42 protein-coding genes are annotated in these 57,671 nt (G+C 67.5%); 20 read left to right on the top strand and 22 right to left on the bottom strand.

Annotation, left to right across the window (positions count from 1 at the left end; all coding sequences use genetic code 11):
* The first annotated feature begins 140 nt into the window (after positions 1–140).
* Together MLJ35_RS01015 and MLJ35_RS01020 are read left to right on the top strand one after the other, a co-directional pair.
* Positions 141–641 carry a peptidylprolyl isomerase gene (locus MLJ35_RS01015; protein ID WP_243383132.1) on the top strand — a complete coding sequence of 167 codons (501 nt, stop codon included), beginning with the start codon at positions 141–143 and terminating at the stop codon, positions 639–641.
* Between the two features lie 6 nt (positions 642–647).
* Entirely contained in the window at positions 648–1,382 is a 735-nt protein-coding gene (locus MLJ35_RS01020; RefSeq protein ID WP_243382287.1) for a lysophospholipid acyltransferase family protein, read from the top strand.
* A gap of 150 nt (positions 1,383–1,532) precedes the next feature.
* Here MLJ35_RS01020 and MLJ35_RS01025 read toward each other — a convergent pair whose 3' ends face one another.
* Genes MLJ35_RS01025 through MLJ35_RS01035 form a run of 3 tightly spaced genes read right to left on the bottom strand, consistent with a single transcriptional unit; the run spans position 1,533 to position 3,971 of the window.
* A complete protein-coding gene (locus MLJ35_RS01025) occupies positions 1,533–1,934 on the bottom strand; it encodes a phage holin family protein (protein ID WP_243382289.1) in 402 nt (133 codons plus the stop codon).
* Positions 1,934–2,830: a serine O-acetyltransferase gene (locus MLJ35_RS01030; protein ID WP_243382291.1), complete on the bottom strand. Its 897-nt coding sequence runs from the start codon at positions 2,828–2,830 to the stop codon at positions 1,934–1,936. Before MLJ35_RS01030 ends, MLJ35_RS01025 begins: the two co-directional genes overlap by 1 nt.
* 58 nt (positions 2,831–2,888) lie before the next feature.
* Positions 2,889–3,971, bottom strand: coding sequence for a bifunctional methionine sulfoxide reductase B/A protein (locus MLJ35_RS01035; protein ID WP_243382293.1), 1,083 nt, complete (start codon positions 3,969–3,971; stop codon positions 2,889–2,891).
* Positions 3,972–4,089: 118 nt separating this feature from the next.
* Here MLJ35_RS01035 and MLJ35_RS01040 point away from each other — a divergent pair, with 118 nt between their 5' ends.
* On the top strand, positions 4,090–4,755 hold the full coding sequence (locus MLJ35_RS01040; RefSeq protein ID WP_243382295.1) for a hydroxyacylglutathione hydrolase family protein: 666 nt from the start codon (positions 4,090–4,092) through the stop codon (positions 4,753–4,755).
* 40 nt (positions 4,756–4,795) lie between these two features.
* On the opposite strand, the gene MLJ35_RS01045 is transcribed toward MLJ35_RS01040, so the two are convergent.
* Positions 4,796–5,386, bottom strand: coding sequence for a LysE family translocator (locus MLJ35_RS01045; RefSeq protein WP_420843015.1), 591 nt, complete (start codon positions 5,384–5,386; stop codon positions 4,796–4,798).
* A gap of 215 nt (positions 5,387–5,601) precedes the next feature.
* On the opposite strand from MLJ35_RS01045, the gene MLJ35_RS01050 reads away from it, so the two are divergent.
* Positions 5,602–6,315: a nitroreductase gene (locus tag MLJ35_RS01050; RefSeq protein WP_243382299.1), complete on the top strand. Its 714-nt coding sequence runs from the start codon at positions 5,602–5,604 to the stop codon at positions 6,313–6,315.
* A 10-nt stretch (positions 6,316–6,325) separates the two neighbouring features.
* On the opposite strand, the gene MLJ35_RS01055 is transcribed toward MLJ35_RS01050, so the two are convergent.
* Positions 6,326–6,559, bottom strand: coding sequence for a MoaD/ThiS family protein (locus MLJ35_RS01055; RefSeq protein ID WP_243319798.1), 234 nt, complete (start codon positions 6,557–6,559; stop codon positions 6,326–6,328).
* Between the two features lies 1 nt (position 6,560).
* A complete protein-coding gene (locus MLJ35_RS01060; protein ID WP_243382302.1) occupies positions 6,561–8,291 on the bottom strand; it encodes an aldehyde ferredoxin oxidoreductase family protein in 1,731 nt (576 codons plus the stop codon).
* A gap of 263 nt (positions 8,292–8,554) precedes the next feature.
* Between MLJ35_RS01060 and MLJ35_RS01065 the strand changes: the two genes are divergently transcribed.
* Positions 8,555–10,558, top strand: a complete 2,004-nt coding sequence (locus MLJ35_RS01065; protein ID WP_243382304.1) for a sigma-54-dependent Fis family transcriptional regulator — start codon at positions 8,555–8,557, stop codon at positions 10,556–10,558.
* Positions 10,559–10,583: 25 nt separating this feature from the next.
* Here the strand turns inward: MLJ35_RS01065 and MLJ35_RS01070 are convergent, their stop codons facing one another.
* Positions 10,584–11,495, bottom strand: coding sequence for a LysR substrate-binding domain-containing protein (locus MLJ35_RS01070; protein WP_243382306.1), 912 nt, complete (start codon positions 11,493–11,495; stop codon positions 10,584–10,586).
* A gap of 74 nt (positions 11,496–11,569) precedes the next feature.
* Between MLJ35_RS01070 and MLJ35_RS01075 the strand changes: the two genes are divergently transcribed.
* Positions 11,570–12,817 carry an MFS transporter gene (locus MLJ35_RS01075; RefSeq protein ID WP_243382308.1) on the top strand — a complete coding sequence of 416 codons (1,248 nt, stop codon included), beginning with the start codon at positions 11,570–11,572 and terminating at the stop codon, positions 12,815–12,817.
* On the opposite strand, the gene MLJ35_RS01080 is transcribed toward MLJ35_RS01075, so the two are convergent.
* The 5 genes from MLJ35_RS01080 to MLJ35_RS01100 all read right to left on the bottom strand — a co-directional run bounded on the left by MLJ35_RS01080 (position 12,810) and on the right by MLJ35_RS01100 (position 18,978).
* Positions 12,810–14,126: a protoporphyrinogen/coproporphyrinogen oxidase gene (locus MLJ35_RS01080; protein ID WP_243382310.1), complete on the bottom strand. Its 1,317-nt coding sequence runs from the start codon at positions 14,124–14,126 to the stop codon at positions 12,810–12,812. The two genes, MLJ35_RS01075 and MLJ35_RS01080, sit on opposite strands and share 8 nt — an antisense overlap.
* 79 nt (positions 14,127–14,205) lie before the next feature.
* Positions 14,206–16,848, bottom strand: coding sequence for a M1 family metallopeptidase (locus MLJ35_RS01085; protein WP_243382312.1), 2,643 nt, complete (start codon positions 16,846–16,848; stop codon positions 14,206–14,208).
* Positions 16,849–16,993: 145 nt separating this feature from the next.
* On the bottom strand, positions 16,994–17,734 hold the full coding sequence (locus tag MLJ35_RS01090) for a LytR/AlgR family response regulator transcription factor (protein WP_243382313.1): 741 nt from the start codon (positions 17,732–17,734) through the stop codon (positions 16,994–16,996).
* Positions 17,706–18,794, bottom strand: a complete 1,089-nt coding sequence (locus MLJ35_RS16065; protein ID WP_243382315.1) for a sensor histidine kinase — start codon at positions 18,792–18,794, stop codon at positions 17,706–17,708. The genes MLJ35_RS01090 and MLJ35_RS16065 overlap by 29 nt, the downstream gene beginning before the upstream one ends.
* Positions 18,795–18,819: 25 nt before the next feature.
* On the bottom strand, positions 18,820–18,978 hold the full coding sequence (locus MLJ35_RS01100; protein WP_243382316.1) for a hypothetical protein: 159 nt from the start codon (positions 18,976–18,978) through the stop codon (positions 18,820–18,822).
* Between the two features lie 201 nt (positions 18,979–19,179).
* On the opposite strand from MLJ35_RS01100, the gene MLJ35_RS01105 reads away from it, so the two are divergent.
* The 5 genes from MLJ35_RS01105 (at position 19,180) to MLJ35_RS01125 (ending at position 27,201) form a co-directional block, all read left to right on the top strand.
* Positions 19,180–22,377, top strand: a complete 3,198-nt coding sequence (locus MLJ35_RS01105) for a lantibiotic dehydratase (protein ID WP_243382318.1) — start codon at positions 19,180–19,182, stop codon at positions 22,375–22,377.
* A 115-nt stretch (positions 22,378–22,492) separates the two neighbouring features.
* A complete protein-coding gene (locus tag MLJ35_RS01110) occupies positions 22,493–22,669 on the top strand; it encodes a DUF3606 domain-containing protein (RefSeq protein ID WP_243382319.1) in 177 nt (58 codons plus the stop codon).
* 43 nt (positions 22,670–22,712) lie between these two features.
* Positions 22,713–23,945 (top strand): hypothetical protein, encoded by a 1,233-nt coding sequence (locus MLJ35_RS01115; RefSeq protein WP_243382321.1) that lies wholly within the window; start codon positions 22,713–22,715, stop codon positions 23,943–23,945.
* Between the two features lie 61 nt (positions 23,946–24,006).
* Positions 24,007–26,010, top strand: coding sequence for a DNA topoisomerase 3 (locus MLJ35_RS01120; protein WP_338028438.1), 2,004 nt, complete (start codon positions 24,007–24,009; stop codon positions 26,008–26,010).
* Positions 26,011–26,118: 108 nt separating this feature from the next.
* Positions 26,119–27,201 (top strand): 3-oxoacyl-ACP synthase III family protein, encoded by a 1,083-nt coding sequence (locus MLJ35_RS01125; RefSeq protein WP_243382324.1) that lies wholly within the window; start codon positions 26,119–26,121, stop codon positions 27,199–27,201.
* Between the two features lie 32 nt (positions 27,202–27,233).
* Here MLJ35_RS01125 and recD read toward each other — a convergent pair whose 3' ends face one another.
* The 7 genes from recD to MLJ35_RS01160 all read right to left on the bottom strand — a co-directional run bounded on the left by recD (position 27,234) and on the right by MLJ35_RS01160 (position 41,547).
* A complete protein-coding gene (recD, locus tag MLJ35_RS01130; RefSeq protein ID WP_243382325.1) occupies positions 27,234–29,138 on the bottom strand; it encodes an exodeoxyribonuclease V subunit alpha in 1,905 nt (634 codons plus the stop codon).
* A complete protein-coding gene (locus MLJ35_RS01135) occupies positions 29,131–32,598 on the bottom strand; it encodes a UvrD-helicase domain-containing protein (RefSeq protein ID WP_243382327.1) in 3,468 nt (1,155 codons plus the stop codon). The genes recD and MLJ35_RS01135 overlap by 8 nt, the downstream gene beginning before the upstream one ends.
* Positions 32,595–36,134, bottom strand: coding sequence for an exodeoxyribonuclease V subunit gamma (locus MLJ35_RS01140; protein ID WP_243382328.1), 3,540 nt, complete (start codon positions 36,132–36,134; stop codon positions 32,595–32,597). The genes MLJ35_RS01135 and MLJ35_RS01140 overlap by 4 nt, the downstream gene beginning before the upstream one ends.
* Positions 36,135–36,239: 105 nt before the next feature.
* Entirely contained in the window at positions 36,240–38,336 is a 2,097-nt protein-coding gene (locus MLJ35_RS01145; protein WP_243382330.1) for a xanthine dehydrogenase family protein molybdopterin-binding subunit, read from the bottom strand.
* Positions 38,333–38,809, bottom strand: coding sequence for a (2Fe-2S)-binding protein (locus MLJ35_RS01150; RefSeq protein WP_243382332.1), 477 nt, complete (start codon positions 38,807–38,809; stop codon positions 38,333–38,335). The genes MLJ35_RS01145 and MLJ35_RS01150 overlap by 4 nt, the downstream gene beginning before the upstream one ends.
* A 208-nt stretch (positions 38,810–39,017) precedes the next feature.
* Positions 39,018–40,823, bottom strand: coding sequence for a glycoside hydrolase family 15 protein (locus tag MLJ35_RS01155; RefSeq protein WP_243382333.1), 1,806 nt, complete (start codon positions 40,821–40,823; stop codon positions 39,018–39,020).
* Between the two features lie 295 nt (positions 40,824–41,118).
* Entirely contained in the window at positions 41,119–41,547 is a 429-nt protein-coding gene (locus MLJ35_RS01160; protein ID WP_243382335.1) for a MarR family winged helix-turn-helix transcriptional regulator, read from the bottom strand.
* Positions 41,548–41,918: 371 nt separating this feature from the next.
* On the opposite strand from MLJ35_RS01160, the gene MLJ35_RS01165 reads away from it, so the two are divergent.
* Positions 41,919–43,277, top strand: coding sequence for a chloride channel protein (locus MLJ35_RS01165; RefSeq protein ID WP_243382336.1), 1,359 nt, complete (start codon positions 41,919–41,921; stop codon positions 43,275–43,277).
* A 208-nt stretch (positions 43,278–43,485) separates the two neighbouring features.
* Here MLJ35_RS01165 and rsgA read toward each other — a convergent pair whose 3' ends face one another.
* Complete coding sequence (gene rsgA / locus MLJ35_RS01170) at positions 43,486–44,460, bottom strand: ribosome small subunit-dependent GTPase A (protein ID WP_243382338.1); 975 nt, start codon at positions 44,458–44,460, stop codon at positions 43,486–43,488.
* Between the two features lie 907 nt (positions 44,461–45,367).
* Between rsgA and MLJ35_RS01175 the strand changes: the two genes are divergently transcribed.
* The 3 genes from MLJ35_RS01175 (at position 45,368) to MLJ35_RS01185 (ending at position 50,230) form a co-directional block, all read left to right on the top strand.
* The gene (locus MLJ35_RS01175) at positions 45,368–45,814 is read left to right on the top strand and encodes a DUF5681 domain-containing protein (protein ID WP_243382339.1); all 447 of its coding nucleotides are present in this window, start codon (positions 45,368–45,370) and stop codon (positions 45,812–45,814) included.
* 1,488 nt (positions 45,815–47,302) lie between these two features.
* Entirely contained in the window at positions 47,303–48,604 is a 1,302-nt protein-coding gene (locus MLJ35_RS01180) for a tyrosine-type recombinase/integrase (RefSeq protein WP_243382341.1), read from the top strand.
* Between the two features lie 30 nt (positions 48,605–48,634).
* Positions 48,635–50,230: a GmrSD restriction endonuclease domain-containing protein gene (locus MLJ35_RS01185; RefSeq protein WP_243382343.1), complete on the top strand. Its 1,596-nt coding sequence runs from the start codon at positions 48,635–48,637 to the stop codon at positions 50,228–50,230.
* A gap of 98 nt (positions 50,231–50,328) precedes the next feature.
* On the opposite strand, the gene MLJ35_RS01190 is transcribed toward MLJ35_RS01185, so the two are convergent.
* Together MLJ35_RS01190 and MLJ35_RS01195 are read right to left on the bottom strand one after the other, a co-directional pair.
* Complete coding sequence (locus tag MLJ35_RS01190; RefSeq protein WP_243382345.1) at positions 50,329–51,195, bottom strand: nucleotidyl transferase AbiEii/AbiGii toxin family protein; 867 nt, start codon at positions 51,193–51,195, stop codon at positions 50,329–50,331.
* Positions 51,176–52,012 (bottom strand): type IV toxin-antitoxin system AbiEi family antitoxin, encoded by an 837-nt coding sequence (locus MLJ35_RS01195; protein ID WP_243382347.1) that lies wholly within the window; start codon positions 52,010–52,012, stop codon positions 51,176–51,178. The genes MLJ35_RS01190 and MLJ35_RS01195 overlap by 20 nt, the downstream gene beginning before the upstream one ends.
* A gap of 686 nt (positions 52,013–52,698) precedes the next feature.
* On the opposite strand from MLJ35_RS01195, the gene MLJ35_RS01200 reads away from it, so the two are divergent.
* The 5 genes from MLJ35_RS01200 (at position 52,699) to MLJ35_RS01220 (ending at position 57,626) form a co-directional block, all read left to right on the top strand.
* Complete coding sequence (locus MLJ35_RS01200; protein WP_243382349.1) at positions 52,699–53,004, top strand: helix-turn-helix domain-containing protein; 306 nt, start codon at positions 52,699–52,701, stop codon at positions 53,002–53,004.
* 285 nt (positions 53,005–53,289) lie between these two features.
* Positions 53,290–53,754 carry a hypothetical protein gene (locus tag MLJ35_RS01205; RefSeq protein WP_243382351.1) on the top strand — a complete coding sequence of 155 codons (465 nt, stop codon included), beginning with the start codon at positions 53,290–53,292 and terminating at the stop codon, positions 53,752–53,754.
* 1 nt (position 53,755) lies between these two features.
* Positions 53,756–55,309 (top strand): hypothetical protein, encoded by a 1,554-nt coding sequence (locus tag MLJ35_RS01210; RefSeq protein WP_243382353.1) that lies wholly within the window; start codon positions 53,756–53,758, stop codon positions 55,307–55,309.
* Positions 55,306–57,162, top strand: a complete 1,857-nt coding sequence (locus tag MLJ35_RS01215) for a type IV secretory system conjugative DNA transfer family protein (RefSeq protein WP_243382355.1) — start codon at positions 55,306–55,308, stop codon at positions 57,160–57,162. Before MLJ35_RS01210 ends, MLJ35_RS01215 begins: the two co-directional genes overlap by 4 nt.
* 35 nt (positions 57,163–57,197) lie before the next feature.
* Complete coding sequence (locus MLJ35_RS01220; protein WP_243382357.1) at positions 57,198–57,626, top strand: hypothetical protein; 429 nt, start codon at positions 57,198–57,200, stop codon at positions 57,624–57,626.
* Positions 57,627–57,671: the final 45 nt, after the last annotated feature.

Here is a 57,671-nt window from a genome sequence, read left to right on the forward strand (position 1 = left end):
CGGGGCCCGGCCCGGGGCCCTCCCCGCCCCCCCCCCCCCCCCGGCCCCCGCCGCCCCCCCCCCCGGCCCCGCCCGCCCAGGCCCCCGCGCCCGCCCCGGTGGCCACGCCCGCGCCGGTGGCGAAACCCCGCGTGCAGCTCATGACCAGCTATGGGCCCATCGTGGTGGAGCTGGAACCGGGGCTGGCGCCCAAGACGGTGGAGAACTTCCTCCAGTACGTGAAGGAGGGGTTCTACAAGGGCACCATCTTCCACCGCGTCATCGAGGGTTTCATGATCCAGGGCGGCGGCCTGCTGGAGACCATGGACGAGAAACCCACCCGGCCCCCCATCGTCAATGAAGCGCCCGAGTCCTTCCGCGGGGGACTGAAGAACACCCGCGGCACCATCGCCATGGCCCGCACGGGCTCCCCCCACAGCGCCACCGCCCAGTTCTTCATCAACACCGTGGACAACAAGGCCCTCGACCACAGGGACATGAGCGAGGACGGCTACGGGTACTGTGCCTTCGGCCGGGTGGTGTCGGGCATGGACGTGGTGGACAAGATCGAGAAGGTGCGGACGGAATGGCGCAAGGGCCAGAGCGGCGTGCCCCAGTACGCGGTGCGCATCAAGGACGCCGTGCTCCTGCCGCCGCAGTAGGCGCCGGTGGGAAGGCCCTTCGTCCGTCCGTTCCTGGTCTGGACCTTCGGCGCCATGATGCTGGCGCTGGCCGTCTGCCTCTGCTTCCTCCTGGCGCCCTTCCTCGGCGGCCCGCGCGCCTTCTGGATCGTGGCGCCGTGGTACATCCGCGGGACCGCGGAAGCCTTCGGCATCCGGCGCGAGCTGGAGGGCTGGGACAGCCTGCCGGAGGATCTGCGCACGGGCCGGCGGCCCGCCGTGTTCATCGGGAATCACACCTCGCTCTTCGATCCGCCCCTGATGATCTCCACGCTGCCCTGTCGCCCCGTCTTCGTGGCCAAGCGGGAGCTGGCGGGGATCCCCTTCCTGGGCTGGGTGATCTGGCTGGCGGACTTCATCTTCATCGACCGCCGCGACCGCCCCGCCGCCATGGCGAGCCTGGCCGAAGCCGCCGTGCGCATCCGAGCGGGCCAGGCCATCGTGGCGTTCCCCGAGGGCACCCGCAGCCGCGACGGGAAGCTCCTGCCCTTCAAGAAGGGCGCCTTCGCTCTGGCCTTCGAGGCCGGCGTGCCCGTGGTGCCCTTCGCCATCCACGGTGGTCCCGCGATCCTGCCCAAGGGCGCCTGGCGCGTGAAGGGCGGCCACTACCGCATCACCGTGGGGGTTCCCATGGAATCCAGCGCCTACGCAGATCCCGACGCCCTGCGGGAAGCCGCGAAATCGGCGGTACAAGGGCTATTGGAAAAGACGAAAAACATTTAACCGCAGAGAACGCGGAGAGCGCAGAGGTGGGCCGGGTCCGACGAGTTCCTGGGACTGCCTAGGAGATCACATCGCCTGAAACGCGGCACCTACCCTGCCATCACCCGCTTTTCTCTGCGCTTTCCGCGATCTCTGCGGTGAAGGCTTTTTTCAGTTCACGATCTTGATGCGCGGCGCCGGCCCCTGGGGCCTCTGCCGGTCCTTCGGGATGAAGAGGGCGCCGAGGATCGAGGCCACGACGCTGGTCACCAGGGCGCCGAAGAAGCCCGCCCAGAAGCCGCTGACGGTGAACTGGAGGCCCAGCCGCGTGGAGAGCGTGCCGGCCAGCCAGAACACCAGGCCGTTGATGACCAGGCTGAAGCAGCCGAGGGAGCAGGCCATGGGGACGAAGGCGATGACCTTCAGGAGGCTGCCCACGGTGGCGTTCAAGGCGGCCAGGATCACGGCCACGATGAGCAGGTCCAGGAAGGCGCCGTGGCCCAGGCCGGGCACGACGGCGCTGGCCACGAGGAGTCCGATGGCGGAGAAGAGGAAGCGCAGCAGGGTGGTCATCAGGGCATCCCGTCCTTCTCGTTGGCCTGGGTGATGACGCTGCCGGCGGGTACGCTGCGGGTGAGCCAGACGTTGCCGCCGATGGCGCTGCCCTTCCCGATGGTGATGCGCCCCAGCACCGTGGCGTTGGAGTAGATGATGACGTCATCCTCCACCACCGGGTGGCGGGGGATGCCCTTCACGGGGTGTCCGTCGGCATCCAGGGGGAAGCTCTTCGCGCCCAGGGTGACGCCCTGGTAGAGGCGGACATTGCGGCCGATGACGCAGGTCTCGCCGATGACGACACCCGTGCCGTGGTCGATGAAGAACCGCTCGCCGATCTGCGCGCCAGGGTGGATGTCGATGCCGGTGAGGCTGTGGGCGTGCTCGGTGATCATGCGGGGCAGCAGGGGTACGCCCAGCTTCAGCAGCTCGTGGGCCAGGCGCTGGTTGGTGATGGCCAGGAGGCCCGGATAGCTGAAGAGCACTTCGTCCGGGCTGGTGGCGGCGGGGTCGCCCTCGAAGCCTGCCTGGATGTCCGTGGCCAGCAAGCGCCGCACTTCCGGCAGCCGGGCCAGGAAGGCCCGGGCCAGGGTCAGGGCCCGTTCGGCGCAGTCGCCACAGGCGGGATCCGAGGCGGTCATCCCCCGCTGGATCTGGTCGGCGAGGCCATGGAGCACACGGTCCATGCGGGCGCCCAGGTGGTAGCGCAGGGTTTCCGCGTTCAGTTCCGAGGCGCCGAAGTAGCCGGGGAAGAGCAGGGCCCGCATCTCCTCCACCAGCGCGGCCAGCGCGGTGCGCGACGGGAACTCCCGACAGCCCAGGGACATCTCCGTGAGGGCGGAGGAAGCCTCCGCCAGGGCTTCGACCACCGCGTGGAGGTCGGGCCGGTTCTCCGGGGGTCGCGTGCCGGGCATGGGTTCTCCAGGATCCGTCCGGACCGGGAAGGTCCGGTTGGATAAGGATGCCATGCGCCTAGTCACGCACGTAGTGGCAGGTGTAGCCGCCCGGATGCTTGATCAGGTAGTCCTGGTGGTATTCCTCGGCCTTCCACCAGGGGCCGGCGGGCGTGATCTCCGTGACGACGGGGCGCTTCCACTTGCCGCTGGCGTCCACCTCGGCCTTCACCCGCTCGGCGGTCTGCCGCTGGGCCTCGCTGTGATAGAAGATCGCGCTGCGGTACGAGGTGCCCACGTCGTTGCCCTGGCGGTTGAGCGTGGTGGGGTCGTGCATGCGGAAGAAGAAGCGCAGCAGCGTCTCGAAGGTGGTCTTCGTGGGGTCGAAGCGGATCTGGACGGCTTCGGCGTGGCCCTCGTGGTGTTCGTAGGTGGCGTGGGGCACCTTTCCGCCGGTGTAGCCCACCTCGGTGGCGAGGACGCCGGGCTGCTTCCGCAGCAGGTCCTCCATGCCCCAGAAGCAGCCGCCGGCCAGGGTGGCGATCTCCTCGGCCGAGCCCGTCTTCGGGGTGGGTGCGGCCTTGGCCGTCCGCCCGAACAGGGGCAGGAAGCGGCCCAGGCCCTCCTGCTCAAGGTCGTCCACGGGCACGAAGCGCAGGGAGGCGGAATTGATGCAGTAGCGCAGGCCGCCCTTCTCGCGGGGACCGTCGTCGAACACATGGCCCAGGTGGGAGTCGGCGCCCTTGGATCGCACCTCTGTGCGGATCATGCCGTGGGAGGTGTCGCGGTTCTCCACCACCTCATCGGCGGCCAGGGGCTTCGAGAAGCTGGGCCAGCCGCACTCCGAGTCGAACTTGTCCTTGGACGAGAAGAGCGGCTTGCCGCTCACCACATCCACGTAGATCCCCTCCCGGTGGTCGTTCCAGAAGGCATTCTGGAAGGGCGGCTCCGTGCCGGCCTCCTGGGTGACGTGGTACTGCATGGGCGTGAGCTTCTTCCTGAGCACGTCCTGGTTGGGTTTCTCCGGTGCGTTCACCTTCACCTCGCGATCAATGTGAGTCATCTGCCCGGATGCCGGCTCGTGGCGGGGAAGACCCAGCGCCGCCCCAGCGGCAAGCACCACGGTCCCAGCCAGGGCCAGCCAGATCTTCCTGCTCGACATGGATGGCTCCTCCAGATGCAGGGTTGGATGCCGGCGGGGGGCCGGGCGTTCCCCCGGCCGGTCCGCATGGCTGCCCTGGGGAGGCACCGGTTGAGGGACAATGGGGCCGGAGGCGCCCATGCGGTTCATCCTCGAGCAGGTCAAGGTGGGCGGGGACCGCAACTTCGGCTATCTCCTGGGCGATCGGGAAGCCGGCGAGGGCGTCCTGGTGGATCCGTCCTACGACCCCGGGGCCCTGGTGGCCCGGGCCACGGCCCAGGGGCTGCGGATCACCGCCATCCTGAACACCCACGGCCACGCGGATCACAGCAACGGGAACGGCGGGGCCCAGGCCCTCACCGGCGCACCCGTCCTGGGCGGCCCCGGCCATCCCGGCCCCCTGGACCGCGTGCTGAAGGATGGCGAGCGCGTCCCCTTCGGCGCCTGGCGGCTGGGCGTGTGGCATGTGCCCGGCCACTGCCCGGACCACCTGGCCTTCCTGACGGAGGGCCTGCCGGGGGACCTGGCGGCAGGGCTCACCGGCGACCTCCTCTTCGTGGGGAAGGTGGGCGGCACACCGGACGACCGGGACGCCCGCACCGAGTGGGACAGCCTCCAGCGCCTGCTGCGCGAGTGGCCCGCCCACACGACGATCTGGCCCGGCCACGACTACGGCGCCCGCCCCAGCTCCACCCTGGCCTGGGAGCGCGAGGCCAACCCCTTCCTCTGCTGCCCCGACGTGGTGGCCTTCATCCGCCTCAAGGCGGAGTGGCCTGCCTTCAAGGTGAAGCACGGGCTGCGCTGAGCGGCCAATTCAGGGGCCGGGCTGGCCGGGGCAGGCGCGGCTAGGCGGCGTGTCGCCGTTCCACCGCCAGGCGGATGGCCAATCCGGTGAGGACGAACCCCATGAAGTAGCGCTGCGCCGACAGCCAGAGCGGGTTGCGGCCGAACCAGGCTGCCAGCCGGGCGGCGGAGAGCGCGATGGCGAGGTTGACCGAGAAGCTGACGGCGATCTGCGTCAGGCCCAGGGTGATGCTCTGCGTGAAGATGGAGCCATGCGCCGCAGAGACGAACTGGGGGAACACCGAGAGATAGAACATGGCGATTTTGGGGTTCAGCAGGTTCGTGAGGAATCCCATGGCGAACAGCCGGGAAGGTGGATCCGCCGGCAGGGACTTGGCCTCGAAGGGGGAGCGGGCTCCGGGGCGGACCGCCTGCCAGGCCAGCCACAGGAGGTAGGCCGCGCCGGCCCACTTGAGCACCTCGTAGGCCAGCGGGACGGCCAGGAAGAGCGTCGTCAGCCCCACGGCGGCGGAGAACATGTGGACCAGGAAGCCCGCGATGACCCCGAGAAGGGAGATGACCCCCGCCTTGCGGCCCTGGCAGATCGAGCGTGAGATCAGGTAGATCATGTTGGGCCCTGGGCTGAGCACCATGAGCAGCGCGGCACCGGCGAACAGGACGAGCTCTTTGGGAGGGACCAATCGACGCTCCTGGAGGATGGGACGGACAGAACCGATTGATGTTGATTGTATATACAGGCGAATGCCTGGCCAGGAATCGGATCGAGGATGATGTAGTGGAGGGATCGGCGTTCGAGCCGCACGAGCCCCACCCGCGCCGCCGGACGCTTCCCAGAAGGATCAAACCCGTGAACCTGTTCGACGAACCCAGTGAGGTCCAGACCGCCGCGGTCGACGCCGCCCTCACCAGCCGCCGCTCCATGCGCGCCTTCCTGCCCACGCCCGTCCCCCGGGCCGTGGTGGAGGACATCCTGCGCGTGGCGTCCCGGGCACCTTCCGGCACCAACATCCAGCCCTGGCAGGTCCACGTGCTGACGGGCGCGGCCAAGCAGCGCCTTTCCGAACGCATTCTCGCCATCTACGGGGACCCCGCCGAGCGGGCGAAGCACGAGCACGAATACGAGTACTACCCGAAGGAGTGGACCTCGCCCTACCTCGACCGGCGGCGCAAGGTGGGCTGGGACCTCTATGGTCTCCTCGGCATCGAGAAGACCGACAAGGCCCGCATGCACGAGCAGCACGGCCGCAACTACCGCTTCTTCGATGCGCCGGTGGGCCTGATCTTCAGCATCGACCGGATCATGCAGGTGGGCAGCTGGCTGGACTACGGTATGTTCCTCCAGAGCGTGATGGTCGCCGCCCGGGCCCGGGGCCTGCACACCTGCCCCCAGGCGGCCTTCACCCAATTTCACCGCGTCATCGCCGAGGAGCTGGCCTTCCGGTCCGACCAGATGCTGGTCTGCGGCATGGCGCTCGGCTACGCCGACCCGGAGGCCGTGGAGAACCGCCTGGAGACCGAGCGTGCCCCGGTCTCCGAGTTCGCGCGGTTTCTCGAAGACTAGCCCGGCGCCCTCACCCTCCTCCCACCAGGGGGAAGAGGGCCAGGGTGTCGCGCTCGCTCAAGGGATGGTCCAGGGGCGCGTGCTGGCCGTTCACCATGACGATGCCCATCTCGCCCAGCCGGAAGCCCAGCCCGAGGATGACGTCGCGGCAGGCTGTGCCCGGCGGGAACTGGTGGTCGGCCTCCTTGAACCGGCCGTGCCGGAAGTGGGCGAAGAGCTTGATGGTGACGGTGATCGGGGCCATCTCAGAAGTCCCAGAAGGCGTCGATCTCCTCGTTCGTGAAGTCCCACACGGCCTGGTGCGGAGCCACCGGCTCCGAGTTGAAGAACTCCGGCAGGCGGTCGTCCGCGCTGGTCAGGCCGGCTGCCAGGTTGAAGGCCCGCTCGAGTTTGAGGACGGACTTGCCCAGGCCCGTCACGTCGTCTCCGCTGAGCTTCGCGCCGAAGCGGGCGTTGATCATGCCGATCAGCGCCGGCAGGCACTCGGGGATGTCCAGGGCCGGGAAGGCGATGAAGATGCACATGCCCGTGGAATCCACGGCGGCGGTGGCGATCTGGAGGTTCCGGGACAGCTCGACCTGGCCTTCCTTCTTCAGCGGGTCCACCTGGCCGCCCACGTTGAGGATGTTGGTGGCGATGGTGTAGCCCGCGGTGTGGTCTGCGCCCATGGGGCTGGTGCAGTAGGTGATGCCGATGCCCTTGACTGAGCGGGGGTCGTAGGCCGGGATGGCCTGGTTCTTCACCACGGGCACCCGGGTGACGCCGTAGGTGCGGCCCACGGCCCCCGCGCCCGAGCCGATCACGCGGCCCAGGGCCGTGCCCTTGCCGACCTCCTCGCGCAGGATGCGGACCACTTCCTTGCCGTCGCCCCAGGGGAGGATGCCCGCCTCCATGGCCACGCCGAAGGCCACGGCGGTCTCGATGGAGTCGAGGCCGAGGTCGTCCATGACGCTGTCCGCCAGGGCGATGTCGTCCAGCTCCTTGATGAGGCAGTTGGCGCCCAGGCCCCAGATGGTCTCGTACTCGAAGCCGGAGGTCAGGTACTGGCCTTCCTTGTCGTGGTAGACCTGCGAGCACTGGATGACGCAGCCCGCGTGGCAGCCGTGCCGGGGCTTGCCCCCGCGGGCCACGATGGTGTCGTGCATGGTCTCGCCGCAGATCTGCTCGTGCCCGTCGAACTGGCCGTGGGTGAAGTTGCGGGTGGGCAGGCCGCCGGCCTCGTGGAGGATGTTGACCAGCACGTTCGTGCCGTAGGTGGGGAGGCCCTGGCCGCTCACGGGATGGTCCATGAGGGCCTTCGTGAAGACGCGGGAGGCGGCCTTGAAGGCCTCGGGATCCGCGATCTGGATGCCGGGAGCGCCCTCGTCGTCGATGGCGATGAACTTGATGCGCTTGGAGCCCATGACGGCGCCGAGGCCGCCGCGGCCATGGCTGCGGATCTTGCCCGAGGGATCCTTCACCGAGATGTTCGCCGAGGTGAGCTTCATCTCGCCCGCGGGGCCGATGGCGATCACGCCGGTCTTCTTGCCCAGCAGCGCCTGGAGGGCGTCGATGACGGCGAAGTTGCCCAGGCCCAGGAGCCCGCGCTCCTCCTCGATGGTGAGGCCGTCCTTGCCGACCTTGAGCGCGTACCAGCCCTCGCCCGGGGGCACGCCTTCGACGATGAGGGCCTTGATGCCGAGCCGGGCGAACATCTGGGCCGCCGTGCCGCCCACGTTGCTCTCCTTGATGCCCCCCGTCAGCGGGCTCTTGGCGCCGGCGGAGAGCCGGCCCGAGTTGGAGGCCGCCGTGCCCGACAGCAGGCCGGGCGCGAAGACCAGCTTGTTGTTGGGTCCGAGGGCGTGGCAGGCGGGCGGGACCTCCTTCGCCACGATGGTCGAGGTGAGGGCCCGGCCGCCCAGGCCGGCCCACTCGGCGGGCGTCTCCTCGACCCGGGTGGTCAGGTCGGTCATGTTCACGCGCAGGATCTTGTCCATGGTGGATTCCCCTTGAGGGTTCGGGTTGATTCCCGACCAAGGCAGGAGGTGTGCCGGGAGCCCGAGGCCGGAAGTCATTCACGACATGGACATCCACGAAGCTCGGCCCTCCTGGGCGAAGATGGGAAAAAAGGCGAGCCGGGTTCCCCTGGGGCCCTCGCCTGCCTTTGTGTTGAAACGTTACTTATTGATCATTTATGTATCGAATTGCTACGATACTGGAACAGTTCGGCGCGGTTCTGGGACCGGCCTCTGGAGGGGCCATGGCACAGAAGGAGGGAGAGGCCACGGAGCGCTGGGCGGTCTGGGATCGCTTCATCCGGGAGGGGGTCCTCGAGCCCGGCACGCTGGGGCCCGAGCTGGAGGCCTCCTGGCGCCGCTGCAAGGCCGCGGGCGTGGACCCGCTGGCGGAGCGCTCCACGAGGGTGCTGGGGTCCGCCGAGTTCGCGGCGCTGGCGGAGCGGAAGCAGGATCTGATCCGGGTCGCCAAGCCCTTCATGGAGAACCTGTACAGCCTGGTGGCGGGCTCCAGCTTCGTGGTGCTGCTCTTCGACGAGCAGGGCTACCTCCTGGAGGCCGTGGGCAACCCGGACCGCATCCTCGCCTCCCAGGACCTGAACCTGAACAAGGGGGCGCTCTGGGCCGAGGCCGAGGTGGGCACCAACGGGGCCGGCACGCCCCTGGTGCTGGGCCGCCCCTTCCAGGTCTCGGGCGCCGAGCACTACTGCCAGAAGCACCACCGGTGGACTTGCTCTGGGGCGCCCATCTTCGATCCCCGGGGGAAGACCATCGGCCTGCTGGACATGACCGGGCCCGTGGACGAGACGCACATCCATACGCTCGGGCTGGTGATGGCCGCGGTGGAGGCCATCCAGCACGAGCTGGAGGTGGGCCAGAAGAACCGGGAGCTGAGGCTGCTGAACAACCGGCTTTCCAGCATCATCCTCACGGTCACCGACGGGGTGCTGGTGCTGGACGTCGACGGCGTCCTCGATCAGATCAACCCCGTGGCGGAGCGGCTGCTGGGAGTCTCCAGCCAGCAGGCCGCCGGCAAGCGCATCACAGATCTGGTCCGGGACCTGGGACCCATCCGCGAGCTGCTGGCCTGGGGCCGCGAGTTCCTGGACCGGGAGCTGGAGCTCGCCTCCGGCCGGGGCGCCCTCCAGTGCGTCGCCAGCGGCAAGCCCATCCTGGACGAGGGCGGTGTGGTCAAGGGGGCCGTGCTGTTCGTGAACCCCATCAACAAGATCAAGGGGCTCATCAACCGCTTCAGCGGGGCCCAGGCCACCTTCCGCTTCGAGGACATCCTGGGGCAGGGGGAGGTCCTGCAGCGCGCCGTCCAGCTGGGCCAGCTGGCTGCCGCCAACGAGAGCAACGTGCTGCTGACCGGGGAGAGCGGCACGGGCAAGGAGATGTTCGCCCACGCCATCCACAACCAGTCGGACCGCCGGACGGGGCCCTTCGTGGCCATCAACTGCGGGGCCATCCCCAGGGAGCTCATCGCCAGCGAGCTGTTCGGCTACCAGGACGGGGCCTTCACGGGCGCGGCCCGGGGCGGGCGCCCGGGGAAGTTCGAGCTGGCCAGCGGAGGCACCCTCTTCCTGGACGAGATCGGGGACATGCCCCTGGAGCAGCAGATCGCCCTGCTCCGCGTGCTCCAGGACCGGACCATCACCCGCCTGGGCGGCGACCGGCCCTTCGTGGTGGACGTGCGGATCATCTGCGCCACGCACAAGGACCTGCGGGAGGAGATCCGCAAGGGGACCTTCCGCCAGGACCTCTACTACCGGCTCAACGTCTCCATGATCAAGCTCCCGCCTCTGCGGGAGCATCCCGAGGACATCCCGGAGCTGCTGGAGGCCTTCCTCCACAAGTTCGCCGCCCGCAAAGGGGCCGCCAACCTCCGCATCGATCCCGGCGTGAGCGGCGCCCTCCAGGGCTATGCCTGGCCCGGCAACATCCGCGAGTTCCAGAATGTGGTCGAGCGCATGGTCCACGCCGTCCGGGGCGCGGTACTCCTCCCGGAGGACGTCCCCGACGAGATTCTCCGCCCCCCGGAACCCCCGGCCTCCATCTCAGGTCCCGCGGCGTCGGGCCCGTTCCGCACCTCGGGCTCCGCCAGCCTCCGGGACCAGCTGCAGGAGGAGGAGCGGGAGCAGATCCAGGCCTGCCTGCGCGCCTGGAAGGGGAACATGAGCCAGGCGGCCCGGGAGCTGGGGATGGCCCGGAACACCCTCTACCGGAAGGTGCAGAAGCTGGGCATCTGATCGGCCTATCGCCCGCCGGCCATCATCAGGGGCCGGATCTCGGCAAGGCCCGTCCTGACGTGGCTTCCTTCAGCACCGCCAGGAAGGCGGCCAGGAGGGGGGAGGCGTCGCCCTGCCGGTAGGCCGCGGCGACTTCGATCTGCACCTGGGGCGGCGCCAGGGGCACGTAGGCCACGCCCGCGTGCGAGAGGCGGCGCACGGCGCGGGGCATCAGGGACACGCCGTAGCCGGCGGCCACGAAGCCCACCACGGTCTGGATCTCCTTGGCCTCCTGGGCGATGTGGGGCGTGAAGCCGGCGGCGAGGCAGGCGCCCATCACCAGGTCCAGGATCCCCAGGCCGTGGCTGCGGGGGATCATGATGAACGGATCGCCGGCCAGGGCGGCCAGGGGGATGCGCGGCCGGCCCGCCAGGCGGTGGTCGGCCGGGAGCACCGCCACCAGGGGTTCCCGCAGGACCGTGGTGGTGGCGAGGCCCGGCTCGTGGATGGGCGGGCGCAGCAGGCCCACCCGGATTCGGTCCTCCCGAAGCGCCGCCACCTGCTCGCCGCTGCTCAGCTCGTGGAGGGTAATGGCCACGTCGGGATGGCGCTCGCGGTAGGCCCGGAGGATGCGCGGGAGGGTGTCCTCGTAGGAGGCGGAGCTCACGAGCCCGATGGCGATCTCGCCCACCTCGCCCCGCGCTGCGCGCTGGACTTGGAGCACGGCGTGGTCCACCTGGGCGAGGATCTCCCGTGCCGAGCCCAGGAACTGCCGGCCTGGCTCGGTCAGCTCGACGTGGCGCCTTGTGCGGGCGAAGAGCGGGACGCCGATCTCCTGCTCCAGCTGCTTGATCTGCTGGCTCAGGGGGGGCTGGGCCATGTGGAGGCGGGCGGCAGCCCGGCTGAAGTGCAGCTCCTCGGCGACGACGGTGAAGTAGCGGAGCAGCCGGAGTTCCATTGATATCTCCCGAATATCAAATAGCACTCGAATAGATATTTTTCATTGAGTTTTGAGGCTCCGACCATGGAGCCATGCGCGAAGGTGATCTCTCCCCGACCCCTGTTTCCGGCTCAGACTCCCGGGGGGCGGAGGGCCGCCGCACCCTGGCCGTGGCCTTCGCAGGTTTCTGCGCCTTCCTGGGGCTCTACGCCACCCAGCCCCTGCTGCCGATGCTGGAGCGGCTCTTCCACGCCAGCAAGGCGGCCGTGGGCCTGACGCTCACGAGTTCCACCCTGGGCGTGGCGATCGCCGCGCCCCTGGTGGGGTCCGTGGCGGACCGGCTGGGCCGGAAGCGGGTGATCGTCTTCTCCGCCAGCCTGCTGGCGCTGGTCACCCTGCTGAACGCCACGGCGACCGGCCTCCCAGCCCTGGTCTTCTGGCGCTTCCTGCAAGGGCTCTTCACGCCGGGCGTCTTCGCGGTGACGGTGGCCTACGTGCAGGAGGAGTGGGCTGGAGGAGGGGTGGGACGGGCCATGGCCACCTACGTCACCGGCACCGTCATCGGCGGCTTCACAGGGCGCATGACCACCGGGCTCATCGTGTCCCGCTGGCACTGGTCCTGGGCCTTCGTCGCCATCGGGATCATGGGCGTGGTCTCGGCCTTCCTCCTCCAGGCCTGGCTCCCCGAGGAGCGGAGGTTCACGGGCCGGGTCCAGGGCGAATCGCCGTGGTCCGGCGCGCTCGCGCACCTCCGCAATCCCCGCCTCCAGGCGACCTTCGCCGTGGGCTTCGGCGTCCTGTTCTCGCTCATTGCCTGCTTCTCCTACGTGACCTTCCACCTGGCGGGGGCGCCCTTCCACCTCAGCCCCGTGGCCATCGGGCTCCTGTTCGTCACCTACCTCGTCGGCGCGGTCATCACGCCTTCCGCGGGTCGCATCATCGACCACTACGGCCACCGGACGGCCATGGTGCTGGCCATGGGCACGGGCATCGCCGGCATGCTGCTCACCCTGATCCCGAACCTCTGGGCCGTGGTGGCGGGCCTGGCCCTCAGCTGCACGGGCGTGTTCGTGGCCCAGGCGGCCACCACCAGCTACATCGGAGTGGCGGCGCGCCAGGACAAGGCCCTGGCGGTGGGGATCTACGTCACCTGCTACTACATCGGCGGCTCCCTCGGCGGCGAGCTGCCGGCTTACCTCTGGCGCTTCGGCGGCTGGTCCGCCTGCGTGGCGCTGGTCATCCTCTTCCAGCTCCTGACCATCGCCATCACCCTCGCCGGCTGCACCGACCCCGCGAAGGAGGCCGGCCCGGCTCTCGAGCCCCTGACCGAGTTCAAGTGAGTCCAACCCTGGGCAGCGCGCCGGCCCAGACCTCCACGCCCTCCGCCAGATGAGGGATCCCGGGTCCGAAGCGGGCCGCGCCAAGCCAGTGGAGGCCCGGCGGAAGCCCCTGGAGCACCCGCGCCACCCGGGCGCCGTGGCCCGGCTCCAGCATGGGGAAGGCGCCGGGGCAGGCCTCCTCCCGCACCTGCAGCGCTTCGCCCAGCTCCGGCAGCCAGCGGTGCAGCTCCCGGAAGACGCCCGGCCAGGCCGCCAGCGCCGGGTCCACGGGATAGGCGCCGCCCACGTAGGCGCGCAGCTGGAGCAGGTCCGAAACGCCCCGGGGGTCGTCCGCCGCGAAAGACACCGCCCCCAGCAGCCCCCGGCCCTCCGGCGGATGCACCAGCAGGCCGAGACCCCGCTCCCAGCCCTGCACCATGGGATGGCGGCTGTGCCAGACGCGGAGATCCAGGTGGGGGATGGCCGCCAGCTCCGCGGCCACGCCGGGTGCGAAGGGCCGCAGGAGTCCTGCGGCTGCGGGCGCCGGCAGGGCCAGGACCACCGCTCCGGCCTCCACATGGGGGCCGTTGCCGTGGACCCGCCACTGGCCGCCGGGCAGAGGCTCCAAGGCCATGGCGGCCCGGCCCGTGGACACGCCGCCGAGCCGCTCCGCCAGTGCCTGCGCCAGCGCGCCGGTACCGCCCACGGGCTGGCGCGTGCGCTCGAGGCCCGTTCGAAGGGCGCCCAGGACCAGGCCGCCATGCGCCTCCAGGCGCTTCAGGCGCGGCGCGGCCTCCAGGCCCAGGCGCTCCGGCAGAGCCGCCAGCACCCCGGCCACCAGGGCTGGCAGCAGCTCCCGGGCGAAGCCCTCCCCCAGCCGCCGGGCGAAGAACGCGTGGAGGGTCTCCTCAGGCCTGGATCCTGCCGGGATGAAGGGTTCCGCCAGCATCCGCAGCTTCTCGCCGAGGCCCAGGCCCGGCGCGCGCAGCACTCCCGGCAGCGAGGCCAGCCCGGGATGCCGCCGACCGGCCTTGCCCAGCCAGCGGGGGCCCTTGGGCCGGGAGGGGCGCAGCTCGATGGCCAGCGCCCGCAGCAGGCGGTCCATCGCGCCACCCCGGCTCACGAGCAGGCCCTGAGGCCCACGTTCCAGCGAGCCCGGCTCGCCCGCCGGCCCCGGCCAGGGCAGGGTCTGCGCCCATCCGCCCGGCGCCGCGGAGGCCTCCCAGACGGTCGGGTTGTAGCCCTGTTGGCGCAGATGCCACCCCGCCAGCAGGCCGGTGATTCCGCCCCCCAGGACGACGACCTGCGCACGCTCCCCGTTCCCGTCCACACCGCTCCGATGTCCGCCCTCCCATCGCGGGGAACCGGCGCCTGGGGCCAGGATACAGCGGGGGGACTCCTTCCCGAGGCTAGGACCGTCCCTTCCCGCGGAGGAACCGGGTGCTGGCCTCCAGGTCCCGCCGGCCCCGGGTTTGATGAACCTCCATGGATTCCAGGGCGCGGGTCAGGGCCAGGGGGCCGCCGTCGAAGGGCTGGACCCGGGGCCGGAGGAAGCCCTCGAAGGACTCACGGCTCACGGTGTCCCACAGGGCCTCGCCCAGGCGCCCGACGAGACCGCAGAAATCGTCGCTGCGGAACAGCGGGGCCATCTCGTCGAAGTGCCGCTGGAGCCAGGCCCAGGCCATGGGGCGGGTCTCGGGGTCGGACAGGGCGCCGTCCAGGATCAGCACGGATTCCCGGATGTCGAAGTCCTTCCGGAGCATCAGGTCCAGCGCGGCGTTCACGAGGGCGGGGGCGCGGAAGGCGCCGAGTCCTGCCATGAGCCGGGCGCGCTCCTGGCGATCCTGGGTCGCGCGGGCCTGCGCCACCATCCGTTCGAAGTAGGACCGGCCGGAGGCCCGGGCAGCAGTGGCGAGGATCGGGACCACCAGATCCGGGTCCACCCCCTTCCTCGACTTCAGCCAGCGGGCCGCGAGGGTCTTCGCGTCCCGGGTAAGGGCGGGGTCCTGGCCTCGGAAGGCCACGAGGGGCACCAGGAGGGCCCGGAGGCGCCGGGTCTCCACGTCCTCGCCCGATCGCGGCGTCCAGCCCAGCGTCCGGGCCCGAGCCCCCCAGGTGGCGCGGAGGTACCGTGCCAGCCGCAGCCGGTCGGCCGGGCCCAGGAGCCCGGCGGGGATGCGGGCGGCAAGGGCCAGGGACTGGGCCACAATGAGCCGGTCGGGATCCTGGGCCGCCGTGCCCGCCAGCCGCAGGGTCGACTCCAGGTCCAGGGCTCCCGTCTCGCCCATGGCCCTCGCGTCGTCCAGCAGGCGGAACCGTTCCTGGACCGTCAGCGCCGAGGCCGGTGCCCGCAGGAGCGCGGCCAGTTGGTCCGCTTCGTAGGCCACCCGGTAGTAGCCCGAGCCGCCGGCGTTGAGCAGGATCCACTCGGGCTGCTGGCCCCCGGGAATGGGAAAGGTGGCCGACTTCTCCGTGAGCACCGCGTAGAAGGGCTCGGAGGTCCGGTCTGTCCGGATCCCCACGGGGATGGTCCAGACCGCCGGGGTCCCTGGCTCCGTGCCTGCAGACAGGAATCGCCTCTGGGTGATCTCGAGGCTCCAGCCCCCGGGTGTCTGGACGCAGCGGCCCGTGAGGACCGGGACGCCGGGCTGGCCGATGAAGGCCTCGAACACGGACCGGGCCTGGGCACCGGCCCCGTCCTGCACGGCCTGGAGCCAGTCCTCCGAGGTGGCGTTCCCCCACTGGTGCCGCTGGACGTAGGACCTCACGATCCCCCGGAAGCGGTCGGGGCCCACCCATCGCTCCACCATGGTCATGAGGGCGTTGCCCTTGAAGTAGGTGAGGTTGTTGTCGAAGGAATTCTCGATGCCGTCCTTGGATGCCACGGGCTGGCGCACCCGCTTGGCTGAGGGCAGGGCGTCCGCCGCCATGGCGTTGGCCATGAGCTGGAGCCGGTTCGCGGGAACCCGCCAGGAAGGCTCGAAGGCCTCCATCATCTTGGCGTCGATCCAGGTGGTCATGCCCTCGTTCAGCCAGGTGTCATCCCACCAGGCCATGGTCACCACGTCGCCGAACCAGTAGTGGCCCAGCTCGTGGACGGCGATGGTGCTGTAGAACTCCTTCCGCGCCGGCGTCTCCTCGCCGGGCTTGATGAGCGTCAGGGGTTGGCCCAGGGCCACCAGCCCGGGGTGCTCCATGGTGCCCCAGTAGCGCGGGACCACCGCCACATCGAGTTTACCGAAGGGATAGGGCATGCCGAAGAAGTCCTCCAGGAGGCCCACCAGCCGGGGGGTGGATTCGGCTGCGTAGCGGATCTCCGCGCCGCGGCCCTTGGGAACCACGAACCGCAGAGGCGTGCCGTGGTGTCCGGCCGTGCCCGCGGGGATCACGTCGAAGGGACCGACTACCAGGGCCACCAGGTACGAAGGCAGGGGGCGGGACTCCGCGAACGTGATCCGCTTCATGCCGCCGGGCTCGGCGGTTTCCTCCATGGCCGGGGCGTTGGCCAGCCCCACCTGGTCCTGGGGCACGTGGAGCACCAGGGTCCAGGGGATCTTGAACCCGGGCTCATCGAAGCAGGGGAAGGCCCGCCGCGCGTCGATGGGCTCGAAGAAGGTGTAGGCGTACCAGTCGTCGCCCTCCTTCACCCGGTAGAGGCCCTGGCTGCGGGCGGAGTCCAGCGCGCCCTCCCAGGCCAGCGTCAGGCGCGCAGGGCCAGACAGTACGGGCGCCGCGAAGCGCAGGCCCACCACGTCCTCGTTTCCGGGGATCACCGTGGCGGTCTGGCTCGCACCGCCCGCCGCGAGCTCCACGCGCTGGAGTTTGAGGCCCGTGGCGTGGATCCAGAGGGTCGCCGTGGGCTCCGAGATCGCCAGGTCGTACGTGGCGGTTCCCGTGAAGGACTCCCGCGAGGGGACGATGGTCAACTCCAGCCGCCCCCGGAGCGGGCGCACGGAGGCCGGAAGGCGCAGCGTGGGGGGCGTGGCCTCCCCGCTCCAGAGGGCGGCCCCCATCGCGCAGAGCACTGTGCCGACGATCGCCATGAGCCGCATGCGGAAACCTCCCGGTCCGGGGCCTGAGGGGCCCGGGATCCTGGGTTCGATTGGATCACGGGCGGGGTCGCGGGGGTATCCGTGCCGGGAGGGTGCGGGCGACGAGGCGCGTCTCGACCAGACACGGGCGGGTACGGGCTCCCCGTCAGGTTCCCTCGCCCCGGATGCACTCCTTCGTCCGCGAGGTCATGGCCCGGCTGACGGTCAGCTCCACCTGGGGCGCCACCAGCACCTTGATGCGGCCCACCGTGGATGGGCGGATCCCCTTGACCATCTGGGGCCGCAGCAGCAGGTTCCGCTGGATGCGGAGCATGCCCGCTTCCGGGAAGGCCTGCTCCACTTCCGCCAGGGTGGACCATCGGGTCAGGTAGCGGTTCTGGCCCCGGCAGGCCCATACGCGGTCGCTCTCGAGCTCGAAATGCGTCACCAGCTCCAGGTCCATGTAGATCTCACCGTCTCCGGCCCGGATGGGGAAGCGGACGGGAGGCGGCATGAGCGTCTTCAGCTCCGAAGGGCTGAGCCGCCGGACCAGGCGGTCGCGAAGCCGCTGCAGGCACTTGGCGAGGCGGTCCTCGAACACCGGCTTGAGCAGGTAGTCCACCGCGGCGAGCTCGAAGGCCCGCACGGCGTAATCGGAGAAGGCCGTCACGAACACCACCGGCGGGCAGTCCGGAACTTCGGCCAGCACCTCCAGCCCGTTGAGGCCGGGCATCTGGATGTCCAGGAAGATGACGTCCACCTCGGCCGGCTGCCTCAGCCACTGGAGCAGTGCGACGCCGTCCCCGAGCTCATCCACGATCGTGCAATCGGCCTCCTGAAGGAGCCGCGAGAGGCGCTCCCTGGCCAGAGGCTCGTCATCAACTACCAGGGCCTTCAGAGGCTTCATGGGGCCATTCTACTTGGGTCGCCTCGAACTGGATGCAGGCGAGCGTCCCCTGGCCCGAAGGCCCGATGACGAGCTCGGCGCCGGAGCCGAAGTGCAGGGCGAGGCGCGAGCGCAAATTCTTCAGGCCGATGCCGCTTCCGTTCACCTGGGTCGGGAAGGGCCTGCCGGAGTTCCAGACCTCTAGCCGGACCGAGCCGTCCCGGGAGCGGGCCCGGATGATGATGTCGCCGCCCGGGATGCTCGGCGCGATCCCATGCTTGATGGCGTTCTCCACCAGGGGCTGGAGAAGCAGAGGCGGGATCTCGATGGAATCGAGCCCTTCGTCCCAGTCCCACAGGACCCGGAGCCGGGGTCCCAGCCGGATGGCCTCCAGGGCCAGGAAATCGGAGACGATCTTTCGCTCTTCCCCGAGGGGCAGCCGCATGTGCTCGGAGGCCCGCAGGATCCGGCGGAGCAGGTCCGACAGGTGCCGGATGGCGGTTTCCGCGGCCCGGGGATCCTTGTGGACCAGCTCCGCCAGGCCGTTGAGCGCATTGAACAGCACATGGGGGTGGACCTGCCCCTGAAGCAGGCGGTTCTTGGCGATCTGCGCCTCGGCCTCGGAGGCTTCCCTGAGCTCCTCCGAGCGGGCCCGTGACGCGGTGAGACCTCCGACGATCATCATGGCTGGACCCACGAAAGAGCTGTAGACGGCCGTGGCGCGGGCCAGGTTGAACTGGTGGCCCGCTCGCGTGAGCAGCAACCCGTCGAAGATGGGCAGGAGGTAGGAGATGGATTCACAGGCGACCACCGAGACGACGAACCCCACGGCGAACCTCCACGGGGAGGGAAGCCGGCGGGACAGGGTCCAGGGGAGGGGGGCCAGCCCTGCGAAGGCGGTGATGTGCGTGAAGGGCCCGGAGAGGAGGCTGGCCCAGAACCAGATGTTCCCGAGCCGGTGGGAGGTCTGGTAGCTGTACATGAGGACCGCCACCCAGAGGAGGTAGCAGACCAGGAGGACCCGCCAGTTCCGGGCCAACGGGAAGAGGCGGATCCACCGCTTCGACGCATCCACCTCCACGGCAAGGGCTCCATGCAGGTCGCCCCTAGATCGTGAAGACCGTGGTGGTGAGGGTGGGCGCCCAGGGCTCATGAGCGGTCCTCTGGCCCTGGCCCTCGGCGGCGGCCTTCCGCCGGTTCAGCGCCTCGCTCACGCTGCTCGCCTGCTGGATGGATTCTTTGCGGAAGGAAAGGGTGGTGGGCATGGGAGCTCCCAGGTGGCGCCGCGCGGCGCGACCTCGTTTGTGAGCCCTTGCGGGAGCCCTTCCAACCGATTTCCATGAACGGTATGTAACCACGGCTCGAACCGTTCGGCCCCCCACCTGCTACCGTTCGGCCCTTCCCGGGCCGGCATCCGCGGGACATGTTCTCCTGGGAGGGATTCTCTTCGGAAAGACCATCGGTCCATGCCGCAGCCTTCCTGTCACACCACCGATTTCTTCGTGCTCCGGAGCCCGGGTCTCCCCCTGGAAGCGCTTGCCGTGACGGTTCCGCCGCCGCAGGAAGGCCTGTCGCGGGAAGGTTTGGCGGAGGAAACCCCGGAAGCCCGGCTGGAGCGGGATCGGGAGGCACTGCGCGCCGCCCTTCGCGCGCAGATTCGCCAGCCCGCCGTGCGGGAGGCCGTGGCGCTGGCTTCGCCCGACCTGGCCGGGCGCCTGGATGCCTGGCTGGAGGGCGCGCTGGACGACGCGGCGACCCGCGGGGTGGAGCGGGCCCTGGTGAAGTACCTCAGCCGGATGAGCAGCCGCGCGACGCCCTTCGGGCTCTTCGCGGGGGTGTCCAGGGGCGCCTGGGGGCCGGAAAGCCGCCTGGCCCTGGCCTCCTGGCGCTCGTGCCGCAAGGCCGTGCGTCTGGACTGGGGCATCCTGGAGGCCCTGGTGAACCGCCTGGAGGGGGATCCGGAGGTGCGGTCCCGCGTGACCTACCGGCCCAATTCCAGCCTCTACGCCTGGGGCGGATGGCACCGCTACCTCGAGACCCGCGAGGCGGAAGGGAAGGGGCGGTCGTACCACCTGGAGGCGGTGGAGACCACGCCCCACCTCGATTTCGCGCTCCAGCAGGCGCGGGCGGGGCAATCCTTCGGGGACCTGGCCGTGCGGCTGGCGGTTCGCCTGAAGGTCGATCTGTCGGACGCCCGCGCCTTCCTCGAACAGATCGTGGAAGCCCAGGTGCTGCGCGGGGACCTGCACCCGCCCTTGACCAGCCCCGATCCCCTGGGCCACGTGATCGCCGGGCTCCGGGCCCATGCCCTGACCGCACCCCAGGCGGAACCGCTGGTGGCCCTCGGCCGGGACCTGGACCGCCTCCGCCAGGCACCCCTCGGCGCCTGTCCTGAAGGCTACCCGGCCCACCTGCCGTCCCTCCAGGGGCTGGACCTGCCCCCGGGAATCCGGGACCTCCTCCAGGTGGACCTCTTCCGCCCGGCGCCGGGCCTGGCGCTGTCCACCGGGATCCGCCGGACCCTGGAGGAGGGCGCCGACACCCTCCGGCGTCTGACGCAGGCGCCGGTCGACCAGCCCCTGGAGAGGTTCTGTTGGGCCTTCAGCGAGCGGTACGGCCAGCGGTGGATGCCCCTGCTGGAGGTGCTCGACGAGGAGAGCGGCATCGGGTTCGACGGCGCTCCCGCCTACGACGATCCCCTGCTCGAGGGGCTGCCCTTCCAGGCGCCGGCGCCCCCGCGGAGCCTGTCGCCCCGGGACCAGTTCCTCCTGGCCCAGCTCCCGAGGTGGGCGGGGACGCGGGTCTGGACCCTGGAGGATGCGGATCTGGAGGCGCTGGCCCAGCCGGATCCCCAGCCCTTCCCCGCGGCTTTCGCGGCGCTGGCCACCCTGGTGGCCTCCAGCCCCGCGGACCTGGATCGCGGCGACTTCCAGTTCTGGATGGAACAGTATTCGGGTCCCACGGCGGCCCGGTGGCTGGGGCGCTTCGCCTCCGGCGACCCGGGCCTCCAGGCCTCCCTCCAGCGGCACCTCCGGAAGGAGGAGGCCCTGCGGCCGGAGGCGGTGTTCGCCGAGGTGGTCCACGTGCCCGAGGGCCGCATGGGCAACGTCCTGGCCCGGCCCGCCCTGCGGGAGTACGAGATCCCCTTCCTGGCGGCGGCGGGCGTCCCCCAGGATCATGTGATTCCCCCGTCCGACCTCCAGGTGACCGTGCGGGGAGACCGGGTGGTGCTGGCCTCCGTGCGCCTGGGGCGGGAGGTGATCCCCCGCCTGTCCTCCGCCCACAACTTCGCCCGCGGTCCCGTGGTCTACCGGTTCCTGTCCCACCTGCAGGACCAGGACGGCCGGGCCGGCGGCTGGTCCTGGGGGGCCCTGGCCGAGCAGCCGTTCCTGCCCAGGGTGGTCCGGGGACGCCATGTCCTCAGCCGCGCGCGATGGCGGATCCGCGCCGAGGAGCTGAAGGCGGCCCTGGCCGCCGGCGGCGAGGGGGCCTGGGGGGCTTTCCAGATCCTGCGGGAGCGCCTGGGGCTGCCGCGGTTCGTCACGCTCACCGATGCCGACAACAGCCTGCGGGTGGACCTGGATCGGGTGCTCTGGGTGGAGACCCTGCACCACCTCGTGGCGGGCCGGTCCGCCTTCATCCTCACGGAGTGCTTCCCGGATGCCCGTCAGGCGCCGGTCACCTCGCCCGAAGGGACCTTCGCCCACGAGCTGGTCATCCCCTTCGAGGCCGCTCCCGCCGCGCCGCCGAGACCGGTTCGGCTCCCGCCGGATTCCACGGCCTCTGAGATCCGCGCCTACCCGCCGGGCTCGGAATGGCTCTACCTGAAGCTCTACGGCGGCGCCGCCAGCGGGGACCGCCTCCTCGTGGCCCTGGAGCCCCTGCTCCGGTGGACCCGGGCGCAGGGATTCTGGGACCGCTGGCACTTCGTCCGGTACCGCGATCCGGAGCCCCACCTCCGCGTCCGGTTCCATGGCCTGCCCCTCCGCCTCCTCACGGGCCTGCTGCCCGAGGTCCACCGGCACCTGGAGAAGTGCCGTGCCCAGGGCCTCCTGTGGAAATGGCAGGTGGACACCTTCGAGCCCGAGCTGGAGCGCTACGGCGGGCCCCGGGGGTTCGACCTCGCGGAGGCATGGTTCTTCGAGGACAGCGAGTGGATCCTGAGCCACCTGCTGGTGGGCCTGGATCGGAAGGACCGATGGAAGGCGGGCCTCCGGCAGGTGGACGCGATCTGGGCCGCCCTGGGGCTGGACGACCTGGCGCGCCGGGATCTGTCCCGGGGCACGCGGGACGCCCTCCGGAAGGAGTTCGAGGGCACGGGGCCCGGGGTCGTGGCGATCGGCGCGAGGTTCAGGCCGCTGAGGAAGGATCTGGAGGCGGAGCTCTCCCGGCCTTCCGGGACGGGTGAGGTGTTCGGCCTGCGGAGCCTGGCGGCCATCCGCGAGGCCTGCGACCAGGGGCAGCTGCAGGAGGACCGGGCCGCCCTGGCCGGGAGCCTGGCGCACATGCACCTGAACCGGCTGTTCCGCACCCACCCCCGGGAGCAGGAGTGGATCCTCATGGAATTCCTGGCCCGCCTTTACGAGTCCCGGCTGGCCAGGCCCGGGGAGGGGAGGCCGGCGCCGGGGCCGGAATCGCCAGGGGTCGAATCCGTTCGGCCCTGAAAATCGACCGTTCGGGGGAAAATCTCGCCCCACGGGTGGGCGGGGCCTAGGATCCCACGTAGGGACACGCATCTGGGCCCCTGCCCGGGTGCGATATCGATCCACAGGAGGTTCTGTGCCCGACAACCTGCAGATCCCATCGCCCGAAAGCCAGGAGCTGATCCATATCGAGGACCCCTACGACCTGCGGGACTGGGCCATCTACTTCAGCATCTCCCGCGAGCGGCTCCGGGAGGCGGTCCTGGCCGTGGGCCCCGCTGTGGAGGATGTGAAGCACTTCCTCGGGAAATGACTCTGGTGCAGGTAGAGTCGAAGGCCGGGAGGCCTCGGCTGGCATGGCGCTTTCAGGGTGGGCGACGGACTATGTGAGGCTGGTGCTGGCGGTGGGTCGCCATGACGCCGATTTCGTGGATGCCTACTACGGGCCCCCGGCCTGGAAGGCCGAGGCGGAGGCCGGGGACCCGCGGCCGCTGGCGACGCTGCGGGCGGAGGCCGGGCGCATCCTGGACGGCGTGGCCGCGGCCGAGGTCCCGCCCGGCGAGGCGCCGCGGCGCGACTACCTACTGGGGCAGCTGGGGGCCGTGGCGGCCCACCTGGCGCGCCTGGACGGACAGGGCTTCAGCTTCGACGACGAAGCCGAGGCCCTCTACCAGGTCCGACCGCCCCGCACGCCGGAAGCCACCTTCGAGGCGGCCCTGGCACGGCTGGACCAGGCGCTCGAGGGCGCAGGCTCCGTGCAGGACCGCTACCAGGCGGCCCGGGCGCGGGTGCTCATTCCGGAGGACCGGGTGGACGCGGTCTTCCAGGCCGCCATCGCCGAGGCCCGTGAGCGCACGCGGCTTCACGCGACGCTGCCGGCCTCGGACCATTTCCGCGTGGAGTATGTGCGGGGCAAGGCCTGGTCCGCCTACAACTGGTACCAGGGCGGCGGCAGCTCGGTGATCCAGGTGAACCTGGACCTGCCCATCGCCATCGACCGCGCCCTGGACCTGGCCGCCCACGAGGGCTACCCGGGACACCATGTCTACAACGCGCTCCTGGAGCAGCGCTTCGCCCAGGCGCCCCCGGCGGGCCGGGGCTGGGTGGAGTTCACGGCCTATCCGCTCTTCTCTCCCCAGTCCCTCATCGCCGAAGGCACCGCCAACTTCGGCGTGGAGGTGGCCTTCCCCGGCGAGGAACGGCTCGCCTTCGAGCGTGATGTCCTCTTCCCCCTGGCCGGCCTGGATCCCGCTGAGGCGGAGCGCTGGGCCCGGGTGCAGGCGGAGCTGAAGCTCCTGGCCTTCGCCGACAACGAGGCCGCCCGCGGCTACCTGGACGGCCACCTCCGGCGCGACGAGGCCGAGGCCTTCCTGGTCCGCTGCTCGCTGCGGACTCCGGCCCAGGCCGCCCAGCGCCTGCGCTTCATCGACACCTACCGCAGCTATGTCATCAACTACAACCTGGGCGAGCACCTGGTGCGGAGCTGGGTGGAGAAGCAGGGCGGCACCGTGACCGACCCCGCCCGCCGCTGGGCTGCCTTCGTGGACCTCATCTCCAGCCCGCGGCTGCCGAAGGCGCTGGGGCTGTAGAGCATTCCCTGCGCCCCCCTACAATGGGACTCGCTCCCGGGAGCCTCCCCTGCGCCTGATCATCGCCGAGAAACCGAGCATGGGCCGAGCCCTGGCGGAGGCCCTGGGCGTGACCGGGCGGGGCCGAAACCTCCTCGAGGGGAACGGCCTGGTGGTGACCTGGTGCGTGGGGCATCTCGTGGAGGCCCTGAACCCCGAGGGCTACGACCCGGCCTGGAAGCCCTGGCGCTGGGACCGGCTGCCCATCTTTCCGGAGGCCTTCCGCTACGCCCCCATCGCCCAGACCCGGGACCAGTTCGAGGTGGTGGCCCGGCTGCTGAACCGCGAGGACATCACGGACGTCGTGAACGCCACGGACGCGGGGCGGGAGGGCGAGCTGATCTTCGACCTCGTGTACCGGCTGGCGGGCTGCGCCAAGCCCGTGCTGCGCTTCTGGACCTCCAGCCTCACGCCCGAGGCCATTCGCGAGGCCTACGGTGCCATGAAGCCCGGCGAGGCCTACGCCGGCCTGCGGGACGCCGCCCGCAGCCGCCAGGAGGCGGACTGGCTGGTGGGCATCAACGCCACCCGGGCGCAGACCCTGCGGATGCGTCGGGCCGGGCCGGAGGAAGGTGTGTGGAGCGTGGGCCGCGTGCAGACGCCCACGCTGGCGCTGCTCGTGCGCCGGGAGCTGGACATCCGCACCTTCAAGCCCCAGCCCTTCTGGACGCTCCGGGCCCGCTTCGCCCATGTCAACGGAGCCTACGAGGGCCGCTGGTTCAAGGAGCAGGAGGGCCAGACCCAGGAGCGTTTTGCCCACGAGGAAGAGGCCCGCGCCCTCGCCGCGCGGCTGGAGGGCAAGCCCGGGAAGGTCAAGAGCGCCACGGGCCGCACCGAGAAGAAGAAGCCCGAGCTGCTCTACGACCTCACGGCCCTCCAGAAGGAGGCCAACAAGCGCTTCGGGTTCACGGCCGAGGGTACCCTGGCCCTGGCGCAGGCCCTCTACGAGAGGCAGCTCATCTCGTACCCCCGCACCAGCAGCCGCCACCTCACGGAGGCGGATGCCCAGAAGGCGCCCCACTGGATCAAGGCCCTGGCCCAGGGTCAGCTCGCGGAGCTCCAGCCCTTCCTGGACGAGCTGCGGAAGCGCTGGCCCGTGAAGCTGGACAAGCGCTTCGTCAACGACAAGGAGGTGGAGGACCACGCGGCCCTCGTGCCCACGGAGAAGCCCGCGCGGGGTCTGGAGGGCGACGAGCTGCGGATCTACGACCTCATCGCCCGGCGCTTCCTCGCGGCCTACTTCCCGGACCGCGTGGAGGCCAAGACCACGATCATCACCGAGGTGGAGGGCGAGACCTTCAAGACCAGCGGCACCGTGGTGAAGGAGGAGGGCTGGTCCGCCGTGGATCCACCCCACCGCAGGAAGAAGGCGGAAAAGGCCGATCCGGCCGAAGGCGAGGACGATGCCGACGAAGAGGCCGAAGGTGGCCTGCCCGCGGTGAAGAAGGGCGAGGACGTGGACGTGGCCTCCCTCCACCCCAAGGAAGGGAAGACCACGCCCCCCAAGCGCATGAGCGAAGGCGACCTGCTGGCGGCCATGCAGGGCGCGGGCCGGGAGCTGGACGACGAGGCCCTGCGGGGCGCCATGCGCGACTGCGGCCTGGGAACACCCGCCACCCGCGCCAACATGATCGAGACCCTCATCAAGCGCGCCTACATCGAGCGCAAGCGCAACGTCCTGCTCCCCACCGAAAAAGGCATCCGCCTCATCGAGGGGCTGCCGAGCGAAGCCCTGCGCAGCGCCGAGCTGACCGGGAGCTGGGAGGCCCGCCTGGAGCGCATGCGCCGCGGCGAGGAGCCCCGCGAGGCCTTCATGGCCGACATCCGGGCCTTTGTCTCAGGCATCGTCGCCGAGCTCCAGGATGCTCCCGCGCCGCAGGTCCACGGCGGGCCCTGCCCCAAGTGCGGCCAGCCCCTGCGCATCCTCCCCAGCACCCGTCGTGGCGAGTTCGTCCACCGCTGCATGGCCTGCCGGCACGTGGAAGCGGGGAAGCCCACCCCGGCCGAAACCGGGTCGCCCCACTGACCGACTTCCTCTCCGGGCAGGACCGGGAATTTCGGGGAAATGTGGAAGTCATGGGAAGTAGACTGGTTGTATTCGGCATTTCCGGCTCGTCTGCCGCAAGGAGAACGGGTGGTTCAGGTACGAAGCGTCATCACCGGCACGGGCAGCTGCATCCCTTCCCGGAAGGTTCCGAACGAGGCGTTCCTCGGCCAGGCCTTTTACGAAGGCGAAGGGCGGCCCTATCCCGCCGGCGAGACGGCGCGGATGGTGGGGAAGTTCCGGGAGATCACCGAGATCGCCGAACGGCGCTACGTCTCAGAGGATCAGGTCGCCTCGGACCTGGCCCTGGAGGCCGCGCAGAGGGCCCTGGCCTCGGCCGCCATCGACCCGGAGACCCTGGACTACATCATCGTGGCCCACAACTTCGGCGACGTGACCGCGGGCAGCCGGCAGCCCGATCTGGTGCCGACCCTGGCCGCGCGGGTCAAGGCGAGGCTGGGCATCGCCAACCCCTTCTGCGTGGCCTACGACCTGCCCTTCGGCTGCCCCGGCTGGGTCCAGGCCGTGATCCAGGCGGACTACTTCCTGCGCTCGGGGGACGCGAAGCGGGCCCTGGTGATCGGGGCCGAGACCCTCTCCCGCGTGTCCGATCCCGTCGACCGGGACAGCCTGATCTATGCCGACGGCGCCGGGGCCGTGGTGCTGGAGGCCCAGGCCCATGACGGGCCCGTGGGCATCCTCTCGCACGCCACGCGGTCCGACGCTCTCGACCATGCCGGGCTGCTGAAGATGGGCCCCTCCTTCAACCTCGAAGGCGGCGATCGCCAGCTCTACATCAAGATGCAGGGGCGGAAGCTCTACGAGTACGCCATCGCCACCGTGCCGGGCCTGGTGCGCCTGAGCCTCGAGCGGGCGGGGCTCTCCCTGGAGCACGTGGACAAGGTGCTGATCCACCAGGCCAACGGGAAGATGGACGAGGCCATCCTCAAGCGGCTCTTCCGCCTCTACGGCAGGGCCGAAATGCCCGCGGGCATCATGCCCATGACCGTCTCCTGGCTGGGCAACAGCTCCGTGGCCACCGTGCCCACCCTCCTCGATCTGATCGTGAGAGGCGAACTGGAGGGCCATTCCCTGGCGAGCGGCCACATCGTCGTGTTCGCCTCCGTGGGTGCGGGCATGAGCATCAACGCCATGGTCTACCGCTGGCCCTGAGCCTCAAGCGGCCTCACACCCGCGATCGAGACTTATAGTGAAGGCTCGGCCCAGAGGGCGGCGCCAAGTCCCGTGAACCGGCGGCTGGTCTGTTCCATTCCCGCGTCGAGGGCGGCTCGGGTCCCAAGGATGGTGGCTGCGGTGCGCGCACGCGTGAGGGCCGTATAGAGGATCTCGCGGGTCAGCAGGGGGCTGTCGGCCGGTGGGAGGACCAGGACCACGCGGTCGAACTCGGAGCCCTGGGCTTTGTGGACCGTCAGTGCCCAGGCCAGCTCGAGCTGGGGCTGGAGGGGGCGGTAGGGCAGGAGCCTGAAGCCGGTGGTGGTCCGGAAGGCCACGGCCTGGTGGATGCCCTCCTCCTGGCGGGCCTTGACCACGACGCCCTGGTCGCCGTTGAAGAGGCCGCGCCGGTAGTCGTTGAGGGTGACCATCACGGGCTCCCCGGCGTAGACGGCCAGGTCGCGATCGAGGGCGCCCGCCGCTTCCCGTCCCGCCAGATGATGGAGCCGCTGGTTCAGGCCGGCCACGCTCCGCAGGCCGGGCGTCTCGCGCAGGGGGCAGAGGATCTTGGCGTGCTCATGGGCCCGGAAGAGGGCCTCCAGGGCCGCTTCATCCCCCGCGGCCCAGGCGCCTCCGTCGTGGTGGTAGATCCGGTCGGAGGCCTCCCGAAAGCCCGGGTGGTCGAGGATCTCCCGTTCGAGGTACTCCCGCAGGAAGGCCCTCAAGGCGGCATCGTCCACGTCGGCGTGCTCGGCGCCGTGGCCCTGGAGGTCGGCGGCGGAAGGCCGCGTGGCGAGCGCGCCCTCCGCATCCAGGGCGGCTGTATCTCCGGCGCGGAGGGCCTGGGCCGTCAGCAGCACGGAGCGGCCGTCCGGGTTGGCGGCATCCATCCGGTAGCTGTGGGTCAGCCGGAGGGTGGCCTCGGGCAGGGCCTCCACCAGGTCGCGGAAGACCGCACCGGCCTCGACGGAGGGAAGCTGCTCCGCGTCCCCGAGCAGGACCAGCCGGGCCTGGGGGTCGAGGGCGCCCGCCAGGCCATCCATCAGGTCCAGTCCCACCATGGAGCCCTCGTCCACGATCACCAGGCGCTGGGGCAAGGGATTGTTCCGGTGATGCCGGAAGGTCTGGCGGAAAGGCAGGAAGGCCAGGAGGCGATGCAAGGTCTGGGGCTCGGGCAGGTTCTCCAGAAACCGCCGGTCCTCGTCGCTGGGGGACGCGATCCTGCCCAGGGTCCCGCGGATGCTTTCGCCCATGCGCTGGGCCGCCTTGCCCGTGGGCGCTGCCAGCGCAATCTCGGATGGATCGAAGCCGAGGCGCATCGCCGCCCGGAGGATGGCCACCACGATGGAGGTCTTTCCCGTGCCCGGCCCGCCGGTGAGCAGCGCGAACGGCGCGCGGATGGCCCGACTCACGGCCTGGCGCTGTTCCTGGGAGAGGAGGACCGGCGCCTCGAGCAGATCCCCCACGCCCGGATGTTCCACTTCCCCGGCGGGAGCTGCGGCCGTCCGCGATCCGATGGTCTCGGCCAGTTGCCTCTCCGCCGCATGCAGCCGGGCGGAGGCGAGCCATTCCCCGGTGCGCACGAAGGGCCGGGCGGGTTCTCCGGGGGCTCCGAAGGCCACCGAGAGGGCCGGGCGATCGAGAAGGTCGGTCAGGGGCACCTCGGAGCCGGTGAAGAGGGCCAGCCGCGCCTGGGCCTCCTCGCCGCCGGGGCCGGCGAGCGGCAGGCGGGTGTGGCCGTCCTGGGTGGAGAGCAGCACCAGCAGGGCCACCAGGGTGAGGGCGTCCCGGTCCTGCCGCTCCAACCCCGGGGGGATGCCCGCGAAGGTCTCGGCCAGGGTCAGGAGTTCCGGGCCATGGCCCATGCGGACGAGGGTCTCCCGCCAGGCCTTCGGATCGCCCAGGGGGCGGGCGGTGCGTGCGGCGCGCTCAGCCATGCGTCCCCCGCTCCATGCGGCTCAGGGCCAGCTCCTCGAGGTGCATGGCCCCAAGCTCCCGCCGCCAGATCTGGACCTCCTCCCAGCTGGGCCGGCGCGTCCAGATCCCGCCCGCCGGCAGGCCGCGGAGGAACACGTACACCGCCCCACCGAAGCGAGCCTGGAAGGCGGTCTCATCGTGGATCCCCGCAAAGGCCAGGGCGGCGAGGGTGTAGATGCGCACCTGCAGGTCATAGTGGGCGGCCATGGTGCGGTGGAGCGATTCCGCGCCGTAGTCGCCGTCCTCGAGGGTGTTGGTCTTCCAGTCGAGGACGTAGATCCGGCCTTCCCACTCGAACAGGAGGTCCAGCGAGCCCTCGAGGCCGTCGGGATGGTCCGGGAAGGGCATCTGGAAGGCGACCTCGGGGAGTCGCTTCTCCAAGTCGTCCAGCCGCATCGCAGGACCTTCGGGCAGGTGGAGCTCAGTGGTCAAGGCGGCCCAGGCCAGGCGGAGGGCCTCGCCGGCCAGGGCAGGGCTCAGGCCCTGGTCCCGCAGGCACTCCGCGGCCAGCGGCAGGAGGTCCTCCCGCCAGGCCTCAGGGCTGAGGTTGCGGGTCCTTCCAGCGGGGATCCGCTCGAGCAGCTCGTGCAGGGCCGTGCCCGTGGCGGTGCCGCCAGGAAGGCCACCGGTCGGCCGCTGCGGTCGCGGCACCTGCACTTCGTCGGCCCGCGCCTCCTCCTCCTGGCTGGCGGACCGCCGGGTTTCCCCGAAGGCCCGGGCCAGGGACGTGAAGGAGTGGAGCTGCAGGGGGCGGCCGCGCCGGGAGAGGGCCGGAAAGTCGGGGGCGGGCGGGGCGGGTGGGAGCTGGAGCTGTGCCGGCAGGGTGGGCAGTGACCCCTCGGGGAGGGCGCGCACCGGGACCGGAAGGGGTGTCGTCCAGGCGCCCCAGGTGTCCGGCTCGGCCTCCTTCAGGGCCCGGACGCGCCGGTTGAGGCGGCCGTGGCGGCCCTTGGGATGGGCATCAGCGTCGAAGGAGCCCTGCGAGCTGGGTGGCTCGGGCCCCGGGGTGAACACAGGCATCACCAAGTGCACCTTGGGCCGGGTGATGGCCACGTACAGCAGCCGCTCGTCCTCCCGTTCAGCATCGGCCTTGGCCAGTTCCTGGATCACCTCTGGCATGGCCCTCCGCGGCCCGAGGAAGGCGCAGCGGGTGTTCGCGGCGTCGTGGAAGCGATGCACGCTCCCCGCCTTCGCGAGCTGGTTTTCGCTGTAGCCTCCGAACAGGGCCACCACCGGCGCTTCCAGGCCCTTCGCCTTGTGGATGGTCAGGAGGCGCACAGCCATTGCCTGTCCTTCCGCCCGCTGGATGCCGGGCTCGGCGTCGAGGGTGGGTAGGTCCTCCTCGCGGATCCAGCGCCCCAGCCGCAGGAGCAGATCCTCGGGATCGAGGTGGGACGCGGTGGCCTCCGTCAGCAGCTGCTCGACGAGGTGGTGCAGGTTGGTGAGGGAGCGATCGCCCCGCTCCGTGATCAGGAGGCGCGGGACGATGCCGCTTTCCTCGAGGATGGCGTTGAACAGGCGGGGGTAGCGCCGCTGGTGCGCCAGCTCCCGCCAGCGTTCCAGCCGCGCCAGGACGGGATGGCCCGCGGGCAGGTCGAGGCAAGCTTCGGCCTCCGCGATCCCGAAGCCGAAGAACCGGGTGAGCAGCGCCCGGCCCCGGGCGTCCGGATCATCCGGGCGCAGGATCGCGCCGAGCAGATCCTGCAGCTCCAAGGCCTCCCGCGTCTGGAAGAGCCCGTCGGCCTTGAAGCACGCCGACGGCAGGCCGGCTTCCCGCAGGGCCTGGGCCATGAGCTGGGACTCGGTGCCCGTGTGGGTCAGCACCATCAGGTCCCCCGGGTGGAGGGGGCGGGGCGGTTCGGACGTTCCGGAATGGAGGGTGGTCCCGCGGTCGATCAGCTCCCGGAACACAGACGCGATGCCCGCGGCGATCTGGGCCCGGAGCCGGCCCACAGGGCCTGCCACCGGGACCTCCAGCAGCCGCAGGGGCGGCAGGTCGCCCTCGGACCCCGCCAGGCGGGGCTTCCGACCGGCCGTGACCGGTTCCGGGTATGCGTTCGGCGCCGAGAAGAACCCGCCCTCCGGAGCCAGGACGGTGTTCACGGCCTCGATCAGCGGTTCCGAGGACCGGAAGTTCTGCCGGAGGGCGAGCCGCGCTCCGCCAGCTTCGAGGAGGGTCTTCCGCGCCTCGAAGTAGGTGGGCAGGTCCCCGCCGCGGAAGTCGTAGATGGCCTGCTTGGGATCGCCCACCAGGACGAGGCGGTGGTCCGGGCCGTGGAACAGGCGCCGGAAGATCTCCCACTGGCGGCCGTCCGTATCCTGGAACTCGTCGATGAGGGCGGCCCTGTAGCGCGCCTGGAGGCGGGCCGCCAGGTCGGGATGCGTCACGCCCTCGGCCACCTGGTCGATCATGTCGTTGAAGTCGAAGAGTCCCTCGGAGGCCTTCCGGGTCTTCATGGCCTCTTTGAGCGGCGGCAGGAGCCGGTGGACGATCACGGCCTCCAGCGTGGGGAGAACCGCCTTCAGCGCCTGGAGGGCGTCCCGGATGCGCGTGGCGGGACCGGCAGGGAGGGCGTCATCCCACACGGCCTGCAGCCACTTCTTCTTGTCCGAGGGCGCCTCGAAGAGGTCGCTGCCGGCGAGAGCCTCCCAGGCTGCCAGCGTCTCCCCCGCCTGGAGCGAGCCCAGCAGGCGGTCCAGGAGGGCCAGCCGTTCAAGAGCCGTCTTGGCGGATTTCCCGTAGGCCGCTCGGAGCGCCTCGGTGTCTCTGAGATCCGCCATGGGGAAGACCCCGACCGCCGCCCTGGCCTGGGCCAGTTGGTTTTCGTCGGGACACAGGGCTGCCCGCGTGGTCCAGGCGTCCCTGAGGAGCTTTTCCAGGTCCTCCGGGGATCCGGTCTGCTCCAGGGCCTCCATCAGGAACACCTGATCGGCCTCCGTGGCGCAGAAGTCGGTGCGCAGGTGGTTCTTGAAGACCTCCGCGAAGAGCTCGCCTTCGGCCATCCGCGTCTGGCGGAACAGGCGGCCGGTCTCGAAGGCGGCATCCTGGAGCACCTTCTGGCAGAAGGCGTGGATGGTGGAGATCACCGTGCGGTCAAAGGCCTGGAGGGCCGCGTCCAGCCGTGCGCGGGCCGCGTCGTCCAGCTCCCAGTGGGCGCGGCCGGGCTCGAAGCGGTCCTCCTGGAGGTCGCGCAGTTCCTGGAGCTTCTGGCGGATGCGCCGGCGCAGCTCCAGGGCCGCGGCCTCGGTGAAGGTGACGATGACGATCTGCTCGAGGGGCAGCCCGGCGGTCAGCACCAGGTCCACGACCAGGTGCTCCAGGGTGAAGGTCTTCCCGGTGCCGGCGCTGGCCTCCAGCACCCAGTGCTTGGGCTCCAGGTCCGGGAAGGCGGCGGGCTTGGGGTAGCGGAGGGGGCTCATTCGACCTCCTCCGTGGTGCCGGTTGCCGCCTGGCGGAGGAAGTCGCCCAGCCGCCGCTCGGCAGTCACTGCGGGATCGGGATCGAGGTCGAAGCGCTCGGCGCGGCGGAGGGGGCCGGTCTTGAAGGCGGCGAAGCTCCGGTCGTTCGCCACCTGGTCGAGAACCCACTGCTGAAGCTCCGCCGCATTCCGCTGCGGGTCTTCCAGCAGGGCCTCGATGGGCAGCAGGCCGGGCTCCCGGGTTTCCAGGAGTTCGGTGATCCAGGATGTGAGCCGCGTCCGGGCCGCCGCTGGATCCAGGGGCGAGAAGGGCACCTCACTCCGGAACGCCCCGGACGCCTTTCCGTCGGCGGATCGCCCGGCGATGCTGAGGGCCCTGTGGGTGAGCTCCGACTCCGAAGCTGCGGCCAGCAGGTGCTGGTCCAGGTAGGCCCGAAGCAGCTTGCCCTTGAAGGCGTCCGTCAGGTTGTGATTCCGCTTGGCCCCGGCCTGCTTCAGGAGGAAGAGGCTGGCATCGCCCGCCTGGGGCTGCAGGGAACCCACCAACTGGACCTTCAGGGTCTCCCCATGCACGGGAACGGCGAGCTCCAGGGCCGGCCGGACCTCATCGGCCTCCTCCTCCACGCTCATGGAAGGACCGAACCGCACCAGCCGGATCTTTTCCCCTCGCAGGGCCTTCACCTGGTGACCGAGAAGCTCCAGATCCTCCTGGATCTCGGCCTGCCCGAAGATCCCCGGCGCGGCCTGTCCGGCGCGCTGGAGGGCCCGCCGGACCTCGTGGTAGGCCGCGTCCGGATCCTGGCCCTGGCGGGCGACGCGGAGGAGGGCCTCCTTGCGGAGCAGGGCCCGGTGCAAGGCCGAGGTGCCGAGGGCCTCCTCCTCCAGCTCCGCCACGTCCTCCTCCTCGTCCCGCAGCTGGAGCCGGACCTTGGCGGTGCCCTGGACGGGGCACTCCAGCCAGGCCCTCAGGTGGGCTAGGCGCAGGGTCAGGGTCTTGGGAAGGTTTCGGCCGGAGGGCGTGGGGCAGGGATCCACCAGGAGGTCGAGGTCCTTCCGGATGGGCTCGGGCAGGGGCAGCGAGGACCAGGGCCGGTCCTCCGTCCCCGGGATGGAGGCGGCCACCAGCCGGCCGGCGGTTTGGGCCTGAGCTTCGCGGTGCGCCGCGGGGGCCAGCGAGCGGAGGCCGGTGGATCCTGCCGCGGGGAAGTAGGCCTCGTCGAACCGGTCGCGGGGGTGCTGCTCCTGGAGATCCGGCAGGGTGAGGGGCGCGAGGGACTGGACGAGGTCCTGGACGAGGCTCGAGGGGAGCCGCGCCTCCTTGCTGACGGGATCCTCGGTGGGGTAGGTCAGGCGCAGGCTCTCCCGGGCCCCCAGCACCATTTCCAGAAAGAGGTACCGGTCCCGCTCGGCCGCGCCGACATCCCCGGCCTTGCGCCTGGCATGGCGCAGGTCGAGGGGCTGCCGCTCCTCGGGCGACGGGAACTGGCCCTCCCCGAGCCCCATGAGGATGACGGCCCGGAAAGGCAGGGCCCGCATGGGCGCATAGCTGCCGACCACCACGCCCTGGTGGGGGCGCCCGCCGGCTTCGCCCCGGATGCCGGCGAGGGCCTGGCTGGCCAGCTCGCGGGCCTGCCGGTAGTTCAGGATGGGCGGCTCCAATCCCGGCGGCACGAGGGTCGAGAGGCGGAGGAGGGCCTGGGCCAGCTTGGCGCGGCCTCCGGTATCGGCGGCATCCTCGCCGCCGAGGTGGGCCAGCAAGTGGTCCGAGAGCCGCTCCCCCCAGGCGGCGGGCGTGCCGTGGAAGGTCCGAAGGCCGCGCACCCGCTGGATGAGGGCGGAAGCCTGATCCACGAAGGCCGCCGTGGCGGCGGCGTCCCCGGCGTGGGCGGAGGGGCGCTCGAAACCGGCGTCTGACCAGGTGAGCTCGGGGGGCAGATAGGCGGAGAGGGCCAGCCGCTCGAGCCCCTGCTCCCAGTGGAAGAAGCCCGGCTCGACCAGGGCCTCGTCCGCCAGGTCCTCGGGTCCCAGGCCCCGGACGATGCCCGCGGCTTCGGTCCATCGGGCCCAGACCTCCGTGTCCAGGTCGGGGAAATGCGCCGTCACGGCCGGATGGGTCAGGGCCCGCAGCAGGTCCCGGCGGCTGCCTCGGCCCAGGGGGAGATCCAGGAGCAGCTCGGCCCCGTCCAGCAGGGACGCCAGCCCCGGCGAGGGAGCGTCCACCACCACCAGGGGGATGCGGCCCGTGGTGTCGAAAGCCGTGCGCAGGTGATCGATGTAGGCGGTGCGCAGGCTCCCATCCGGTGGCACCACGACGGCGATGTCCGAGAACCGCAGCGGCCGATCGGCGGGGGCTGCCTCCATCAGCCGCCAGATCTCGGAGGCCACCACCTCGGCCTCCCGCGCCGGGCTGGGGCAGGCCAGGATGCGCACGGAGCCATCCGGCTCCCCGGGCTCGCAGGCCGCGCGATGCTGGAGCGCGTCCTGCACCCGGCGCAGCAGGGTGGAGCGGTCCGGCTCCGGGAAGGCGCTCTGGAAGTCGCAGTCCGAGATCTCGTTGAGCAGGCGGACGTTTTCCCGCCCCGGGCGCCCCCAGCGGCGCAGGAGCAGGGGATCGGCTTCGGATTCGAGGGCATAGGGATCGGCCTCGCCCTCCGATTCAGGCAGGGCCGCCCGCCGCTGGCTCCGGCGGCGCTGCTCGGCCTCGGTGGGGAGGTCGTCCCAGAATTCCTGGCAGGGGTTCAGGGCGTACAGGTGGACGTCCACCCGCCGGGCGGCCGCCTCGAAGGCCCGGTGGTAGACCTCGGCCGCATAGCTCAACCCGAAGACATGGATCCGGGGCGGGAGGGGGATCCGGTCGAAGCGTCCCTCCCGCAGGAGGCCGGCGAGGGTGGTCCAGCGCTCGGGGCCTGCCTCGGCGCGGGTGAGAATCCGGTTCCACAGGCCCCGCTGCCAGGCCTCCAGCTCCGCGGGCGCCCCTGAGACGGAGCGGCCAGCTGCCCACGCGATGGCCCACTCCGGGCGGGTGAGGCTGTAGTCCTCCAGGAGGCCGGCGGCCTTCTCCGCCAGCTGCATGAGCTTCAGGTCGGCCCCGTCGCCCTCCAGGTAGCGCTTCAGCGGCTGCAGGTCCACGGCCTCCAGGGCGCCCGGCTGCGACAGCACGGACAGGATCGCGCCCTGGAGCGCGTGGCGGTTCCACAGCCGCACCGGCGGATCCATCTGGCCCAGCGGTCCGCGCCACAGGCCATCCAGGTAGTCCACCTTGAAATGGGCCAGGATGCCCAGGGACTTCCCCAGGCCGTCCAGCAGGTAGCGCTTCACATTCGGATTGGGCACCACCAGCTGGATGGGCTCCCATATCCCGAAGGCCTGCCGTTCCTGGCGCAACGCCTCCGTCAGCGTCTCGAGGAGGCGCTCCGTGCGGTTGGCATAGGTCAGGCTCAGCATGGTCAGGAAGGGTCCAGCGTAGCGGAAGCGGGAAGAGATGAGGCTGCGTGCCCTCGGAGCGGCAGGTCCCGCGCCGGCCTGGGACAGGGACATCCATGCATGGCACGACACGATGGACAGCCACTGTCCGTTCAAGCCGCCGACATTCAGCTTCCTGAACCAGCCTGGACGATCAACCTGGTTGGCACTTACACCCCGTCACCTGGCTGGCGCGTGCTTCAGGGCCTCGAGGACCCGCTCTGGGGTGAAGGGCACGTGGGTGACCCGGGCACCCGTGGCGTCAAACACGGCGTTGGCCAAGGCGGCGGCCACGGGCACGACGGGGGGCTCGCCGATGCCCTGCGTGACTGCGGTGGAGGTTTCCGGGAACACGACCTGGATGCGGGGGATGGCGGAAAACCGGGGCAGCAGGTAGGTGTCGAAGTTCTTGTCGAGGATGCGGCCGCCCTTGAAGCGGATCTCCTCGCTGAGGGCCTGTCCGATGCACTGGGTGATGGCGCCCTCCACCTGCTGGCGCGCCCCGTCGGGGTTCACCACGAGGCCCACATCCACGGCCTCGAGGAAGCGCTCCGTCTTGACCTTGCCGGTGGCCTTGTCCACGGAGACCTGGGCGATGGCGACCACGAGCCCCTGGCGCCAGGCGCCGCAGGCCAGTCCGATGCCCCGGCCTGTGGGGCCGGGCGCGGGCTCCCAGCCGAAGGTCTCCACGGCCAGATCCAGGAGGTTCAGCAGCCGGGCATCGGTGATGAGACGGCGGCGAAGGGTCACGGGATCCAGGCCGGCCTTGGCCGCCAGCGCATCCAGCTGGCTCTCCCGCGCGAAGGCGTTGGTGTGGGCGTTGGGGGCGCGCCAGGCGCCGACCTTGAGGGGGTGGAGGTTGGGGACGGCCGGGGCCTGATACCGGGTTGACTGCATCTCGTAGGCGAGCTCGGCCTCGCCCTGGGAGACGCCGGCCACGGTGCTCTCCCAGAAGGTGATGGCGCCGCGCCCGGCATCCAGGCCGGAGCGGAGCTTCACCACGGCGGCCGGCCGGTAACCGTCCAGGAAGAAGTCCTCCTCCCGGTTCCAGGCCACCTGGATGGGCACGCCGGGCACCTGCCGGGCGATGCGGGCGGCCTCGACCGCGTCCAGGCCCACGAGCTTGCCGCCGAAGCCGCCCCCCACGAACTGGGCGATGATGTGGACCTTGTCCGGGGGCAGCTTGAGGGCTTCGGCCACGGAATCGCGGAAGACGAAGGGCGACTGGGTGGAGGACCAGACGGTCATCCGGCCCCCCTCCCATTTGGCGACGGACGTGTGGGGTTCCAGCGTGGCGTGGCTCTCGTAGGCGTTGCGGTACTCCCCCTCCACCACGGTGGCGGCCCGCTTCTCGCCTGCGGCCATGTCGCCGCGGGAGATCATCACACGCTGACCTGGTGCGGCCTTGTCCACGAGGTAATGGTAGATGCGGGCATCGTCCACATCGGGCTCCGGCCCTTCGAAGGTGCCCTTCACGAGGGCCAGGGCCTTGCGGGCGGTGTCGGGCTGGGGGTGGAGCACGGCCAGGAGGCTGCCGTCCCGCACGATGCGAACCCCAGGCACCCGCTCCGCGGCCGAGGTGTCCGCAGCGACCAGGGTCTGGCCCTGGGCCGGGGGCCGGAGGATGCAGGCGTGGAGCGTCCCGGGTAGGCGCAGGTCGCCGGCGTACTTGGCGGCGCCGGTGACCTTGGCGAGGGCATCCTTGCGGGGTACGCGGCGCCCGATCAGGGTGCAGTCGGAGAGGGGCTTGGGGTTGACCTTGCCCAGGTGCCGCTCCAGCTTGCGTCCCTTCACCAGCTCTCCGAAGGTGGTGCGGCGGGCGGGGGCCGCCTTCACCCAGATGGCCCCATCCTTCAGGGCCAGGTCTGCGACCGGAGCGTTGAGGGATTTCGAGGCCATGCCCAGGAGCACGGCGCGCGCCTCCGCGGCCGCGCCGCGCAGGACCGGGGCCGTATGCCACATGGTGAGGGAACCGCCGGTGGGCAGGTCCCAGGGGCAGAGGTCCGTATCGCCCAGGACCATGTCCACCTTGGCGGGATCCAGCTCCAGTTCCTCGGCCACGAGCATCGCCAGCACGGTCATGGCGCCCTGGCCCAGCTCCACCTTGCCCACGAAGCAGCCCACGCGGCCGTCGGCCGAGATCTTCAGGAAGGCATTGAAGTCCTCGGGGTAGGCGCCCGGTCGGGTTGGCACGATGGGCGCCGAGCCCGCAGGGATGGTGAAGAGGAAGGTCACGGCCCCCGCGGCGACGCCCTGAAGGAAGTCCCGGCGCCTCATCGCGCACCTCCCATGGCCTGGCCTGCCGATTCGACCGCGTCCAGGATCCTCACGTGGGCTCCGCAGCGGCATAGGTTCCCTTCCATGGCCTCCACGATCTCGCTCCGGGTGGCTTTCGGCTTCTTCTTCAGGAAGGCCCAGGCCGCCATGATCATCCCGGAGGTGCAGTAGCCGCACTGGAAGGCGTGGTGTTCCCGGAAGGCTTCCTGGATTGGGTTCAGCTTTCCGTCCAGGGCCAGGCCCTCGATGGTGAGCACCGACTTTCCGGCCACGTCCCCCAACGTCGTGGAGCAGGAGGGCACCGCTTCTGCGTCGACGATCACGGTGCAGGCCCCGCAGAGCCCTGCCTCGCAGCCCACCTTGGTTCCCGTGAGGCCCAGCTCATCGCGCAGGACCCACACCAGCATCCGGTCGCGAGGGCTCGCGACGCTCACGGGCTTGCCGTTGAGGACGAACGAGACCGTGGGCTCCATCGGGTACCTCCACTGATGCGGTCATGCCGGGGGATGGCCCGATTATAGGCCTGCTGCCGGGGAGCCGCTTCCATCGATCGCTCATGGTCATGGGATGGGTCCCTCATAATTCATCCGGAAGGGGGTGGAATCTGCGTGGCTCGGGGCGGTTCCTTCGAGCTGGACGCAGGATGGCCGCCATTCCCGGAAGGCCCCCAGGGTCTCCAGCTCAGGACCAGGCGCGCACCTTCCCTTCCAACGCCTCCAGGTGCTCACCGATGGTGATGGCGGAATGGATGAGCCCGACATGCGTGTAAGCCTGGGGGAAATTCCCCAGCAGGCGGCCCGTGGCGGGATCGATGTCCTCCGAAAACAGGCCCAGCGGGTTCGCGTGGCGGCACACGCGGTCGAAGACCTGGATCGCCTCCTCCAGCCGTCCAGCCAGCGCCAGAGCCTCGGCCCACCAGAAGGAGCAGATGGTGAAGGCGGAGGTCGTCCGACCGAAGTCGTCGTCATTCCGGTAGCGGAGCATCAATCCTCCCTCGGTCAGTTCCTCGCTGTAGGCCTCCAGGGTGGAAAGAAAGCGGGGGTCCTTGGGGTCCACGAGCCCGAGAGTCGGGAGCAGCAGGATCGACGCGTCGGGGAAGTGCCCATCCAGGGACTGGGTGAAGAACCCGCGCTTCGCGTTGAATCCCCGCTCCAGGATGGTGATGTGTTCCCGATCCGCCACGCGCTCCCAGCGCCTGGCGAGATCCAATTCCCCGAACCGCCTGGCGATGGCGGCCCCGCGGTGGACGGCAACCCAGCACATCGAGCGCGAGAACGTGTGGTTCCGCATCAGGGACCGGAATTCCCAGATGGACGTGTCCGGCTCGGGGGCGCGGAGGATGGCTTCCTCGACCAGCCGCTGGACCAGCGGGAAGAACCTCAAGTCCTCCTCATCATGAACGAGCCTCGGATCCCGCAGCAGGGTCTCGAGGCAAAGCACCAGCTCACCCATGAGGTCGTGCTGGCGCTGGTCCGTGGCGCCATTTCCGATGCGCACCGGCCCGCAGCCCCCGAAGCCTTCCAGGTGGTCCAGGATCTCCTCGGGAGCAGATGGATTCCCGTCCAGCGCGTAGAGGGGCTGGAGGGGCCCGGCTTCCGCGACGTCGCGAAGGAAGCGCAGGAAGCGCTCCCCCTCGCGGAGGTGGCTCAAGCGGCGGAGGGCCTCCACCACGAAGGCGGCGTCCCGCAGCCAGCAGTAGCGGTAGTCCCAGGTTCGAGAGGTGTTCAAGGCTTCGGGGATGCTGGTGGTGGTCGCGGCGATGATGGCCCCGGTGTCCTCGCAGGCATGAAGCTTCAGGCAGAGCGCGGACCGGAGCACGAGCTCTGGGTTGAACAAGGGAAGGGCGCACGACTTGGCCCACACCTGCCACCCCTGCTCCGTCAGTTCGAGCTCATGGCCCACCTGGGACATCGACACGCGGGTCCGACAGCCGTAGGACAGGTCGAAAAACACGGGCCCGTCCAGGACGAAATCACGGCGGTTGGCCACGTAGCTGATGGGCAGGTTGCTCTGGAGGAAGAGGGGGCCACCTGGTCCGCGAATCTCGATGCCGTCGGGCATGGCCAGGAGGTCGGTCTCGCCACGCGCGTAGTCGAGTCTGGGATCGAAATCGACCCGGAGGCGCACCAGTCCATGCAGGGGCCGGAGGATCCGCACCAGGCGCAGCGGGGCATCCACAGTCCATCCGTAGGGAAGGCGCGGGGCGAAATCGATGAGTTCCCAGGACACGCCATCGTGCTGGAACCGGTTGATCAGCACGTTGGTGTTCGTGAGGTACTGAAGCTCTCCTCGCACTTCCTCACCGTTCACCAGGAAGCGGAAGACGCCGCCCTTGTGTCTGTCCAGCAGCCGGGCGAAGACCGATGGAGAGTCGAACCGCGGCAGGCAGAGCCACTCGATCGCGCTGGTGGGAGAGACCAGGGCCAGCAGGTTGCCGTTGCCGATGAGTCCGTGGTCGAGGGTGGGGAGCACTTCGGATGGGCTCATGGTTTCCTCTCAAGCCTGCCTGAAGGCGCGTCCCCTCTGCAGGGCAAACTTGCCGAGCTTGGACCCGGCTCTCATCCCGACTTGACGTTCCTGGCCCGCCGAGTTGGAGAGGCCATCCACGCGGATTCCCGGTGGTGTTCGCTCCGTGGGCCTCATCCTCACCCCCTCCTTGGACATTCATCGCTTCAGGGAGGCGGCCCGACCCCCCCAGGGTCCTGCGACACGCCATGCGTCGCACCCATTCTGGATGGTTCCTCGAATCCGGCCGGGCCCCCGTCGGGCTGCGGCAGGCGGGTCAATCCTCCGCGAAAAAGAAGGGCGCCCGAAGCTCGTGGGCGTCCAGGACCTGCTCCAGAATGTGCAAGGATTCGATCAAGCTCACGATCTGACCGGTTCGCATGGATTCCAGGCCTTTGAGAAGGTGCCCCTGGGCAGGATGGGGCGCTTTGGCCAGGATTACCTGCCCTTTTTCAGTGAGGGTCAAGGAGATCCTGCGGCCATCTCCAGGGTCTGGGCCGCGCTGGACCAGTCCCTTGAGCCCCAGTCGATCGATGACCCCCACCACCGTGCTGGGTTCCAGCTGCATGCGCGCGGCCAGATCCTTGAGGGACATCGGTCCGTATTCCCCGAGCTCCCACAGGGCCCACACCTGCGGACCCGTCAGGCCGAATGCCCGCTCCACGGCGCGGGAGTACTCCTCCAGGGCCCTCACGATCCTGCGCAAGCTCTGCATCGCCTGGCCGATCAACCGGGTTTTCCCGGGCGAATGGGTGCGATTCACCCTTGGCTGGGATGCCTTGACCATGTCTCGCGCCCTCTTCGGTTCCGGGAAGCATGGGTGGCCACCCGCGCAGCCATGGAGGACTGGCCCTGTTCAAGCCAGCCACAGGTCCCGCAACCTGGCCAAGCCTCCTCCAGGTGGTTCGACCCAACCGAACCTTCCGGCGGGGAAACCGCATTTTTATTTGCCATGCAAATAATTTGCATTGCAAATCAAAGTTGTCAACCCATGCTTGACCTGCCGTCACCCCGGGCTGAAACGCCGATGCGCAACACACCCTCCACGTTCGATCTCCCCTTCTCTCGGATCAGGAGATGAAGCACCGGCTGGCCGAGGAGAGCGTGCTCTTCATCAGCATCATCAAGTGGGTGGTGCTGGCCACCTGCGTGGGGCTGATCGTGGGGCTCGCCACCGCGGGTTTCCTGCGGAGCCTGGCCTGGAGCACGTCCCTCGCCCACCGGTGGTCGGGAACGATCTACCTGCTGCCCCTGGCCCTTTCCGTCAGCTCGCTGCTGGTCAAGTGGTTCGCGCCCGAGGCCGAAGGCCACGGGACGGAGAAGGTGATCGAGGCCATCCACCGGCGGGCCGGAAGGATCAAAGCCGCCGTGGTCCCGGTGAAGGTCGTGGTCACGGTGCTCACCCTGGCGCTCGGAGGCTCGGCTGGGAAGGAAGGGCCCTGCGCCCAGATCGGGGGCGGCCTGTCCTCCCTGTTCGCCGACCTGCTGAGGTTCAGCGACCAGGACCGGAAGAAGCTGGTGATCTGCGGCATCAGCGCGGGGTTCGCCTCGGTGTTCGGAGCGCCCATCGCCGGGTCGATCTTCGGCGTGGAGGTGCTGTTCGTCGGCACGATCCTGTACGACGTGCTGCTCCCCTCCTTCATCGCTGGGGTCACGAGTTTCCAGGTGGCCAAGGCCCTCCGGGTGGAGTACTTCCACCACAACCTCAGTTTTACGCCCGTGTTCAGCGAGGCGTTCTTCCTCAAAGTCATGCTGGCGGGCATCTTCTTCGGGCTCTGCTCCATGCTGCTGATCGAGATTCTGAAAGCCGGGGAATGGTTGTCTCGCAGGCTGCGGATCTGGATGCCGCTCAAGGGGCTGTTGGGGGGTGCCGCGATGCTGGCCCTGGCGCTGCTGTTCTCGAGGGACTACCTGGGGCTCGGCCTCGAGACGATCGAATCCTGCCTCAGGGGAAATGCGAGTCCCTGGTACGCGTTCCTGCTCAAGCCCGTGTTCACCAGCCTGACGCTCAACTTCGGAGGCAGCGGGGGGATCGTGACGCCGATCTTCTTCGTTGGGGCCACCTCCGGAACCCTGTTCGCGACCCTGCTGCACCAGAACGTGCCGACGTTCGCGGCCATCGGCACCACCAGCCTCCTGGCCGGGGCAGCCAATACGCCCATCGCGGCCAGCATCCTCACGGTGGAGCTGTTCGGGCCCGCGGTGGCTCCCTATGCCGCGGTCGCCTGCGTCATCAGCTTCCTCATGACCGGCCACCGGAGCGTCTACCCCTCCCAGATCCTCTCCATGCGCAAATCGGCGTCCATCGACGTCGAGATCGGGCGTGAGGTGGACCAGATCGAAGCCAGATTCAAGGGGCGGGAGAAGAGCCTGACGGGCCAACTGCTCAGAGCGGCGAAATACGCCCTCAGCCACGTCAGGCCCCCGAAGGCCTGACGTGAGGCGTCGGGGGGGTCGACAGGGGCGACACCCCGTGCGTCATCCCCCTCTGGACTGGTGAACGGTTCCGTTTCTGCGAGCGGAGAAGCCCACCACCGGGACCTCGTCACGGGCTTCCGGGATCTGGTTCGGGAATCCAAAGGCCCGGCTGGGGAAACGAACCTCGGTGGATCCGCCTGCGGTCACAGGACAGGGAGGCATCTGCTCACCTGTTCTTGAACTGCTTCTGGAGTTTGCTGATGCGGCGCCACTTCTCCTCGCGCTCACGCCAGAGATGTTCGTCGCTGCGAGCCGTCTCGAAGGCCACCTCCCTGAGCAGGCGCAGGTAGTGGCCGTAGCGGTCCGGGTCGAGGGAGCCCTCCGCGAGGGCCACCTGCACCGCGCACCCTGGTTCCGTGCGGTGGGTGCAATCGCGGAATCGACAATCACCGGCAATATCAGCGATATCGGAGAAGGCGGCATCCAGGTCGGCACCCTCGGCGCCAAGACCCACTTCCCGAATGCCCGGCGTGTCGATGAGGCATCCGCCACGGGGCAGCAGGAAGAGCTCGCGCAGGGACGTGGTGTGGCGCCCCCGGCCATCCGAGACGCGAATCTCTTTCGTGCGCCGCACATCGTTGCCCATCAGGGCGTTGAGGAGGGTGGACTTTCCGGCACCCGAGGACCCGACCATGACAGCAGTGTGCCCTTCGGGAAGAAAGTCCTGGAGCTCCTCCAGGCCTTCGCCGCTGTGCGCTGAGATCGCCAGCACTGGCACGCCGGGAGCAATCCCTTCAATACGGGTAGCGAAGGCCTCCCATTGTGCGTTCAGGTCGCGCTTGGTGAGCACAACCACAGGTTGGGCACCGCTGCCCCAGGCCAGGGCGAGCAACCGTTCCATGCGCGCCGGATTGAAGTTGCGGTCCAGCCCCATGACCAGCCAGACCACTTCGAGGTTGGCCGCAAGGCACTGCTGGCGGATGCCGGGGCCTGTCCCCTGTCGCAGGAGCGAAGTGCTGCGTGGGAGCAGGTCGATGACCGAGGCTTTCGAGGGACCTGGATTCGGCTGAAGCATGATCCAGTCTCCTGCGCACAGGCTTATTCCATCCCCTTGCAGGCGTTCGCGGAAGCGGCCTGTAGGCACGCCCCAGCATTCGCCCTTGGCGGTTCGCGCGAGGACGAGGCCGCGTGATGCAGCCACGATGCGTCCTGGTTCGCAACCGAGAGGAGCAGAGCTCTGAAATGCCTCGCTGCGGGCCGGGGACCAGCCATAGGGAGCGAGGATGTTGAACGATGGCAGGCCTAGGCCTACTGAAGCATGCGTCATGGTGGATTCCCTGGATGAATGACCGCTCAAACCCCTCATGGGGGCGCATCTGAGTGGGGTGAGGGCCGGAGCCTAGGCTTCGGCCCTGGAGACTTCAACCGTCTCCAGGCTCATCCAGGTTGTCGTGTGCCGGTGGCGCATCCAAACTCCGCCTCCAACGTAAAAGGCCAGCACCCTGAACGCAAGCCCATCCTCCGGGGAGTGCCTGAAGGTCGGTTCACGGACTTCCGAGGGCATCTTTTTCCCCGACATTTTCCCGTGAGGAGAAATGTGAGGAGGATGGCCGAAATCCAGAAAAGGGAACCCACTGATTTCTAAGTGGGTTAGCTGGTAGTGTGACGAATCCTACTAACTGATCCCTGCACTGAGGATGGGCCCGGATTGCCTGTTTCAGGGAAATTTACAGGGATCGCGCGCTTTCCCGACCTACTTCGAGGATTACCCACTTCTCGGATTCAGGTAGGGCGGGCCTTTGGGACTGTTCGGAACGGGATTCCCTATCAACTCAATCAGGGAATGTCCCTGCACTGATCAAGGAATCCAGCGCCGGCATCAAGTAGCTACCTCCAGGCGCTGCCGCCCAGCCTGCAGTTTGAATTTGATTCCGAACCACGGGGCGGATCGAATCACAGATCCTTCCCGGGCATAGAGCCTGGCTGTCGCCTTCGAGCCCTACCCGGCGTCCGCAAGGTAGAAGGGGCCCCCGGGTGATCGAATTGATCAGCACTTATCCACTTCCATTTTGGCTCGGTTGGAGCGACGACATGGATCGGAGGATGAAATGACCGACGCAGATGATCCATCCGAGTCCTACGAGGTCGGCTTCGGGAGGCCTCCCAAGAACACTCAGTTCCAGAAAGGGGATTCTGGAAATCCGCTGGGAAGGAGGCCCCAAGGGGCTCCTTCCAACTCGAGCGAAGCAGACGAACTGACCACAACTTATGACATCGGATTCAAGCAGCCGCCCAGGTCAACGAAGTTCAGGAAAGGAGTATCTGGGAACCCCTACGGCAGGAAAGCAGAAAGACATTTCGTTGAATCCATCCTTAGCAAGGTGTTGTTCAGTGCCACGGCGCCTACCGCAGCAACCCGGAGCCGGGCATGCACCAACCTGGAAGCCATGGTGCGGGCCATGTGGGGTGGAGCAGGGCACCTGGGGGTTTCGGCGGCGGATAAGGCCGTTCTGGGACGGAAGGTCATCGCCTGGTTGAAAAGTCTGGTGACCTGAAGTCCGGCCTTGTTCCATTCTCATCCATGCCGACTTAATAGGATTCAACGTGAAGAAATCCATGCGGAAGCCCCAAGGCATGCAGACCCGTCCACACCATCGACCCGCTAACATTTCGTCACCACCTGTTCCTGGTTCAAATCAATCACAAGTGCCTTCGTGCTGGGTTGCCGAGGCCTGGGTAGATTCTGATGGATGCGAAACTACCTGCGAAGCGCACGGCGCGGTGGGCGTCTTCGCCGTCTCAGTCCACGAGCAATACCCTGCAGACGAGCACCAGCGTCTCCGGCTTTTGGAAGAGGTCGCCGAACGATTGGGTAGCCATGTAGCTCCGGACCACGACTCACTCTGGGTATACCCCGGCGGGTACTTCGGCTTTGATGCTTCGGCTCCCCGGCCCTTCGATCACAAAGCTTGGCCAGGATTTAATGTCGACGTCGTCCGAATAAGGCTTTTACCCGTGCTTAAAAAATATCCCACGCGTGCCCGATTAGCCTTCGGTGCCGACAATAAGGGCGGTGATCAACAGCACGTCTGGGTATGTTGGCTAGGTGCGGACGGATTGCTCCAAATAGAGACGATTACCCGACACCTTTGCGATTTGCCTGGGCGGAAGGTCCGTGTCGGGTCGCTCTGCGCCGCGTTCTTCGTCTGCGGCGAGTTCACAGGGAGCCATACCACGGCGAACGGTCCGTATTTCAATGACCATTACCTGAGTGATCTTGCCGTCCAGCTGAATGACTGTCGGCTATTGATCGACTTGGCGCATTTCCGTATTAAAGGGAATATCGGTGGGGGTCAACCAGGGCCACGACAGGTTCACCGACGTCAGATGCTCCGCTTTGCATTTCATGGCGCATCGGTGTTGACCCACCACCATTTCGGTATTCAGACAGATGGCCGCGCCCGCAATGACTGTCAATCGAACTGGGTGATCTTCTGCGGAGGTCGGCAACTCGCCGAAAGTCGAGTTCACATCGTCCTCGGAAACGCTCGCTCGGTTCACAACACGCGCGGACCAGGGGCAATGATGTGAACAATGCGCGGGGAGAGCGATTCGGGCACGAACTCTTGGATCCTTAACCAAGGCTCCTTCTGGCGCCCAAAATCCTCTGAGAAGCCCGTAGGTGCTGGGTTTTCAGCGGCCACAAGTGGCCCAAATAACCCGAAATGAGCGACGATCAAATCCTGCTTGGTCGGGTCTCAGCTTAGGGGCTAGCGAGCTCTTCTAAGTTAAACAAAAGGGCCGACTTAAAGTCGGCCCTCTTCGCTGGTAGGGCTAACGGGATTCGAACCCGTGTTACCGCCGTGAAAGGGCGGTGTATGACCCTTTCTGACCCTTCCTGGACTTGTGAGCAACTTTGTAAGTATATGAAAAACAAGAAACAAATAATCAGAAGGATCCTGGGCGGCTCCTGAAGGCTCGATATCGGTTTGCAGTAAGTTTGCAGTAAATTCTCTGCCAGGATGGTCCCCCAGAGGACGACCATGGCCAAGAGGCAAGCCACCCCCAAGATGGATACCCCCACGGCTCGGGCAAAGAACTGCAAGCCGCGCCACGAGCCTTACTGGGAGGTGATCGAGGAGGGATGTGCCCTTGGGTATCGCCGGGGAAAGCGCGGTGGGGTTTGGTACGCGAAGTACTACCTTCCCGAGGCCAAGCCATCCCGGAAACAGAAGGACATCGGCTTTGCCGATGACAGCGGGACTCCGGCACATATCAAGACTCTGGCCTACGCCGAGGCGAAGGAAGCTGCCTTGGCATGGCGCAAGGCCGAAGCAGCGGCCCTTGCTGCTCCGCCCTCAGAGACTCCAAAAGAGCCGTACACCGTGCGCAAATGCATGGCGGACTACATGAGCAGCTACGAGAAGGCTGGTGGTCGTGCCAGCAAGGACACGCTCCGCGTGATCAATGCCCACATCCTTCCCGCTTTCGGCGCCCACTTGGTTGAGAAGCTCACGAGGTCACAAATCCAGGAGTGGTTCGAGGATCTCGCAGATACGCCAGCGAGACTGCGCACCGCAAAAGGTGCGGAGCAGCGGTTCAGAGAATTGCCGGACGATTTCGAGGTCAAGCGCCGCCGGAGAAGTACCGCGAACCGCATCCTTACCGTTTTAAAAGCGGCTCTGAACAAGGCTCTGGAGTTGGAGAAGGTGAGTTGTCCGAACACGGCTTGGCGGATGGTCAAGCCGTTCAGGAAGGCCGATAGCGCCCGGCTTCGCTTCCTGTCTGTTGAGGACCAGAAGACGCTGGTGGATGCCTGCCCGCCGGGTTTCAGGAAGCTCGTCCAGGCGGCGCTGTTCACCGGGGCGCGCTACGGCGAGCTGACCCGGCTCATGCATGTCCGCGATTTCCACGAGCGCACCGGGCAGGTCTTCGTGACTTCCGAAACCAAGTCAGAAGAGAGCCGCTACATTGTGCTCAGCGATGAGGGCATTGCCTTTTTCAAGGGCATCGTTGAAGGCCGGAAGAAGTCCGAGCGCATGTTCCTGGCGGAAGAGGGTGAGGAATGGAAGCGCGGCCACCAGGTTCGACCGATGAACCAGGCGGTGAAGGACGCTGGGATCGAAGATGGACTCTCCTTCCACGAACTGAGGCATACCTATGCTTCCACGCTGATCATGGCTGGCGTGCCGTTGGCCGTTGTGGCCGAACAGCTTGGTCACAAGGGCACGCGGATGGTGGATAAGCACTATGGTCACCTAGCAAAGAAATACGTGACTGACACAATCCGTCAGCTTTCGCCAAGGTTGAACCTTCTTCATAATGCTGATTCAAGTCCAATGTAATGTGGTACCAAACACCCTCCGGGAGAACAGATGGGTCGGCCTACAACTCTGAATGGCTGGTGGTTTGATCTTCTTGTGGAAAGGGCAGAGGGGCGAGTGGACACGCTCGCAACTCTTCTCGGAGTGAACCAAAAAACAATTCGTCGATGGGCCAGTGGCGAAGATCGGCCAAGGGATAGACAATTAATTTCATTAAGAGAAGTTGCGGGAGATGAATTATTCGCCAGAAGCGACTGCCCCATCAATTTTCACCCTTCAGAAGATATAACTGGAGGTACGGAAGAAAATGAGTTGCCCTTAGACATTGAGGTCGATGATCAAGATGATAACGGTGCTGAAGAAAACTTAATATCATCTGATCGAAAAATATTCACTGAAAAAGGCGATCCAGAGGTTGAGTCGTTAAAAAATAGATTTATTAGAGGTAAATTAGATATTCAGCCGGATTTTCAGCGTCAATTTGTTTGGGATACTGCAAAATCGAGCCGCCTTATTGAATCACTTCTTCTTGATATCCCATTACCAGTTGTCTACCTTTCGGAAGAAGCGGATGGTAGAACATATGTTATTGATGGTCAGCAGCGTTTAACATCAATTTTTTCCTTTATCGATGGATATTATCCTGATGACAAGGTATTCTCGTTGAGCTCTTTAAAGGTTTTGTCGGATTTAAATGGTAAAAAATTTAAGGATCTGTCGGAAGAATTTCAAGAAAAAATTCTTCAATATAAAATGAGAACAGTGGTTTTTTTAAAAGATTCTGATAAAAATCTGAAGTATGAAATATTTGAAAGACTGAATTCTGGTTCGGTTTCTTTGAATGATCAAGAACTGCGAAATTGTATATTTCGTGGATCGTACAATGATTTGATTAAAAGACTATCTCTTGACCCTGATTTCAGATTTTTAATAGGTGAAAAAAGACCACACAAAAGGATGAAAGATGTCGAATTAGTCCTTCGATTTTTTGCATTTTATCATTATACATATCTAAAATATCGTGCTCCCATGAAAAATTTCCTAAATCGTGATGCAGAGGAATTCCGTAATATTGGAACTCGTCAAATGGACGAATTAGAACGAGCATTTAAACTTGCATGTTCAAATGTTAGATCGATATTTGGTAATAAAGCGTTTAAGCGGTTTTACCCCGGAGGGGACTCTAACCCAAATGGATATTGGGAAAAATCTCAATTTAATGCGTCCTTGTACGACGTGTGTATGGGAGTTTTTTCCCAAATAGAGAAAGAAAAGGTGTATGCCAATCTTGATGCGCTAAGGGAAGCGGTTATTGCTCTCATGTCCGATGATAAGGGTTTTATCGCTTCAATTGAATTGTCGACATCATCAAATCAGGCTGTAATGACGCGTTTTGATAAATTTAGGAATGTTATTTATTCTGTTATATCATCAAACCGGAAAGAGCCAAGATGCTTCTCCCGTACGCTTAAAGAAGAGTTTTATTCAAACGATTCAACGTGTGCAATATGTAATAATAAAATCAATGATATAGATGATTCGGCCCTTGATCATGTCCGCCAGTATTGGATGGGTGGTCAAACTATCCCAGATAATGCAAGATTAACGCATCGATATTGCAATTGGTCAAGGCCGCGGAAAGAATAAAATTCGACGGCTGTGAATTTTATTTTGAAATTATTGAATATAACGGAATAGTCGTAACTTTATTTAATGTCATCGGTCGTTACAGAGGCGTTGAATTTTTAGAACTGCCACCCCTCACTAAACGAATCCAGTTGCTGCGCTGCTTCCGCAAAGAGATTGCCGGAATCCTTGAAGCTTTGTTCCCGCAGGAAGTAGTTCAGCATCTTTTGCTTGGATGGTGGTTCCAGCGCCTCGCTGATTACTTTACGCAGCTGATCATCAGCGAGAGACGCCACCTGCTTGCCCAGGATGAAGGCGGCTGCGGGCTCTGCCCTGAAGTCGTAGCGATCCATGGCTTCCGGATGGTTGTCGTACAGTTCCTGGTCGGTGAGCACGTGGGAATACTGGTGGAGGAGTTCCATGAAGTCCACGGCATCGCGGCCCAGCCTGGCGTCGCCTCGGTCCATCCAGGCGACCAGTTTCATGCATGCCAGCCCTGGACCTGAGGCCAGGGGCACCCATCTCGTTTCGTCCAAACGAAGATGAATGGCGGAGGCGAGTGCCTGGGGGTAGCCCAGGACGCGCATCAAATGGCTGCCATCAGGAGGCCAAGCCAGGGCTCCATCGGGTCCGGCGATGGCGCCGAAGGGCACTAGATCCACTTTGGTTTCGAGTCCCGTACCGGGATCTCGATGGATCATTCGCTGGGTTTCTTTGGGGTCGGGCCGGAAGGTTCCTGTGCCCACCAGGGCTGAGCGCAAGGCCTCGTAGTCTTCCCAAGAGGACAGGGTGACGCCGAAGTCCACGTCTTTGGTGGCGCGGCCCGTCGCGCAACCGTGGCCGTAATACAACAGGATCTCGCGGGCCATTCCGCCCGTGAGCAGGTAGTCGATTCCTCGGCTCCGGAAGAGATCGTCCAGGTCCCGCAGCAATCGGTCCAGACGCAGGTCCAAGGGGCGCTTGAGGTCAAGCCAGGTAGTGGTCATGGATCCTCCGGGCTTCCTCCAGGGTGCGAGGATCTCCGATGGTCAGGAGGTCCGTATAGACCAACAGCGGGGGCGCGATGCCTTCGGGGATTTCCGGTGCAGTGGGGAAGTTCCAGAAGATATCCAGCACTTCGATGGGACCCTGGGGATCCGCTCGGAGCCGATGTTTCGCCAGGAAATCCTTCCGGTCCTCGGGAAGGTAGATCGTGACGGTCTTCGGAATCAGATCGCCGCGCAGCTTGGCGGCAGCTACCTCGCCGCCCCAGTAGCCGCCGAAGGCCTCGGGGTTCGCCGTCACCCACCAGGTGTCCTCCTTGGCCGCGAAGCGCCGGACGTGCAGGCGCTCACGCAGGCGCAAGGGGTAGTTGGTCGTCCAGGCTTGGATGACGCGCTGGAAGTCGATCCAGCGGCGCTCGCCCACGATGTCCACCAGGAAGCCATGTTCCCGGAGATCTGTCAGGATCCAGCCCACCGTTCCCAGCGCCACGCCTGCCGCCTTGGCAAGGTCACGATAGGGGGCTTGCAATAGATCCGGCGCTGCAAGCAGGGCGAAGACCACCCGGAGGCCTGCACGATCAAAGGCCCGCATGGGCTTTTCGATCCGCCGCATAGCTTTGTCTGGCTTCTGGCCTGCCACCAACACGTACAGTCCCTCCGCTCTCAGGAAGGCGTTCCCGGCGGCATCGAGGAAGGGGAAACCCATGGCTTGGCACTGCCGGGCCAGCTCCGGGGCCAGGTAGGGAGTGATGAGCAGGCCCTCGTTCGTGAATTTCCGGGCCTGGGCCTGGGCGCTTTGGAGTATGGCGAGTCGATCCACTCGGTTCTTGCACTCCACGTCGAAGATCCAACGACGAGGGCCATCCATGATCCGGATCCGCCCGTCCGGGCCATGGTGATCTTCCAACGGCTCACTGACGGCCTGAAGCCCCGTCTGGGCCACGAGCAGTGCCAGGGCTGTGTCTATAAGCTCGGTTTCTGGGAAAGGGAGCATGTTCAATCTCGGTTCTTGTATGCGTTCCGTGAACAAGATTCGATATTGAACATCGGCGATTGTGGGTGACAAGTCAAGGTGTTGTTCAATATTTTTTGTCGTTCACGTTCTGTGAACATGGCGCTTTTCTGAACGCCAGGTGGAAATAAGAGGCGTGCCCTTCGGTGAGCTCGTCGTGGTCCTCGATTGCTAGGAGCCACTCAAGGCAGAGTGGGTCCTCATCCCGTCTGGCCACGATGCTGCGTCACCGGGTCTGGCCCGCAAGCCTCCAAGGCGGTCTCCCATTGGGAGCCCTCCGCCTTGGAGGCCGCTTTGCTTTGCGAACCACCCTCGGCGCCGCTCTTGCTCTGCCATGACGGGAATGAGGCGGGGCTGAATGGGGAGGGGAATTTCGGTAGGAAGGACGGCCAGAATTCCCCTGTTTCCCTCGAAACCCGCAGCGGGATTCCCAATTTGGATCTGCTGGCAGGGCCCCTTCGGGTGGGGGCGACTGGGCAGCAAGGGGGGAAACCATGCGCTACCTGGTCACGATGACGATCGATATCGAGGAGGTCCCGGAAAGGAGGGGGAGGGCCCCGAGGCCTATGGAAAAGCCTGCCGAGACGCCCAAGTCCGAAACGGTTGCCCCGCCTCCCCGGGGACCAATCCAACCCATGGTCTACGGGTTGAAGGACGTCGCCAAGCTGCTGGGAATTTCTCGGTCCTCCGTCTACATCCTGCTGAAGGAGGGCCTGCTTTCACCTGTGAGAATCGGCCGGCGAATTCTCTTCACAGAGGGTGACCTTCGATCCTTCGTCGAAAGGCAGCGCAAGGATTAAGAGGATCGGTTCAGGAAAGGGAATGTCGTTTCAGGGTAGCTCCTGAAGGTTCTTGTTGTATCTGATTGTATCAATTCGTCTTGAGATCTTGTGGGCACTTCGGGTCGCCCTACTCTGGGGTTACACGAAGGGTGATGCAGGGCGATCGACAGATCGAACCCTCTGGGTGGCAAGTTCGGCGTGGCGCGTGACTGTGGGGCCCGATGGGCAAAGGCCTGTCTTTCGACAGGTTGGCGATGGTGCATTCGCGTGGCGCGATTCGGTGAACACAACAGGAGATGCAACATGAGCGAACGAAGAATCCGGCCAGCACTGGATGTAGGCGATGCCAGCACCGTGGTGCATGCCCGAGTTGGAACAGAAAACAGCGGCGTGCTGGATGAGCTTGCCAAGCGCCAGGGGGTGAGCCGAACGCAGGCCCTGAAGAACCTCCTGGGGGATGCGCGAGAGCGCATGGCGGAAGAGGCCTTCGGGCCTCGGCTCGACGCTCTCGCCCGGACCCTCACCGGGGTCATCGAGCAGCAGGCCCGCCATGCCACCCGCATCGAAGCGCTCGTGGCCATCATCCGGAAGGTGGAGGAGGGCCAGGCCGAGCGGGAGGCTCAGATCCTCCAGACGCTGGCGGTCGTGGTGAATCTCTGCCAGCACACCTACGCCTACCTGATGGGCGTGGTGGAGTCGAGTCCACGGGCGGCGGACATCACCGCCTCGGGAAAGGCCAAGCTCCAGACCCTCCGTGGGGAGGGCTGAGATGCCGATCATCAAGCCCGGCTTCCGCCTGGGATTCCGGGGGCGTACCTCTCCTCCCAGCCTGGGCCGACGGGCGTACTACCTGGCCGCCCAGGAGGGTCGGGATTCGGCCCGCCTCCTGGGCATGGAAGGGCAGGAGCTCACGCCGGTCCAGGGCATCGAGGCCATGGGAGGGAAATCGGCACCGTACCACGAGATCATCGTGGCGCCCTCCGAGGCGGAGTGCCGGACGATCCTGGGCCGGAACCCCTCAGAGTCCTCCCGGGCCGCGGAGGAATCGGGTCATCGCCTGGCTCGGGCGTACGCCAAGGGACGCCCCTACCTCCTGGCCATTCACGAGCAGGACGGGCGATTCCACTTCCACATCGTGGTGCGCGGGAGCATGTCAGAGCAGGCGCTGGGACGGCATGGCTCCGTGCAGAAGCACTGGGACCGGGAGATCTTCGGGGATGAGCCGCGAATCCAGGATTGGGAAGCCCACCAGCGGTTTCTGGAGGAGAAGGCCCACCTCCAGGAGATCATCCGCGAGCAGAAGGAAAACGAGCGTCAACGTTGGGAGGCCGTGAAACGTGCGGAACCCGGGCGCAAGGCAGAGGCTGCCCGTCCTTACGAACGGAAGGCGCGGCTCCTCATCGAGCGGCGCTGCCTGACAGAACTAGCAGCCTTGCGGGCCCGCTACGAATCCCGGGGAATGCTCGGTAGCCCGCGGCACCAAGCGGAGCTGGAGCAGGTGGAGCATCGCCGTACGGGGGCCCTGCGTCGGCTGGAGAAGCGGGAGACCTCCCGGGAGCTTGGCGTGGCCAAGGCCCGTCTGGGTAGGGCCATGGACCAGGGCGGGCGCATGATGCAGCGCGGTACCCGAGTGGCCGGGCGTGTGGGACGCGTGGCCCTGGACAAGGCCATGAAGGAACTCGGGGTCCCTGCCCCTTTCCGGAAAGTGAGCCGTGCGGGCCTGGTGCTGGCTCAGGAGGTGGCCCAGGCCACACTGCGGGCTTCCCTGGAAGCGGCCAAGGCCGCTGCCAGGAGCGGAGTCCACGTGGGCCAGGCCTCTGTGAAGCTGGCCACGGGCCTGGCGGCGGCTCTGCCGACCGCTGGAGCCTCTCTGAAGGTGGCTGGAAAAGAGGCAGGCCAGGATCTGGCCCAGGCTGGCAAGGAACTGGGTCAGGGGGCCACCCGCGCCGAAGCCGAACTGGGTAAGGGGGCTGGCCGCGCCGTAGCTTCAGGCGGCCGGGAGCTGCTGCCCCAGGAGGTCCAGGCGGGCGCCCAGATGGCCGCAACGACAGCCCGGATGGCCGTCGGTGCCACGAAGGATTTCCTCACGCTCTCTCCCCTCTCTCTGGGCAGAACCCTGGCGGGAGGGGCCACGGACCTGAGTGCCACTGCGGCTCGGAGTGCTGACCTAACGGCCAGGCTTCCCGAGCCCGTGCGCCGGGCCCTGCAAGTGATCGGATGGCTTCCCGTGGTGGGAAGCGTCTCGAAGGTCGCCGAGGTGGCGGCCGAAACCACCCAAACCGTCGCTAACGCCGCATCCCGCGGCCTGGAGGTTGACCGATGACGGACCTTGTTTTCCATTTCCTTTCCGCCTGGAAGGCCTGGGGGGCGTACCTGCTCCTGGCCCTCGGGCTCCTTGGGACCTTCTGGATCTTCACCCGGTGGTACCTCGTGGAGCATGAGGACCCCTTGGCCCTCCTCCACAACCGCTTCGACTGGCTGAACCGCTGGCTGCTCCAGCACCGACGGTCGAAGAAGACCCTGCCCGTGAGCTTGGCGGCCCTCGGCCTTGGAGGTGGGATGCTCCTGGCCCTGGAGCAGAAGGAATTCCTCCTGTGGGCCTTCCGGAACGCGGCGCTGTTTCTTGGCCTTCATGCGGGCTTCGTGCTCCTGGCCTTCCTGGTCTGGCTCACCTGGGACCGGAAGCCCAAGTACATTCGCTCAGGCGAAGGCAGGGCCGAGGCCCAGTTCAAGGATGTCCCCGAGGACTTCGGTCCCTATGAGATCCAGGACGGGCGTCGGATCGGCGACGGCAGGCCCATGGCTGAACTGCTTGGATTCCGTGCCCCCACGCTGACGTCGCGCTGGACGCTCGTGTTGCGCCAGCGGTTCAAGGGCTTCCTGACCCTGGTCTCCCTCACCTGGGAAATGCTCTGCCGTCACATCTTCATTTTCGGAGTCCAGGGCTCGGGGAAGACCACGACCCTCTTTGGGCATATTCAGCATTCCGCCCTGTGCCCCTGGATCTACCAGGACTCGAAGGCCGAATTGCCCTTCCGGGACACCTTCCCCAACACCTGCCTCTGGGGGCTGGATGTCCGGGGCCATGAGACTCGTTCGGGCGTCTGGAATCCCATGGAGGAGATCCGCTCCAAGGAGGACCGGGATCTGCTGGTGGACTACCTCTTCCCCAGCAACCCCCACGACGCGAACCCGTGGGTGCGGGACATGGCGCGTGCGGTGTTCGGGGCGATCCTGGCTTCCCGTCGCTGGTCCAGCATTCAGGAGATCGCTCGGACCCTTCGGGAGAGCCGCCTGGAGCCTTTCCTGGCGAACCTGGATCCCATCTACCGCGACGCCATGTCCGAGCCCAAGAGCCAGGTGCCGGTGCTCCAGGACCTGGTGGTCTCCCTGAGTCGCTGGGAGACCGAGCGCATCAGCGCCATCACCGAGGGGTCCAGCACCGTCACCATCGACGACTTCATCCGCCACGGCGGCTACGTCATGAACTGCGAGATGTCGGATGCCCTGCGGGTGCCGGTCCACTGCTTCTGGGGCATGCTCTTCGGCCGCCTGCGGAACCGTGCCGAGGGGGCCTCGCCAATCATCCTCCTGCTCGATGAGTTCGGCGATTGCGGCCGTCTCCCGAGCATCGAGCGGGCCCTGGTGCTCCTGCGCTCGAAGGGCGTGTCCATCGTGGCGGGCATCCAGAACATGGGCCTGCTCCAGGATGTCTACCCCCGGAACTGGCAGGCGGTGCTGCAGGGGTTCGGCACCAAGATCTGGCTGGCCAGGAACATGGAGGACGATCTCCGGGAGAAGCTGAGCCGGGTCCTGGGCAAGTGGACCCGGCGCATCCCCCCGGTCAACAAGAACGCCCAGCCGACGGAGAAGGAGGCGGACCTGATGCCGGTGGATGCCTGGGGGCGCTGGTCCGAGGAGCGGGCGGCGCTGGCCCGGTCCCACGGGTTCACCTACTGGCTACCCCTGAGCCTGACCGTGACCCGCCCGCCGCTGGGGGCGCCGGTGGTGGCCGTGGATCCCTGGGAAGAGGCCGAAGCCCTGGCGAAGGCTGCCGTTCAGGCCGTCACGCCGCCAGACTGGAAGCCGGAATCCATCCAGATCCCGGCTGGCCTCATGGCCCCCACGGCCGCTCCGGAGGTGCTCGTGCTCCCGGCGGGGGAGGACTGGCTGTGAGCGATCAAGGATGGCTGTCCTATGCGCGGGGCCTCGTGGAAGATGCCCTCGCAGAGCAGGAGGGCTGGGCCGATATCGTCGTGGATCTTCGGGGCGAGGGCCTCGACGAGGAGGTGATATCCGCGGTTCTCCGGGAGCACCAGGCCTGGGCCGATGAGGCCCGGAAGTGGAAGCAGCACGGCTTCCCGTACGAGGAAATCGTCAGGCACCTCCGGGATGAGGTTGCGGCCGAGTGGGGAGATGTGGCACATGCATTCATGGAGGTCGGGATGGCTCCGGCGGACATGCTCAGGGTGGTGCTCCCAGACCTGGAGGAGGAGGAAGTCCCTCCTGTCGTTCGCGCTGCTCTGCTCGGGAGTCCTGAGGATGCGGATGGAGATGAGGCCCGGGAGGTGCTCGATTACTTCTTCCCAGGCGTAAACGAGTGCGCCACCACTTGCCATCCGGGCGACTCCGGCGGATAACGAAGGGCTACATAAAACGTGTATTCGTGGTTGTACAGCGCACGG

The organism is Geothrix alkalitolerans (assembly GCF_022808885.1).
In the GTDB taxonomy this organism is placed as follows: domain Bacteria; phylum Acidobacteriota; class Holophagae; order Holophagales; family Holophagaceae; genus Geothrix; species Geothrix alkalitolerans.

What these genes read in the sequence shown, in the direction of transcription:
- MLJ35_RS01015 (WP_243383132.1), top strand. Translation starts at nt 141, where the DNA reads ATGACCAGCTATGGGCCCATCGTGGTGGAGCTGGAACCGGGGCTGGCG.
- MLJ35_RS01025 (WP_243382289.1), bottom strand. Translation starts at nt 1,934, where the DNA reads ATGACCACCCTGCTGCGCTTCCTCTTCTCCGCCATCGGACTCCTCGTG.
- MLJ35_RS01030 (WP_243382291.1), bottom strand. Translation starts at nt 2,830, where the DNA reads ATGCCCGGCACGCGACCCCCGGAGAACCGGCCCGACCTCCACGCGGTG.
- MLJ35_RS01035 (WP_243382293.1), bottom strand. Translation starts at nt 3,971, where the DNA reads ATGTCGAGCAGGAAGATCTGGCTGGCCCTGGCTGGGACCGTGGTGCTT.
- MLJ35_RS01040 (WP_243382295.1), top strand. Translation starts at nt 4,090, where the DNA reads ATGCGGTTCATCCTCGAGCAGGTCAAGGTGGGCGGGGACCGCAACTTC.
- MLJ35_RS01045 (WP_420843015.1), bottom strand. Translation starts at nt 5,386, where the DNA reads ATGGTGCTCAGCCCAGGGCCCAACATGATCTACCTGATCTCACGCTCG.
- MLJ35_RS01055 (WP_243319798.1), bottom strand. Translation starts at nt 6,559, where the DNA reads ATGGCCCCGATCACCGTCACCATCAAGCTCTTCGCCCACTTCCGGCAC.
- MLJ35_RS01060 (WP_243382302.1), bottom strand. Translation starts at nt 8,291, where the DNA reads ATGGACAAGATCCTGCGCGTGAACATGACCGACCTGACCACCCGGGTC.
- MLJ35_RS01065 (WP_243382304.1), top strand. Translation starts at nt 8,555, where the DNA reads ATGGCACAGAAGGAGGGAGAGGCCACGGAGCGCTGGGCGGTCTGGGAT.
- MLJ35_RS01070 (WP_243382306.1), bottom strand. Translation starts at nt 11,495, where the DNA reads ATGGAACTCCGGCTGCTCCGCTACTTCACCGTCGTCGCCGAGGAGCTG.
- MLJ35_RS01075 (WP_243382308.1), top strand. Translation starts at nt 11,570, where the DNA reads ATGCGCGAAGGTGATCTCTCCCCGACCCCTGTTTCCGGCTCAGACTCC.
- MLJ35_RS01085 (WP_243382312.1), bottom strand. Translation starts at nt 16,848, where the DNA reads ATGCGGCTCATGGCGATCGTCGGCACAGTGCTCTGCGCGATGGGGGCC.
- MLJ35_RS01090 (WP_243382313.1), bottom strand. Translation starts at nt 17,734, where the DNA reads ATGAAGCCTCTGAAGGCCCTGGTAGTTGATGACGAGCCTCTGGCCAGG.
- MLJ35_RS01100 (WP_243382316.1), bottom strand. Translation starts at nt 18,978, where the DNA reads ATGCCCACCACCCTTTCCTTCCGCAAAGAATCCATCCAGCAGGCGAGC.
- MLJ35_RS01105 (WP_243382318.1), top strand. Translation starts at nt 19,180, where the DNA reads ATGCCGCAGCCTTCCTGTCACACCACCGATTTCTTCGTGCTCCGGAGC.
- MLJ35_RS01115 (WP_243382321.1), top strand. Translation starts at nt 22,713, where the DNA reads ATGGCGCTTTCAGGGTGGGCGACGGACTATGTGAGGCTGGTGCTGGCG.
- recD (WP_243382325.1), bottom strand. Translation starts at nt 29,138, where the DNA reads ATGGCTGAGCGCGCCGCACGCACCGCCCGCCCCCTGGGCGATCCGAAG.
- MLJ35_RS01135 (WP_243382327.1), bottom strand. Translation starts at nt 32,598, where the DNA reads ATGAGCCCCCTCCGCTACCCCAAGCCCGCCGCCTTCCCGGACCTGGAG.
- MLJ35_RS01140 (WP_243382328.1), bottom strand. Translation starts at nt 36,134, where the DNA reads ATGTCCCTGTCCCAGGCCGGCGCGGGACCTGCCGCTCCGAGGGCACGC.
- MLJ35_RS01145 (WP_243382330.1), bottom strand. Translation starts at nt 38,336, where the DNA reads ATGAGGCGCCGGGACTTCCTTCAGGGCGTCGCCGCGGGGGCCGTGACC.
- MLJ35_RS01150 (WP_243382332.1), bottom strand. Translation starts at nt 38,809, where the DNA reads ATGGAGCCCACGGTCTCGTTCGTCCTCAACGGCAAGCCCGTGAGCGTC.
- MLJ35_RS01155 (WP_243382333.1), bottom strand. Translation starts at nt 40,823, where the DNA reads ATGAGCCCATCCGAAGTGCTCCCCACCCTCGACCACGGACTCATCGGC.
- MLJ35_RS01165 (WP_243382336.1), top strand. Translation starts at nt 41,919, where the DNA reads ATGAAGCACCGGCTGGCCGAGGAGAGCGTGCTCTTCATCAGCATCATC.
- MLJ35_RS01175 (WP_243382339.1), top strand. Translation starts at nt 45,368, where the DNA reads ATGACCGACGCAGATGATCCATCCGAGTCCTACGAGGTCGGCTTCGGG.
- MLJ35_RS01180 (WP_243382341.1), top strand. Translation starts at nt 47,303, where the DNA reads ATGGCCAAGAGGCAAGCCACCCCCAAGATGGATACCCCCACGGCTCGG.
- MLJ35_RS01185 (WP_243382343.1), top strand. Translation starts at nt 48,635, where the DNA reads ATGGGTCGGCCTACAACTCTGAATGGCTGGTGGTTTGATCTTCTTGTG.
- MLJ35_RS01190 (WP_243382345.1), bottom strand. Translation starts at nt 51,195, where the DNA reads ATGACCACTACCTGGCTTGACCTCAAGCGCCCCTTGGACCTGCGTCTG.
- MLJ35_RS01200 (WP_243382349.1), top strand. Translation starts at nt 52,699, where the DNA reads ATGCGCTACCTGGTCACGATGACGATCGATATCGAGGAGGTCCCGGAA.
- MLJ35_RS01205 (WP_243382351.1), top strand. Translation starts at nt 53,290, where the DNA reads ATGAGCGAACGAAGAATCCGGCCAGCACTGGATGTAGGCGATGCCAGC.
- MLJ35_RS01210 (WP_243382353.1), top strand. Translation starts at nt 53,756, where the DNA reads ATGCCGATCATCAAGCCCGGCTTCCGCCTGGGATTCCGGGGGCGTACC.
- MLJ35_RS01215 (WP_243382355.1), top strand. Translation starts at nt 55,306, where the DNA reads ATGACGGACCTTGTTTTCCATTTCCTTTCCGCCTGGAAGGCCTGGGGG.